The organism is Pseudomonas sp. 382, assembly GCF_002759075.1.
In the GTDB taxonomy this organism is placed as follows: Bacteria; Pseudomonadota; Gammaproteobacteria; order Pseudomonadales; family Pseudomonadaceae; genus Aquipseudomonas; species Aquipseudomonas vlassakiae.
Genome location: NZ_PEMX01000005.1, coordinates 1 through 56,897, shown reverse-complemented (window position 1 = coordinate 56,897; position 56,897 = coordinate 1). Strand labels below are relative to the sequence as shown.

Below are 56,897 nucleotides of genomic sequence, written 5' to 3'. Positions count from 1 at the left end.
TGAAGCGCCGGTCCACTACGCCTTCATTGGGTTTTAGGTAAGCAGGTCCGGCCTCTTCGCGGGCACGCCCGCTCCCACAGGATCACCACAAACCCACGGCCTTGCGCGATACCTGTGGGAGCGGGCGTGCCCGCGAAGGGCCGCAAAGCGGCCCCACTAACGTTCAGGCGCTGCGATTCAAGCCCATTTCCATATCATTGATCGGTGCCTTGGCCATGGCACTGAGAATCCGCGCCGCACTGCCTGCCATCAGGTTCAGAATCTTCCTACAGCGGGTGGCAGGATCGCGTTAGGGCCACGAGGTGCTTGCCACAACATCTTCAGCGCCTATGAGATCGAGCGCCGCCCGCGCGGCGCATCGCGGGCAAGCCCGCTCCCACATCTGTTTCGGGCCAGTCACTCCTGTGAAGCCAACAGGGACCGCCTTGGTGCATGACTGGAGACAGGTGGAGCAGCATCTGTGCCCACCGAGATGCATCGCCGGACCCTGTCGGCTTCCACCGAGATGCATCGCCATACAAACAAGGCGGTCCCTGTTGGCGGCACAGGAGTAACTGGCCCGAAACAGATGTGGGAGCGGGCTTGCCCGCGATGCGCCGCGCGGGCGGCGCTCGATTTCAGCATCACCACAGCACTCTAGGCAGGCACCCTAAAAGCCCACAATTACCTCAAGGCATGCACCCCAAAGCCCACAACTACCCTCAAGGCATGCACCCCAAAGCCCACAATTACCTCAAGCCATGCACCCCAAAGCCCACAATTACCTCAAGCCATGCACCCCAAAGCCCAAAATCACCTCAAGCCATGCACCCCAAAGCCCAAAATCACCTCAAGCCATGCACCCCAAAGCCCAAAATCACCTCAAGCCATGCACCCCAAAGCCCAAAATCACCTCAAGCCATGCCCCCCAAAGCCCACAACAACCTCCAGCCAGGCACCCGCAAGCCCAACACAGAACCCAACCTGTCACCGCTGTCAGCCAGCTGTCACGCTGCCGACCCGGCCACAGCGCTATAAACTCCAATACACACATCCCTTCCCCACCCCTTGGCCAAGGTGCCCGCACCGATGCGACGTCCTTCCCGTTCCATCCTTCTCGCCGCGTTGGCGCTGCTCGCCGTGGTGGCCGTGGGTACCTGGTATGGCCAGCACCAGCAAAGCACCACCACGCATGCGCCAGCGGCGATCCCGGTGCGCGTGGTCAGCGTCGCTCAACAAGACGTGCCGCGCTACGCCAGCGCCATCGGCTCGGTGCTGTCGCTGCACAGCGTTGAAGTGCGGCTACAAGTCGAAGGCGTACTGACACAGGTGCTGGTCAAGGAAGGCCAATGGGTAAAGGAAGGCGACCTGCTCGCCACCCTGGATGACCGCGCAATCCGCGCCACGCTCGACCAGGCCCGTGCCCAGCTCGGCCAGAGCCAGGCGCAGATCCAGGTGGCCGGTGTCGACCTCAAGCGCTACCGCTTGCTCAGCACCGACGATGGCGTGTCCAAGCAGACCCTCGACCAGCAACAAGCACTGGTCAACCAGCTGCAGGCCACGGTCAAGGGCAACCAAGCGGCCATCGCCAATGCCGAGGTGCAGCTGTCATACACGCAGATCCGCTCTCCGGTGACCGGGCGTGTCGGCATCCGCAACGTCGACCCCGGCAACCTGGTGCGCACCACGGATACCCAAGGCCTGTTCAGCGTCACCCAGATCGACCCGATCGCCGTCGAGTTCGCCCTGCCGCAACAGATGCTGCCGACCCTGCAGGCCCTGCTCAAGGCGCCAACCCCGGCGCTGGTCGAGGCATACATGGATGCCGATGGCGAACGCAATCTGCTCGGCGAAGGCCACCTGGCGCTGATCGACAACCAGATCTCGGCCAACACCGGCACGGTGCGGGTCAAGGCCGAATTCGACAACAAGGACGGCCACCTGTGGCCGGGGCAACTGGTTACCATCCGCCTGCGCACCGCGGTAGATGAAAACGCCCTGGTGGTGCCGCCGCCGGTGGTGCAGCGTGGCGTCGACGGGCACTTCGTCTACCGCCTGGACGGTGACAAGGTCACCGCCGTGCCGGTCAAGGTGGTGTACCAGGACAGCAGCCTGAGCATCATCGCCGGGGTCAAGCCGGGCGAGCGCCTGGTGCTCGACGGCCAGTCCCGGCTCAAGCCCGGTTCGCGGGTCGAGGTGACTCCGGACGCCCCACCACCGGCGGAAATGGCTGAGCGCAGGAGCCAGCCATGAATACCCGCAACGGTATTTCCGCCTGGTGCATCGACCACCCGATCGCCACCCTGCTGCTGACCTTCGCCCTCGTGCTGCTGGGCGCCATCGCCTTCCCGCGGCTGCCGGTGGCACCGCTGCCCGAAGCGGACTTCCCGACCATCCAGGTCACCACCCAGCTGCCCGGGGCCAGCCCGGAAACCATGGCATCGTCGGTGGCCACGCCACTGGAAGTGCAGTTCAGTGCCATCCCCGGCATGACCCAGATGACCAGCAGCAGCGCGCTGGGCTCGACCACGCTGATCCTGCAGTTCACCCTCGACAAGAACATCGACACCGCCGCCCAGGAAGTCCAGGCGGCGATCAACACCGCCACCGCCCGCCTGCCCCAGGACCTGCCCAACCCGCCGACCTGGCGCAAGGTCAACCCAGCCGACAGCCCGGTCCTGGTGCTCACCGTCAGCTCCGCGCAGATGCCCGGCAATGACCTCAGCGACTATGCAGAAACCCTGCTGGCGCGCCAGCTCAGCCAGATCGAAGGGGTAGGCCTGATCAACATAACCGGCCAGCTGCGCCCGGCCATCCGCGTGCAAGCCCAGCCGGAAAAACTCGCCGCCATCGGCCTGACCCTCGCCGATGTGCGCCTGGCCATCCAGCAGACCAGCCTGAACCTGGCCAAGGGCGCGTTGTACGGCGAGCACAGCGTCTCGACCCTCGCCGCCAACGACCAGCTGTTCCACCCCGAGGACTACGCCCAACTCATCGTTTCGTACCACGACGGTGCACCGGTGCACCTCAAGGACGTGGCCAAGGTCATCAATGGCGCCGAAAACGCTTACGTCAAAGCCTGGTCCGGCGACCAGCCGGGGCTCAACCTGGTGGTGTTCCGCCAGCCCGGGGCGAATATCGTCGACACCGTCGACCGGGTGCTGGCGGCGCTGCCCAAGCTGCAGGAAATGCTCCCGGCCTCCATCGAAGTGTCGGTGCTGCAGGACCGCACCCAGACCATCCGCGCCTCGTTGCACGAGGTGGAACTGACCCTGATGATCGCCGTAGCCCTGGTGATCGGGGTGATGGCGCTGTTCCTGCGCCAGTGGTCGGCGACCCTGGTGGTGTCCAGCGTACTCGGCGTGTCGCTGATCGCCAGTTGCGCACTGATGTATGTGCTGGGCTTCAGCCTCAACAACCTCACCTTGGTGGCCATCGTCATCTCGGTGGGCTTCGTGGTGGACGATGCCATCGTCGTGGTGGAGAACATCCACCGACACCTGGAGGCCGGTGACGACAGCCGCACGGCTGCGCTCAAGGGTGCGGGGGAAATCGGCTTCACCGTGGTGTCGATCAGCTTCTCACTGATCGCGGCGTTCATCCCGCTGCTGTTCATGGGCGGCGTGGTCGGCCGGCTGTTCAAGGAGTTCGCCCTGACGGCCACCTCGACCATCCTGATCTCGGTGATGGTGTCGCTGACCCTGGCGCCCACCTTATGCGCGCTGTTCATGCGCCGCCCGCCCGGCGAGCACCACGGTGGCTTCGGCGAGCGCCTGGTGAAGTGGTACGAAAAAGGCCTGGACCGTGCCCTCGCCCACCAGCGCCTGACCCTTGCCGTGTTCGGCGTGACCCTGGCCCTGGCGGTGGTCGGTTATGTCGGCATCCCCAAGGGTTTCTTCCCGCTGCAAGATACCGGTTTCATCCTTGGCACCACCGAGGCGGCGGCGGACGTGTCGTACCCGTCGATGGTCGAGAAGCACCTGGCGCTGGCGAAGATCATCGGTGACGACCCGGCAGTGCAGGCATACTCGCATTCGGTGGGGGTCACCGGCAGCAACCAGACCATCGCCAATGGCCGTTTCTGGATCGCCCTCAAGCCACGCGGTGAGCGTGACGTGTCGGCCAGCGAGCTGATCGACCGCCTGCGGCCGAAACTGGCGCAGGTACCGGGCATCGTCCTGTACATGCGCGCCGGCCAGGACATCAACCTCAGTTCCGGCCCGTCGCGCACCCAGTACCAGTACGTGCTCAAGAGCAACGACGGCGTGGCCCTGAACCTTTGGACCCAGCGCCTGACCGACCGCCTGCGGGAAAACCCGGTGTTCCGCGACCTGTCCAATGACTTGCAACTGGGCGCCAGCGTCACCCGCATCGACATCGACCGCCAGGCCGCGGCGCGCTTCGGCCTGACCACCACGGATGTCGACCAGGCGCTGTACGATGCCTTCGGTCAGCGGCAGATCAGCGAATTCCAGACCGAGACCAACCAGTACAAAGTGATCCTCGAACTGGACGCCAAGCAGCGCGGCAAGGCCGAGAGCCTGAACTTCTTCTACCTGCGCTCGCCGCTGACCAACCAGATGGTGCCGCTTTCGGCCCTGGCGCATGTCGCGCCACCCAGTACCGGCCCGCTGTCGATCAGCCACGACGGCCTGTTCCCGGCCGCCAACCTGTCGTTCAACCTGGCCCCCGGCGTGGCCTTGGGCGATGCGGTGACGATCCTCGAACGCACCCAGCGCGAACTGGGCATGCCCGACTCGATCAGTGGCAATTTCCAGGGCGCGGCCCAGGCCTTCCAGAGTTCGCTGGCAAGCCAACCCTGGCTGATTCTCGCCGCGCTGGTGGCGGTGTACATCATCCTCGGCGTGCTCTACGAGAGCTTCGTCCATCCCCTGACCATCATCTCCACCCTGCCCTCGGCCGGGCTCGGGGCGTTGATACTGCTCTGGGCCATGGGCCAGGATTTCAGCATCATGGGCCTGATCGGCGTGGTGCTGCTGATCGGTATCGTCAAGAAGAACGGCATCCTGCTCATCGACTTCGCCCTCGAAGCCCAGCGCCACCAGGGCATGACACCCGAGCAGGCGATACACCAGGCGTGCCTGACGCGCTTCCGGCCGATCATCATGACCACCCTCGCCGCCTTGCTCGGCGCGGTGCCGCTGATGCTCGGCTTTGGCGCCGGCGCCGAGCTGCGCCAACCACTGGGCATCGCCGTGGTCGGCGGTTTGCTGGTGAGCCAGGCGCTGACACTGTTTACCACCCCGGTCATATACTTGGCCCTGGAGCGCCTGTTCCATCGCCGCCAGGACGCCCGTGCGGCGGCGCCAAGTGCCAGCTAGGACAAGACCATGCGTGTGCTGATCATCGAAGACGAAGAAAAAACCGCCGACTACTTGCACCGCGGCCTGACCGAGCAGGGCTTTACCGTCGACCTTGCGCGCGATGGCATCGACGGCTTGCACCTGGCCCTTGAAGGCGACTACGCAGTGATCGTGCTCGACGTGATGCTGCCGGGCCTGGACGGCTACGGCGTACTGCGCGCACTAAGGGCGCGCAAGCAGACGCCGGTGATCATGCTCACCGCCCGCGAGCGCGTCGAAGATCGCATCCATGGCCTGCGCGAAGGCGCAGACGATTACCTGGGCAAGCCGTTCTCGTTCCTTGAACTGGTCGCCCGGCTGCAGGCCTTGACGCGCCGCAGCAGCACCCACGAACCATTGCAGATCCAGGTCGGCGACCTGTGGATCGACCTGATGGCGCGCAAGGCCAGCCGCGCCGGCCAGCGCCTGGAACTCACCGCCAAGGAATTCTCGCTGCTCAGTGTGCTGGCCCGACGCCAGGGCGAAATCCTCTCCAAGACCGCCATCGCCGAGCTGGTCTGGGACATCAACTTCGACAGCGACGCCAATGTCGTCGAGGTGGCGATCAAGCGCCTGCGCGCCAAGCTCGACGGGCCGTTCGACAACAAACTGCTGCACACCATCCGAGGCATGGGCTATGTCCTGGAAAACCGCGCCGCTTAACTCCATCGCCCTGCGCCTGTCGGCACTGTTCATCCTGGTGGCGCTCGGGGTGTTCGTGCTGATCGGCTCGGCGCTGTACCGCCAGGTCGACCGCAGCCTGGACCTGCTGCCGGCCGCCGAACTGGATGCGCGTTTCAGCGTGCTCGAATCCACCCTCAACCGCTTCGGCACACCTGAGCACTGGGCCAAGATCAACAACAAGCTCAACCTGCTCAGCGAGGAGGACAAGCGCATCCGCTTCTGGGTGGTCAGCAGCAACCCGGCCTACGAATATGGCCGCCCCAGCGAACTGGTCCGTGCCTTTGCCGAAGGCCCGCCGGGGATGCGCGAGCTGCACCTGCCCGAACGCCCTTACCCGTACAAGGTGCTGGTCAGCGAACTCCCGGCCCTGGGCGAGCGCCCGGCGCTGCGATTTCTGATCGGCATCGACACCGAGACGTTCTGGCAGGCCCAGCACAGCCTGCTGGTGGCCATCGTCGGCCTGGCAGTGCTCGGTGTGCTGCTGGCTTCGGTGCTGGGTTACTGGGTGGCGCGCATCGGCCTGCGACCGCTGCTGGCGTTGTCGGTCGAGGCCCAGGCACTGGCACCGCCGCGCCTGGATGGCCGCTTGCAGACGCACAACCTGGCACCGGAACTGGCGCAGTTCGCCGGTGCCTTCAATGCTGCGCTGGACCGGGTCAGCCAGGCCTATTCGCGGCTGGAAGCGTTCAACGCCGACGTTGCCCATGAACTGCGCTCGCCGCTGACCAACCTGATCGGCCAGACCCAGGTCGCCCTCACCCGCGGGCGCAGCGCCGAGCATTACTTCGAAGTGCTGCAATCGAACCTGGAAGAGCTGGAGCGCCTGCGCAGCATCATCAACGACATGCTGTTCCTCGCCAGCGCCGACCAGGGCAGCAAGGCCACCGCCCTGACCCAAGCCTCGCTGGCCGAGGAAGTGGCCACCACCCTCGATTACCTCGACTACATCCTCGAAGACGCCCAGGTCAGCGTCACCGTCAGCGGCGACGCCTATGCGCCCATCGAAAAGGCCCAGCTGCGCCGGGCGTTGATCAACCTGTTGAACAACGCAGTGCAGCACACGGCGCCGCACCAGGTCATTCGCGTGCATATCGAGGCTGGGGCGGAACAGGTCTGCATTGCCGTGAGCAACCCAGGGCCGGCCATCGACGATGCGCACCTGCCTTTGCTGTTCGAGCGGTTTTACCGGGTGGATGCGGCGCGCAGCAACAGTGGCGGTGGCAACCATGGATTGGGGTTGGCGATCGTCAAGGCGATTGCGTTGATGCATGGCGGGGAGGTGTTCGTGCGCAGCGGTGACGGCGCCAACACCTTTGGCATGCTCCTGCCGATCCTGAAGCCTGCGCGACCAGTGTAGGAGCGGCCTTGTGTCGCGAAAGGGCTGCGAAGCGGCCCCAGATTTTCTGCTATGGCGTAGATTGCTGGGGCTGCTTCGCAGCCCTTTCGCGACACAAGGCCGCTCCTACAAAAAACGCGCAAGCTGTCTAGTACGGTGGTTTGCGGCCAAAGTCCTATTGCCTTTTTCGCCATCATTACCTTTTGCGCAACAGTGCTTATCGCCAATGACGCTGTTTCCGCAGCACTTTAAGGACTAACTTTACCCCCGTCCTCATAGCACTTGCCCCGCAAGAAGGTAGTTTCAAACATGTCCAACAGTATGGGTATTGCCAGCGTTTTCGTTCTGTCTTCCCTGTTGTTGTCGCCCCTGGCCATGGCCGAAGAATCCCCGGCTTTCGTTGCTCGCACTGCAGAACTTGCCGCTGTTCACCAAGACTCCCGCGAAGCCCTGGCACACAAGGCCGACGCCGGAAAAGACGCAGAACAGACAGCTGCTAAAGTTTCCAGCGACGCCAATGCCGATAGCTGATCGCGCGTCGCACCCGCTCCCGTTTTCCCTTGGCTACGCCATGGGCACCGTTGGTGCCGATATGTTAGCCTTTTAAAGCCGCTGCCGATCAGCGGCTTTTTTTATGTGCGCTAACTCTCAGCCCCGCTGTAACGTACCCCTATAAAAAGATGCACATTCAAAAATAAAAACTGCCCCACCGCCAGACCAAAGGAGCTAGTACCGGTGCCTTCCGCGTTTCGCTTTACCCCGCTGTTCATTGCGTTGACTGCAACGATCCCTTTCGCCGCCCAGGCAGATGAAGACAAGGCTGATGGCTTCATCCAAGGTTCGTCCTTCAACCTGCATTTTCGTAATGCCTACTTCAACCGCGACAACCACAACGCCGACGTGCGCGACACCCGCGAGTGGGGCCAGGGCGCGGTAGCGCGTTTCGAATCCGGTTACACCCCGGGCGTGGTCGGCTTCGGCCTCGACGCCCATGCCATGCTGGGCCTGAAGCTCGACGGCGGTGGCGGCCATGCCGGCACCAGCATCCTGCCCGAGCACATCAAGGACAACGGTGAACTGGGCGCTGCCCCGCACTCGTTCTCCACCGCCGGTGCAGCGGTCAAGCTCAAGGCATTCGACACCGAGCTGAAAGCCGGTGACCTGTTCATCACCAACCCGGTGATCGCGGGCGGTGAAACCCGCATGCTGCCGCAGACCTTCCGCGGCGTGAGCCTGACCAACCACAGCATCGATGGCCTGCTGCTCGAAGGCGGCCAGGTCAGCTTCACCCACCCGTACAACCAGAGCGGCCACCGTCGTATCGACACCTATTACGGCGCCCTGGACGAACACGACAAGAGCAAACACCTGAACTGGGCGGGCGCGTCGTGGAGCGGTACCGAGAACATCACCACCAACCTGTACGCGGCCGAGCTGAAGGATATCTGGAACCAGTACTACGCCGACTTCGACTACACCTACGTGGTCAACGACCTGGTCAGCCTCAACCCAGGCGTGCACTTCTATCACACCCAGGACACCGGCCAGGCGCTGCTGGGCAAGATCGACAACAACACCTACAGCGTGCACTTCACGGTCAACGCCGGTTACCACAGCGTCACTGCCGCCTACCAGCGGGTCAACGGCAACACGCCGTTCGACTACATCAACCTGGGCGACAGCGTGTACCTGGACAACTCGCGCATGTATTCGGACTTCAACGCCCCTAACGAGCGGTCGTGGAAGCTGCAGTACGACTACAATTTCGCCGGTATCGGCATCCCGGGCCTGAGCACTTCGCTGTCGTACTCGCGCGGTGAGGCAGACCTGACCAAGGCCACCCAGGACACCAGCCACTACGACTACTACCGCGCCGATGGCAAGAACGCCATGCACTGGGAGCGGGACCTGGATGTGAAGTATGTGTTCCAGGAAGGCGACCTGAAGGATCTGGCGGTGCAGCTGCGCTACGCCACCCACCGGGGTAGCCAGGGCTATGCATCGATCGACAGCAACAGCGACAACGATGAACTGCGGGTGATCGTCGATTACCCACTGAACATTTTCTGATCTGAGGCCGCTGGCGAGGGCTTTGCCCTCGTTTCGCGACACAAGGCCGCTCCTACAGGGGCCTGGTGTCGCGATTAGGCTCAAAGCTGCCCCACAAGCATTTCCGTCGGACAAATCTTGTCCGACAATCCACGCTTCCCTAGAATGTCGCCCGCCGCAAATGGCCCTGCCTCAGCAGTAGCGCGCATGCCCACTCGATCACCGCGTTTCGCTTTCTACAGGTCGCACCCCGAGCTGATCCTCAACCTGGGCAGTTGCCTTGCCGTGCTCGCCATCGTGGCCATCGTCGGCTACTTGCTGGCTCGCGAGCGCGATAACGTCGAGCAATCGGCGATACGCTCCTCCAGCAACATCGTGCAGTTGATCGAAAGCGATATCCTGCGCAACGTCGAACTCTACGATCAGTCCCTGCGCGGACTGATCTGGGCCGTGCGACACCCGGAGCTATTGAAGGTTGCCCCCGAACTGCGCCAGCAGATCCTGTTCAATCAGACCTTCGCCGCCCCGGTGCGAGGTGACATCCTCTGGCTGAATGCCAAAGGCGATGTGGTAGGTGACTCGATCAGCATCAAACCACGCCAGGCCAACTTCGCCGACACACCGGCGTTCCAGGCTCATCGCGACAACCCGCGCCTCGGCCTGTTCATCAGCCCGCCCTTCAAGGCAAGGCTGGGCGACCTCGACTGGTGCATCAGTTTCAGCCGGCGCATCTCTGCGGATGACGGTTCCTTTGCAGGGTTGGCCGCAGGCGCGTTGCGCCTGTCCTATTTCAATCAGCTGTTCCAACGCCTGGACATCGGTGATGAGAGCAGCATCAACCTGCTCAATACCGACGGCCAGTTGCTCGCCCGCCAGCCAACCCGGGACAAGGACCCGCTGATTGGCACCAACTTCGGCGACCGGCCCAACTTCAAACGCATCCTGGGCGAACGCAGCGGCAGCTTCACCGCCAGGTCCAGCATATATGGCACCCAGCGCATCTATACCTTCGCCCGGGTTGCCGACCTTCCCCTGATCGTGCTGGTGGTGCATTCGGCCGAGGAAGTGTTCCAGTCGTGGCGACGTACCGCCATCGTCGTCGGCGTCGCAACCGGGGTTTTGTGTATCGGGATTCTCTGGCTGACCCTGCTGCTGGGGCGCGAATTGCGCCGTCGGCACGAGGCCGAACTAGGCCTGGCGACCCTTGCCGCCACGGACAGCCTGACCGGGCTGGCCAACCGTCGCCGGCTGGATCAAGTGCTGCGGCAGGAATGGTCACGTGCCGTGCGCAACCGCAAACCGTTGGCACTGCTGATGGTGGATATCGATCATTTCAAGGCATTCAACCAGCGGCACGGCCACGCCGGAGGCGACCACGCGTTGCGCGAGGTGGCCCATACGCTGCAACAGTGCATCCGCCGACCTGCTGACCTGGCAGCACGTTACGGCGGAGAGGAATTCCAGGTGGTCTTGCCTGAAACCGCACTGAGCGGCGCATTGCTGCTGGCTGAAAGCATCCGCGCGCGCGTGCAAGGGTTAGCGCCATTCGGCGACGACGAGCGCTCGGTTACCGTCAGCATTGGGGTCAGTGTCTTCACCCCAGGCACCCAGCAGGACCTGGCGCAGGTGCTGGGTGCTGCGGATGAAGCCCTCTACCGGGCCAAGGCCAATGGCCGTAACCGCGTAGAGGGGCCACTCGATTAGGAGCGTGCGCGGGCCGCGTTACGCAGCGCCTTCACCTGGTCATGGTTGCGCTGTACGCCCTGCAGTTGCTTTTCCACCAGCGCGTAGCTCTGATCGCTGGCCTGGCGGCCCAGCTTGACCAGTTTCTCACGGGCTTCCTTGTAGGCCTTGAGGGCATGGTCTTCGCCGCGCTCGACTTCATTGAGCACCGCTTCCTCATCCTTGCCGGTGACCATCGACTTGAGATTGACCCAGCCACGGTGCAGATCACCGCTGATGCTGGTGGAGGTTTCCGGGTCACCGCCCAGGCGGCGCACTTCGCTCTGCAGCTCGGCTGCTGCATTGGCGCACTCACCGGCACGCTGGACGAAGAACGCCTTGAGTTCGGGGTTCTTCACATCATCGGCCGAGGCCTTGAAGCCCTTTTCGCCATCCTTGCTGTACTCGATCAGGTCGTTGAGCACGTCGATCACGTCTTTGTTGGGGTTGCTCATGGCACAAACTCCTTGGCAGGTGATAGTCACCATTACCAGAGCAGCCTTCATGCCAAGCTAAGCAATGCAATTAAATCGTTTTAAATCAGTAACTTAAAAAATAGATAACCGAACAGCGAAACGGCGTTATGCATGATTGCCGCTTGGGTAGTCGTGCAGATTGCAGTATGGTCGCCGCACATTCACAGCCAGGCTTCGTCGATGAAACCGGAAATGCTCGAACTGCTGGTTACCCGCAGCATGCCTTTTGGCAAATACCAGGGACGGATTATTGCCGACCTGCCAGGGGATTACTTGGCCTGGTTCGCACGCAAAGGGTTTCCTGCAGGGGAACTGGGTGGGTTACTGGCCTTGATGCACGAGGTCGACCACAACGGCCTGGCCGATCTGCTGGTGCCGTTGCGGCAGAAGCATTGCCGGTAGCCTGTGCTGGCCCCTTCGCGGGCATGCCCGCTCCCACAGGAATTCTACTGATCCGTGGATCATGCGATCCCTGTGGGAGCGGGCGTGCCCGCGAAGAGGCCGGCACTGCCAACAGAATGCTCTAGCCTTTCACCGGCGCCACAGCCAACTCCGCCCGCTCGCTCTTCTTGATCACTGCATACACCACTGCCGTCACCAGGCTCCCCGCCACAATCGCCAGCAGATACAAAAGCGCATGGTTGATCGCATTGGGGATCAGCAACACGAACAGCCCGCCGTGGGGCGCCATCAGCTTGCAGCCGAAGTACATCGACAGCGCGCCGGTCAATGCACCACCGGCAATGCTCGCCGGGATCACCCGCAGCGGGTCCTTGGCGGCGAACGGGATCGCACCTTCGGAGATGAAGCACAGCCCGAGCGCCAGCGCCGCTTTGCCCGCCTCGCGCTCGCTCTGGGCGAACTTGCGGCGGGCGAGGAAGGTGGCGATGCCCAGGCCGATCGGCGGGACCATGCCGGCGGCCATGGTCGCCGCCATCGGCGCATAGCTCGAAGAGGCCAGCAGCCCCACCGAGAAGGCATAGGCGGCCTTGTTGATCGGCCCACCGAGGTCCACGCACATCATGCCACCCAGCAGCAACCCGAGCAGGATGGCGTTGGTGGTGCCCATGCTGTCGAGGAAGTGCGTCAACCCTTCGAGCATCGCCGCCACTGGCTGGCCGACCACATAGATCATCACCAGGCCAGTGAACAGGCTGGCCAGCAGCGGGATGATCAGGATCGGCTTGAGTGCCTCCAGGCTGCTCGGCAGGCGCGCCCAGCGGGCGATGGCCTTGGCGCTGTAGCCGGCGAGAAAGCCGGCAACGATGCCGCCAATGAAACCGGCACCCAAGGTGCTGGCCAGCAGCCCGCCGATCATGCCCGGCGCCAGGCCCGGGCGGTCGGCGATGGACCAGGCGATGTATCCCGCAAGCAGCGGCACCATCAACTTGAATGCCGCCTCGCCTCCGATCTGCATCAGCGCGGCCGGCAGGGTGCCCGGCTGCTTGTAGGCCTCGATGCCGAACACGAATGACAGGGCAATCAGCAAGCCACCCGCCACCACCATCGGCAGCATGAACGAGACACCGGTGAGCAAATGCTTGTAGACGCCGTTTTTCTCAGCCTGGGCCGGGGCCGCTGCTGCTGCATCCCCAACACTTTCAACCTTGGCTTCTACCAAGGCCTTTTCCAGGGTCGCATGCGCCTGCTTGAGAGCGATACCGGTGCCGCAACGGTAGATACGCTTGCCTGCGAAGCGTGCCGTCGGCACCTCGATGTCCGCCGCCAGCAGCACCACATCGGCCTGCGCGATGGCCTGGGCCGACAGCGGGTTGCGCGCACCGACCGAGCCTTGGGTCTCGACAGCAAGCTGGTAACCACGTTGTTGCGCGGCCTGTTGCAAGGCTTCGGCAGCCATGAAGGTATGGGCGACGCCGGTCGGGCAGGCGGTCACCGCAACAATCCGTACAGCCGCTGAAGGGGCGACGCTAACCGGTTGCGCGGCCAGCACCGCGGCCTTGCCTGCCGCCTCCTCGAGAAAGCCCTCGCGGTCGGCCAGGGCCTGGGCCGGGGTACTCTGGTATACGCGCTTGCCGGTGAAACGCGCGAGGTCGACCGGGCCGGTGCTGACCACCAGCACCCAATCGGCCTCGGCGATCTGCGCAGGCGTCAGTTGGCGTTCAGGATGTTCGGCATCCTGCACTTCGACACTGGTGCTCCAGCCGCGGCGTTGGGCGGCAGCCGCCAGCAGGCGAGCACTGAGCACGCTGGACACCTGCCCATTGGGGCAGGCGGTGACGATGGCGATGTTCATCGGCAACCCTCTTGTTGTTCTGTCAGTTGCACGGCGGCTTCAAGGCGCACCAGCTGCTCGTGGTCGCAGATGCCGAAGCCGACCTGGGTCACCGCCTGTGCGGCGATGGCGGTGGCGCGGCGCAAGGTCTGCTGCGGGCTTTCCGCCGCCAGCAGGCCATGGACCATGCCCGCGACCAGCGAATCTCCCGCGCCCACGGTACTGGCTACCCGCACCTGCGGCGGCCGCGCCTGCAGCGCTTGGCCAGCGGTGAACCAGCTCACTCCCTGCTCGCCCGCCGACACCACCACATGCTCGACACCGCTGGCCAGCAGTTGCTGGGCCGCGGCACGTTGCTCGGCGGCGGTTTGCACGGCCAGACCGAGCACTTCGCCCAACTCTTCGGTATTGGGTTTGACCAGCCAGGGGGCACTCTGCAGGCCAGCACGCAATGCCTCGCCACTGCTGTCGAGCGCCACCTTCAGCCCTTGCTGCCGCAGTTGTTCAAGCAGCTGGCGGAACCACTCGGGGCTGATCCCGCGCGGCAGGCTGCCGGCGACCACCACCGCGTCGTGCCCGGGCGCTACCTGCTGCAAGCGGCGCAACAACTCGGCGCGGTCGGCATCGTCGACATCCGGCCCCTGGCCATTGATGTCGGTGACCCGGCCATCGGCTTCGACCAGCTTGAGGTTGCTGCGGGTTTCACCGCCCACCCGCACGAAGCAGTCGGCAAACCCGCGCCGGGCGATCAGCGCTTCGAACGGTTGCAGGTTGTCGCGGCCCAGAAAGCCCCCGACGGTAACGCTGTGGCCCAGATCAGCCAGCACCTGGGCCACGTTCAGGCCTTTGCCTGCAGCGTGGCTTTGCTGGGCCTGGGCACGGTTGACATGGCCTGGGCGCAAGGCGTCGAGGCTGACGGTAATGTCCAGCGCCGGGTTCAGGGTCAGGGTGAGAATCTTGGCCATCAGTAACGCTCCACCAGCGCGCGAACCGCCGCAGCGCTGTCCTGTTGCAAGGCCTCGCGCGCCAGGGCGCGGGCCGTTTGGTGATCCACCTGGCGCACCAGGGCTTTGACTTCGGCGATGCTGCGGGCAGCCACGCTCAGCTCGTCGACATCCAGGCCCAGCAGCACGGCAACCGCTTGCGGGTCGGCAGCCAGTTCGCCGCAGACGCCCACCCACTTGCCTTCGGCGTGGGCGGCACGCACGGTCATGTCGATCAGGCTCAGCACCGCCGGGTGCAGGCCGTCGGCCTGGGCAGAAAGGCTCGGATGGCCACGGTCGATAGCCAGGGTGTACTGGGTCAGGTCGTTGGTACCGATACTGAAAAAGTCCACTTCACGGGCCAGCTGCGGCGCCAGCAAGGCGGCGGACGGTACCTCGACCATGATCCCGACCTGCAGGTCGGCGACCGGGATTTCCAGGCGCAGGCGCTCGACCATCGCACGCGCTTCGCGCCATTCGTGGATCTGCCCGACCATGGGGAACATGATGCGCAAGGGACGCTGATCGGCGGCGCGCAGCAAGGCGCGCAGCTGGTCTTCCATGATCTGCGGGCGTTGCAAAGTCAGGCGCACGCCGCGCACGCCGAGGAACGGGTTTTCCTCGGCATCGATCGGCCAGTACGGCAATGGCTTGTCGCCCCCCACATCGAGCGTGCGCACGACCAGTGGCCGGCCGCCGAGGCCATCGAGCACGCGGCGGTATTCCGCTTCCTGGGTAGCCACGTCGGGGGCCTGCGAATGGGCCATGAAGATCAGCTCGGTACGCAGCAGGCCAACGCCTTCGGCGCCTTGGTCCACCACCTTGTCGATGCCACTGCTCTCGCCGATATTGGCGAACACTTCGACGGCATGGCCATCGCGGGTTACCGCCGGCTGATGGCGTTGGGCCCAGGCGGCTTGCAAGCGTTGTTCGCGCAGGTCACGCTCGGCCAGGGCGCGCTGCAGCTGGTCGGCGGGCGAGGCGATGCTGACCCTGCCACGCTGGCCGTCGAGCAACAACGGCGTGCCGGACGCGAGCAGCAGGATCGCCGGGCCCGCGCCGACCACCGCCGGGATACCCAGGGCACGGGCCACGATCGCGCTGTGCGCGGTGGCGCCGCCGTAGGCGGTAACGATGCCAGCGACACGGGCCGGGTCCAGGCGGGCGACATCGGATGGGCCAACCTCGCCCATCACCAGCACATAGGGTTGCTCAGGCTCGGCCTGGGCCTGCACGCCGCACAGCTGGGCCAGCACCCGGCGGCCAATGTCGCGCAGGTCGGCAGCACGCTCGGCCAGCAGGGCATCGTGCAGCGCTTCCTGCTGACGCGCTGCCGCTTCGATCACCGCCATCCAGGCGGCGGCCGCACTCTCGCCCTGTGCCAGGCGAGCGTCGACATCGTCGCTCAGGGCCGGGTCGGCGAGCATTTCCTGATGGGTGACGAATATCTCGCCAATCGACGGGTCGCTGCGCTGCACCAGCGCCTGCAACTCGCCGTTCACGGCCTCCAGTGCATCGCGGAGTTTCAAGCGCTCCTGGGCGGGCGACTCGCCACGCAGTGGGTAGTCGATATCCCGTTCGACGCAGACATGCGCCGGCCCGCTGGCAATCCCGGGGGATGCACTGACCCCCTGGACGCAGCTGCCGGCAGCAGGCGCCTGAAGCGGTGCGGCCGCATTGGCGACGACTGGGCTGGGGGTTGGCAGCAGCGGCTCAACCGCTTCGCCCAGGCCCTGTTCGATCGCGGCCAGCAGCACTGGCAAGGCATCCGCGGCGATCGACGGTTCAGCGGTCAACTCCAGTTCCTGACCGCGGCGGGCGCCGAGGCTGAGCAGTTTGCTCAGGCTCTTGATCGACACCGCCGGCTGCGCGCTGTCGAGCACACGCACACGGATATCGCCTTCGAAGCCCTTGGCCAGTTGCGCCAACACCTTCGCCGGGCGAGCGTGCAGCCCATGCGGGTTGGCCAGCACGATCCGCACACTGGGCCAGTCAGCCGGAGCCTCGCCGCCCAGCACCTCCAGTACGGCGCGGCTGCTGGTGGCCTGGTAGAGGGTTTGCCCACGGCCTTCGATCAGCACTTCGCATAGGCGCTCAAGCAGCGCCTGATGGGCCGCGCCGAGGCTGGCCAGGCAGAACAGGCCATTGAGCGGCTGGTCGCGATAACGCAGGGGCTGCTGCGGGGTGATGAAGGCAAGGCCCGGTTGACGCACCTGGCGCTCGCTGTGCAGCCACCACAAGCCCTCACCCAGTGGCAGGGGGTCGGCCTGTTGCAGCACGGCAGCGAAGCCGCTGTCGACACAACCGGCGCGCTGCAGCAGACGCGCACCGCGCCAGGCCAGCTCGTCGAAATCTTCGGCCGGCAGGTTCAGGCCGACCAGCTGCGCATCCAGCGCCAGTTCCTGCGGCGCACCTTGCAACAGTTTGAGCAACGCCTCGGCAGAGCTGGCCCGGCGCAGCGCCTCGGCCAGGTCGGTTTCACCGAGGGCACGGGTCAACAGCTGCAGCAGGCGCAGATGCTCGTCGGAACGGGCGGCAATGCCGATGGCCAGGTAGACGATCTGGCCATCCCCCCAGTCCACACCTTCAGGGAACTGCAGCAGGCGCACGCCGGTGGCGAACACCAGCTCGCGCGTTTGCGGGGTGCCGTGCGGGATGGCGATGCCCTGGCCAAGAAACGTCGAGCCTTGCGCTTCGCGCGCCTGCAGGCCGTCGAGATAACCGTCGGCAACCAGGCCGTCGGCAACCAGCTGCTCCGCCAGCAGGCGCAGCGCCGCTGACTTGTCGGCGGCCTTCTGGCCCATGGCTATCTGCTCTTTGGCGAGCTCGAGCATGACCTTCTCCTTTTGCAGCCCCGGCTTGGTTTTGATGCCGGGTACTGAGGTATTGTTGTGATATTCACGGAATCAGCCAGTTCGACGGCCTTGCAAGGCCGACAGTCGAGGCAGAAAAATCAATAGCTGAAACGTTTAATCTGACCAAGCGGCCACGTTACTCGATAATCTTCCGAGGAAAAAGCCCCATCCTGTCGGACAATTGCGACAATGGTCGTCTGCGCGTGGCGGCCAACCCGGGTCAAACTACCCGGTCCTGGTTCCGTAGCCAGTCCCGGTAATAACAAGGAAAATTCGGTGAAACTCAGCGATATCGCCCGTCTGGCCGGTGTGTCAGTGACCACTGCCAGTTATGTCATCAATGGCAAGGCCGAACAGCAGCGCATCAGCAACAGCACTGTCGAGCGGGTGCGTGCGGTGGTCGAGGCCCATGGCTTCACGCCCAACCCGCAAGCAGCCGGCCTGCGCAGCCGCCACACCCGTACCCTGGGCTTCATTCTCCCGGATCTGGAGAACCCCAGCTATGCCCGCATCGCCAAACAGTTGGAACAAGGCGCCCGCGCCCGGGGCTACCAGCTGCTGATCGCCAGCAGCGACGACCAGCCCGACAGCGAGCGCCAGCTGCAGCAGCTGTTCCGCGCCCGCCGTTGCGATGCCCTGTTCGTCGCCAGCTGCCTGCCGCCAGAGGACGACAGCTACCGTGAGCTGCAGGACAAAGGCCTGCCAGTGATCGCCATCGACCGGCGCCTGGACCCGGCGCACTTCTGCTCGGTGATCAGCGACGACCGCGATGCCAGCCGCCAACTGGCCGACAGCCTGCTGGCCACCGCGCCGAAAAGCATTGCACTGATCGGTGCCCGCCCTGAGCTGTCGGTCAGCCAGGCCCGCGCCGGTGGTTTCGACGAAGCGATGCAAGGGTTTGCCGGGGTGATCCGCCGCTATCAGGGCGAGGGGTTCAGCCGTGAATGCGGCCAACGCCTGATGCAGCAGCTGATCGACGAGCATGGCGGCCTTCCGGACGCCCTGGTAACGACCTCGTATGTGCTGCTGCAAGGGGTGTTCGACACCTTGCAGACGCGCCCGGCCGATTCGCGCCAGCTGCACCTGGGCACTTTCGGCGACAACCAGTTGCTCGACTTCCTGCCGCTGCCGGTCAACGCCATGGCCCAGCAGCACGGCCTGATCGCCGCCACCGCACTGGAGCTGGCCCTGGCCGCCATCGAGGAAAAGCGCTACGAGCCAGGCGTGCACGCCATTGGCCGAACCTTCAAGCAACGCATCAGCGCGGCCTGACCATGCGCCTGATCGACACCCACACCCACCTGGACTTCCCCGACTTCGACGCCGACCGCCCGCGCCTGCTGGCCAATGCGGCGGCGCGCGGGGTGGAGCGCATGGTGGTGTTGGGGGTGTACCAGGCGAATTTCCAGCGGGTGTGGGACCTGGCCTGTGCCGAAGACGGCGTGCATGCGGCCCTGGGGTTGCACCCGGTCTACCTGGAGCAGCACCGGCCGGAGCACCTGACGCAACTGCGCGAGTGGCTGCAGCGCCTGCATGGCGACCCACGGCTGTGCGCGGTTGGCGAGTTCGGCCTGGACTACTACCTCGAAGCGTTGGACAAGCAACGCCAACAGGCGCTGTTCGAAGCCCAGCTGCAGATGGCCTGCGACTTCGCACTGCCTGCCCTGCTGCATGTGCGCCGCAGCCATGCCCAGGTGATCGCCACGCTCAAGCGCTACAAGCCGGCGCGTGCAGGGGTGATCCATGCCTTTGCCGGCAGTTACGAAGAGGCGCGCGAGTACATCAAGCTGGGCTTCCGGCTTGGCCTGGGCGGCGCAGCGACCTGGCCGCAGGCGTTGCGTCTGCACAGGACCCTGCCGCGCCTGCCGCTGGACAGCATCGTGCTGGAGACCGATTCGCCCGACATGGCCCCGGCGATGTTTGCCGGCCAGCGCAACAGCCCGGAGCATCTGCCCGAGATTGCCGAAGCGCTGGCCGAGCTTATGGGCATCGAGGCTGAGACACTGGCTGAGGTCAGCAGCAGGAATGCCTGTGAGCTTTTTGGCTGGTAGCACTGGCCTCTTCGCGGGTAAACCCGCTCCCACAGGTATTTCACTGAGCCTGGGTGTTGCGGGTCCCTGTGGGAGCGGGTTTACCCCCGAAGGGGCCAGAGCAGGCAACACATGAGTCGGCCCTAGACCCTGAAGGCCCCGATCAAACGCTTCAATTCCACTACCTGCGACGAAAGCACCCGGCTGGCATCCTCGGCCTGGCAAGCGCCTTGGGTCGTATCCTGCGACGCCCGGTTGATCGCGACGATGTTGCGGTCGATGTCATGGGCGACCGCCGTCTGCTGCTCCACCGCCGCGGCGATCTGTTGGTTCTGCTCGACAATGCCTCCCACTGCCCCAAGGATGTTGCCCAACGCCTGCTGGACCTGGCGTGCTTCATCCACAGTACCCGCAGCCATCTCATGGCTGCTGTGCATCGCCCGCACCGCCTGCTCCACGCCATCGCGCAGACGCTGAATCATCTGCGCGATCTGCGCGGTGGAGTCCTGGGTACGCCGGGCCAAGGTACGTACTTCATCGGCCACCACGGCAAATCCCCGGCCCTGCTCACCGGCCCGCGCCGCTTCGATGGCGGCGTTCAACGCCAGCAGGTTGGTCTGCTCGGCAATGCTGCGAATCACCTCCAGCACCTGGCCAATGGCCTGGCTGTCATCGGCCAGCCGATTGATTGCCAGCACGGTCTGGTCGATTTCCTCGGCGAGGCGACCGATGCTCTGTTGCTGGCTGGCCACCAAGGTACGGCCGCTGACGCTTTCCAGATTGACCTGCTGGGCGCCGTTGGCCGCCAGCGCGGCACTGCGCGCCACCTCTTGCGCGGTGGCGCTCATCTGGTTCATCGCCGTGGCCACCTGTTCGATCTGTTCACGCTGGCCACTGACCGCCTGATTGCTCCGCGCCGACACCGCCAGCACCTGCCCGGCCTGCTCTTCGACGGCCACCACGGTGCGCCCGACCTGGTCGATCAGGCTGCGGATACGCCGCACGGTTTCGCTGAAACCCTGGCCCAGTTCACCCAGTTCATCACGGCTGTGCGCCTGGAAGCTGACCGTCATGTCGCCCGCCGCCACTTTGTCCATGGCCCCCCCCAGGCGGCGCAGGGTTGCCCGGGTCGAGACATAAAAACCGCCGTACAAATACAGGATCAACACGAAAACACCGGCCAGGACCGCGCCCAGGGCAAGCATGCGCAAGCGTTGCTCGGCCAAGCGTTGCTGAAGCTGCGCCTGCAGATGCCCGAGTACGGCATCATTCAGGCGATACGTCTGTGTCATCAGCTCGCTGACCTGCTGATAGAACCCCGGCCATGAGGCATCGAGGGTCTGCGCCACGACCACTTGCTCTTCGAACAACGCCGCGGCCTGTCTGAGTGTCGCCTGGCTGGCTTGCGCTGCGACCTTTAAAGCCGCTGTAGCGCCGGGGTCCGTGGCCAGGGCGTCGTTCAGGCGCAGGGCATAATCTGCCGCAAGACGCTCCAGGCGTTGCAGCACATCTTCGAAACGGGCGCTGCCCGAGGAATCGATGAACCCCCTTCCCAGCGCAATGGCGCCCAGGGCCCTGCCCTCTCCGAGCGTCTGGGTAACCTGCGCCGTGGCGCCCCCGAGCAGTTCGCTCAACTGGCGTACCGAAGCCTGGCGGTCCTGGCTCAAGCCAGCCTGGCTGGCCACCTGCTTGCCCAGCAGCTGGCCCTGGGCCTGCAGCTTGTCGAACAGGGCCGCCTTGCTCTGCAACGAAGACTCTGACCGGGCGGCGACAAATGCCGCAGTCAACTCTTCGAGCTTGTCTGGCGGCACCGCCTCATCGCCTTGCAGCCTGTGCAGCTGTGCCTGGAGCTGGTCCTGCAGCGCTGCGATTTGCGTTTCTACATCCCCGGCCTGGCCCGACTGGCCGAGCACGGCATTGATCTGCAACAGGTTGCCCAGCGCTTCCAGGTCGGCGCGCAGGGACAGGCTGTCCGCCAGCGGGGCAATGCCCTGCAACTCGACGCGGGTGGCATGGAACTGATGGTAGGCATCGCGCACCAGATAAAAGCTGGTGGCCAGCATGGGCGGGAAGAACAGGACGCTGATGAGGCTGAACTTCTGGCCGAAGCTCAGCCGATTCATCAATGCGATGGCCGGGTAGAGCAGACGCTTCACGGGCACCTCCATGGATTCTTGTTGTTCTGCAGAGATAGCACTCGGCCACCTGTATAACGCAGATCGAATCGGAGGTTTGTAACTTAAGGTTAATCAACAGCTAGCAGCGCCCTCTTTGTAGGAGCGGCCTTGTGTCGCGAAAGGGCCGCAACGCGGCCCCTGCAATTTGTGCGTTGACGCTGAAAACCTGGGGCTGCTTTGCAGCCCTTTCGCGACACAAGGCCGCTCCTACACCAGCACTGTCCACAGGGCAAACCCTGCATACCACAACACCGCGCAGCGCAGCAGCAAGTCCCACAGGCTGTCCAGCCGCCCCAGGCCGCGTTGTGGGTCTTGTTCCCTGGGGTTGTCATCGGCAACGTCATCGGCGATGCGCCCGACCCTGGCCACCAGGTGCCCGGCGCTGATGTGCCAGTTGAGCAACTCGTGCAGCATCACCCGCATCACCGCAACGAAGTTGCCGACCAGCGCGAAGCTCAGGGTCAGCACGCGTACCGGCAGCCAGTCCATGATGTGCCGCAACTGTTCGGCGCGGGTCTTCAGCGCAGGCTGGCGGCTATGCTCGCCCGTCAACGCCAGCAGGCGGTAGGCCAGGGCCGCGCCTGGGCCAAGCACGAAGTACCAGAAGATCACCGCGAAAAAGCTCTGGTAGGCCTGCCACAACAGGTAACCCTGCACACGGACCAGCAAGCTGTGCGGCTCGTCGGCCGCCAGGCCCAGGTCACGTTCGGCCACATGCAGCGCGGCCTGGTCGTCGCCACGCCGCCAGGCATCGCGAAACGGCCCCAGGGAACCCTTGGCATCGCCACGCCCCAGGCTATAGATCAGCACCAGCAGGTGCACCGGCAGGGCCAGCAAGCCATAGGCCACAGGGTCCAGCACGTGCAGCAACAGCACCAGCAGCGCCACCGGTGCCAGCACCAGGATCGCCAGCGTCCACCCGGGATGCACCTTGCCGCTGCGCTCCAGGCGCACCAGCTCGCCCAGGAAGAACCCGTCCCGTTGCACCTGATGGCGCAGGGCAGAAAACTTCTCTATCCACAGCGCCAGTAACAGCACCAGAAAGCTCATGCGTCGTCCTCGTTGTCCTTCACCGCCTTGCGGTAACGCGCCCAGTCGAACGCCGGGCCGGGGTCGGTCTTGCGCACCGGAGCGATATCGCAGTGGCCCTGGATACGGTCAAGGTCGATCACCGGCCAGGCGGCCTGGATCTGCCGGGTCAGTTGCTTCAGCACCGCATATTGGGCATCTGTATAGGGCAGGTCGTCGGTACCTTCCAGCTCGATACCGATGGAAAAGTCGTTGCAGCCCTCACGCCCGTCGAAACTGGACACACCGGCATGCCAGGCGCGGTCGAGCAGCGACACGAACTGAGTCACCGCACCGTCGCGTTCGACGAACAGATGCGCCGACACTGTCAGGTGGCTGATGCTGGCAAAGTAAGGGTGTTCATCAGGATCCAGGCGGTTCTGGAAGAATTGCTGCACCTTGCCGCTACCGAAGCAGGCTGGCGGCAGGCTGATGTTGTGGATCACCAGCAGGGAAATCGCTTCACCCTCCGGGCGGGCATTGAAGTTCGGTGAAGGGCAGTGAGTGATTCCGATTCCGTGGAACCAGCCAGTGGCACGGTCCAATTGCATGGGGCAGATCCTGAAAAGCGCCGGTACAGAGCCGCAGTATGCCCTGCGCATGGGCCGCAGTGCATGTGAATGATTGTAATGCCGTCGGCTCAATTCACCTGTTGCTGACGCAGGCCTTCGAGTACGGTTTCCAGAGCCCGCTCGAACAGCAGGCCATCATCCAGCAACCGCGCCTCGCCTCGGCGCAGGGCTTGCGCCAGGCCGACCGTGTTCCATTCGCGCACCTTCATCCCGGTGCGGTTGGCGAAGACCAGCCGGTCGCTGCTGTCGATGCGCGCCACCAGCTTGCAGCGCAGCGGCTCGTCGTCATCGAGCATTTCCACCCAGGTACCGATCCGCAGGCGCTGCACCAGGCGCAGCTCTGGCGCTTGCTCATCGCGTTGAAGCAGCGGTGCGCAGACGGACTCCTCGGCGATGGCCAGCACGATGTCCTCGGCCACCAGCACTTCAGCCAGTTCACCACTGCCGGCTGGCTGGTCGGCCCCCGCGCAGGCACGCAAGTGCAGTTGCTCCAGTTGCAGGAAGAACTCGCGGGTGGCAGCCGAGTCCAGCGCCACGCTGGCCAAGCCGTCACGCAGGGCCTTGAGCAGGCCAGGCACTTGCTGCAACAACACCTGCGGCTGCTGATGCGGGGCGATGCTGGCAAGCAAGGTATCCATTGTCTCCAGCCCCTGCTGCCAGGCTGGGGACGCTTGGCCCTGCTTGAGCCAGGCCATCAACAGTACCTGGCTCCAGGCGTGCACCAGCATGTGCACCACCCCCTGCGGCAGGGTGCGCCCGCGCAGACGCTGGTTGAGCGCTTGCTGCACTTGCTGACGTGCCTGCAAGGCACGGGCGCGTCCTTCTTCAGCATCGCGTGTGCGCTGCTCGAGCAGCTCGTTGCGCCGGCGCTCGTCCTGGCTGAAGGCGAGGAAATCATCGAGCAGCTCGGCGAACAGCATGGTGTCTTCGGTGAAATCGTTGAGTAAGCGCTGGACGATGCGCTCCACGCGCAGATGCAAGCTGTCGCGCATGCCTTCGCTGCCCGTTTCCCAGCCGATCGCAGCAGCGGCGATTTCGTTGAGCAGGCGCCGCGCCGGGTGGCTGGCACGGCTGAACAGGCTTTTGTCCAGCAGCGCTACCTTGAGCAGCGGAATATGCAAGCGAACGATCAGTGCGCGCAGGCTCTGCGGCAGGTTGTCGTCGGCAGCGATGCAGGCGAACAGCAGGCCGACCAGGTTGATCGTGTCCTCGTCGGCGCAGGCGATGCGCCGGCGGGTGCCACTGCGCACGCTGACCCGCAGCAGCAGCTGTTCAAGCTGCTGGTCCAGGTCGAAGTCGTCATCGTCGGTCGTTGCCGGCACGTAGTGCTGCAGGTGCGAAAGCAGGCGCAGCAGGTCGGCAGTACTGATCGGCTGGGCTGCGGTGGCGGCTTGCAAGCGAGGAGCAACACGGCCTCTGCGGGGGGCCAGCAGCCCTTCCAGCGACCGCATGAAAGCCTGCCCGGCACTGTCAGCGCCCATCGCATCGGCCTCGAGGTTGGCCGACACGCGTCGTGTACCCAGGCGGCGGTCCTCGGCCCGCCGCCGCGGTGCCGCCTGCAGCTCGGGCATCACGCCCGCAGCGGCCAGCAACTGGTTGGCTTCTGCATAAAGCACGTCGACGTCACGCAGCACATAACGCTCGAACAGCTTCAGGAGAATCAGCTTGACCCGCAGGCCGACGCCCAAGTTGCGCCCGGCATCGAGGAAGTAACCACACAGTGCAGCAGGCCCGAACGGGTTCTGCTGTTCGTCGAAGCTGCGCAAGAGCAGGCATTGCAAACGCTGGCCCAATTGCTCGAGGGCGACGCCATCGCGCGACAGCACGCGGGCAACCATGCCATCGACAGCAGCGGTACGCTCCTTTTGCGCTTTGGTTTTCGCCGCCATCTGGCCCAGCGGGTCGAACTGGCCGATCCGGGCGAAGGTGTCGTAGAAGATGTCGAGAAAGCCGCGTTCGATGTGCTTGCGCTTCAGGCGCAGGTCGCGCATGGCCTCGAAGTAGAGGTTCTGGTCGAACCGGTCCACCGCCCGATCGGCCATTTCGAACAGCGTATCGTCGGCATTGTCGAACAGCGCCTGCAAGCCCTGACGCATTTGCAGCGCGGCCTTGTCACGCACCTGCAGGAGCAACACCGGGAGGCAAGGCAAAGGCGTGCGAGCGCCCCGATCGATGGCGGCCGAGAGGGGCACCACCTTGCCTTCTTTTTGCATCCCGGACTCCTTGCTGGGTGACGTAATCGATACGGCGAGAAATCGTCAAAGCTATGACGCCAAATGTTGGGCGCCATTATCGATAAAAATGCCGAAAGCTGCCAGCACTCTTCACTGGCCGATTAATGACCGCGGTTTCAGGCAAATGCTCACGCGGCCTGACCAAAGGTCGCCTGCACGGCAGTTGTACACGGCGCCGCCCCCCTGCCCTATAATCGCCGGCACCTAGCTTGTGGAGCCGACCATGCCGAACCTACGCCTTGCCGACCTGACCGCCGAGATCGAAGCCAATGTGCGCCGCGCACTGCTGGAAGACATCGGCAGTGGCGACATTACCGCGCAGCTGATCCCGGCCGAGCGCCTGGCCAAGGCCACCATCATCACCCGCGAAGACTGCGTGATCGCCGGCACCGCCTGGGTCGATGCCGTGTTCCGTCAGCTCGACCCGCGCGTGGCGGTGCACTGGCAGGTTGCCGATGGCGAGCGCGCCACCGCCAATCAGCCGCTGTTCCACCTCGAGGGCCCGGCACGTTCGCTGCTCAGCGGCGAGCGCAGCGCGCTGAACTTCCTGCAGCTGCTGTCGGGTGTGGCCACTCGCGCGCGCTTGCTCGCCGACCTGGTCGAAGGCACCCAGGTGCAGCTGCTCGACACCCGCAAGACCGTGCCGGGCCTGCGCCTGGCGCAGAAGTACGCGGTCACCTGCGGCGGTTGCCACAACCATCGCATCGGCCTGTACGATGCCTTCCTGATCAAGGAAAACCACATTGCCGCCAGCGGTGGCGTGGCCGAAGCCGTGGCCGCAGCGCACCGCATCGCCCCCGGCAAGCCGGTGGAAATCGAAGTGGAAAGCCTGGAGGAGCTGCGCCAGGCGCTGAATGCGGGCGCGGACATCATCATGCTCGACGAGCTGACTCTGGACGAGATGCGCGAAGCTGTGCGTATCACCGCGGGCAAGGCCAAGCTGGAAGCCAGTGGCGGGGTCAACGAAACCACCCTGCGGGTGATTGCCGAGACCGGCGTCGACTACATCTCGATTGGCGCCATGACCAAGGATGTGAAGGCCGTGGACTTGTCGATGCGACTGAGCCTGTGAGCGAATCGCAGCATGAAAAAACCGGCCAACTGGCCGGTTTTTTTGTGGGGGCGCTTTGCGCCCCTGGCGATATCAGCTTAGAACGAGGCGTTGGCCAGGCCGTCCAGGTAACGCTCGACGTCCAGTGCCGCCATGCAGCCTGCGCCGGCCGAGGTGATGGCCTGACGGTAAACGTGGTCGGCCACGTCGCCCGCAGCGAATACACCTTCGACGTTGGTGGCGGTGGCGTTGCCTTCACGGCCGCCGTTGACCACCAGGTAGCCGTCCTTGAGGGTCAGCTGGCCTTCGAACAGCGAGGTGTTCGGGGTGTGGCCAATGGCGATGAACACGCCGTCGACCTTGATTTCGTCGCTGCTGCCGTCGTTGTTCTTCAGGCGCGCACCGGTCACGCCCATGTTGTCACCCAGCACTTCATCCAGGGTGGCGTTGAGCTTGAGCTCGATCTTGCCTTCGGCGACACGGGCGTTGAGCTTGTCGACCAGGATCTTCTCGGCGCGGAAGGTTTCACGGCGGTGCACCAAGGTCACCTTGCTGGCGATGTTGGCCAGGTACAGGGCTTCTTCCACGGCAGTGTTGCCGCCGCCGACCACGGCGACCGGCTTGTTGCGGTAGAAGAAACCGTCGCAGGTGGCGCAGGCCGAAACGCCCTTGCCCATGAACGCTTCTTCCGACGGCAGGCCCAGGTAACGGGCGCTGGCGCCAGTGGCGATGATCAGCGCATCGCAGGTGTACTGGCCGCTGTCACCCACCAGGGTGAACGGCTTTTTGGCCAGGTCGACGGCATTGATGTGGTCGAAGACGATCTCGGTCTCGAAACGCTCGGCATGTTCCTGCATGCGCTGCATCAGGGCCGGGCCGGTCAGGCCATGGGGGTCACCCGGCCAGTTGTCGACTTCGGTGGTGGTGGTCAGCTGGCCACCCGCCTGCATGCCGGTGATCAGCAGTGGCTTGAGGTTGGCGCGGGCGGCGTAGACCGCAGCGCTGTAACCGGCAGGGCCGGAACCGAGGATGATGACGCGCGAATGACGTACTTCAGACATGTCGAACTCCTGTCGAGCGGACCACAAGGGCCGCCAGCTGGAAATTAAAAAGGACCCACGCAGCACTTGGGGAAGGCTACAACGCGCAGGCCCGGAAAGCGGAAAGTTGAGCGCACTGTAGCGAGGTGGCAGAGAGTAAGGAAATATCCTTCGACAATCCACCTCATAGGCATCCTCTATCTGGCAAATTCAGCTCGGCCAACGGCACTGCCCCATTTGTTACAGCCGGTTTCTTCATGTGCGCCTGCCTTTCGTCGGCGCAGCAAACTCGGTAAGGTCAGCGCGTTTTCCCTTCTCTGCGGAGTGTTCCGATGCAAGCCCATGTCCTCTCCGGCCCCCAGTACCTGCGCGAAGGCCTGAAACTGGTGCTGAGCCCCAACCTGCGGATGTTCGTGCTGCTGCCGCTGGCGATCAACCTGCTGCTGTTTGGCGGCCTGATCTACTTCGCCGGCCACGAGTTCAGCCTGTGGCTCGACGCCCTGATGCCGACCCTGCCAAGCTGGCTGAGCTTCCTTTCCTACATTCTATGGCCACTGTTCGTCGCCTTGCTGGTGTTGATGGTGTTCTTCACCTTCACCCTGGTGGCCAACGTGATCGCTGCGCCGTTCAATGGCTTTCTCGCGGAAAAGGTCGAAGTGGTGGTGCGCGGCCAGGACCCGTTTCCGGCGTTCAGCTGGGGTGAGCTGGTGGCCATGGTGCCACGCACCTTCGGCCGCGAGATGCGCAAGCTCGGCTACTTCCTGCCACGGGCCATTGGTCTGTTCATCCTGTCGCTGATCCCGGTGGTCAACGTGATCGCCGCACCGCTGTGGCTGGTGTTCGGCGTGTGGATGATGGCCATCCAGTACATCGACTACCCGGCGGACAACAACAAGACGAGCTGGCAGGACATGCTCGCCTGGCTGCGGCAGAAACGCTGGCAGTCGATGGGGTTTGGCGGGATTACCTACCTGGCGTTGCTCATTCCGGGGGTGAACGTGCTGATGATGCCGGCGGCAGTGGCGGGGGCTACGTTGTTCTGGGTGCGCGAGCGCAACTAATCGAGCGAGGGGCTGCCGACAGCCCCTTACACAGCGTTCTATTCAAATCAGAAGTTCGAAAACTGGGCATCACGACTTCCACATGCCCAGGGCCCATGAAATGCAGCCGTGTAAACAGGCCAGGCGGTATATAAATATGAAGATACATTCAAGCGCATGCTGAAAATGGATCCGAACGTCTGATCTAAAAACTTTCGACATAAGGCTCTGCTTGTTACTTCAATCAGCAGCCACTTTATTTAGGCGTTGATCCTGTCGGCGGTAGTGCGTAGTAGATATGTAACGCCTGCATCAGCTCTGTTCGAACTCCAATGTGCCCAAGGCCGCACCGTCGTGGCCTTCAAACCACTGGAGATCAAAGATGGAATTCACAGACGTCAAATCGAAAGACTTCATTGAACTTGCAGCAATCCCAGAACAAGATCAGGTCAAAAAAATCGCCGAGCAGCGAGTAAAGTGGCGGCTGCGTGAGGCTCTGCAAGCCAATGGCATTCATGAGCCAATCGAGAACTTGCACTGCGTCACCGTGCAAACCTACTGCGACACGCCCCACTACGACCTATCACTGGTGGACCGTCTGGTCGATGCAGTAGTGGATAATAAAGCCCCCATTATCGGCCCTGGCGAATGTATCTACACCAATCGTCTTGGGGCTTGGAAGGATGTTCGTGAGGACTTCGATCGGGCAGCTGTCCAAAACGCAGTCTCGACCGTCTACCAGCACATCAAGCAAACCGAACAGGCCGATTGACCTTCACCCTGAGCAAAGGGCCAGCCTGGGCCCTTTGCCCTCTTGAGCCGTTATCAGTGGCTCAGCTGGCTGGAAAACTGCCCCACCGCATCCACCACCTTCTTCGCCCCCTCCTGGATCTCGACGATCACCCCACCGGTATCCGCCGCCAACGCCAGCCCCTGTTCGGCCTGGCGCTTGCTGGTGTCGATGATGTCTACCGCCGCCTGGGCGAGCTGTTCGTTCTGCTGCACCACCTTGGCGATCTCTTCGGTCGCGCTGCTGGTGCGCGACGCCAGCTGACGCACTTCGTCGGCGACCACAGCGAAGCCACGGCCCTGCTCGCCGGCACGGGCGGCTTCGATGGCGGCGTTGAGCGCCAGCAGGTTGGTCTGCCCGGCGATGTCGCTGATGGTCTTGATGATGGCGCCAATCACCTTGGACTGCCGGTCCAGAGCCTGGATGCCGTCGGCTGCATCCTGCATGGAGCCTTCCAGCCCACGCATCACGTCGACGGTCTGAGTCACCACATCGGTGGCTTTGCGGGCGCTGTTGTCGGTTTCCAGGGAGGTGTTGTAGGCAATGTCGGCAGCCTGGGCTACGGCCAGCTCCTGATTGACCTGCTCGGTGATCACGGTGGCGAACTTGACCACCTTGTACAGCACGTCATGGGCATCGAAGATCGGGTTGTAGGAAGCCTCCAGCCAGATGGTGCGCCCATGGGCGTCGATCCGCTTGAAGCGATCGGCCACGTACTCGCCCCGGCGTAGCCTGTCCCAGAACGCCTGGTAAGCTGTCGAATTGACTTCAGCCGGCTCACAGAACATGCGGTGATGCTTGCCACGCACCTGCTCGAGGCTGTAGCCCACCGTCTGCAGGAAGCGGTCGTTGGCGGTCAACACCTCGCCGTCGAGGTTGAACTCGATCACCGCGGTGGAGCGCATCAGCGCCTTGATCAGGCTCTCGTGCTCACGCGAGGTCTCGATGGTGCGGGTCAGGTCGCTGGAGTGCATGGAAAAATGCCTGATCCGCCCGTCGACAGTCTTTACCGGCTGCAGGATGGAGCGCAGCCAGGCTTCTTCACCATTGCCGCGCAGCAGGCGGAACGCGCCATTGAGGTGCTCGCCACGGGTAATGGCGTTTTTCATGCGCTGGTAGAAGTCGAGCTTCTTCACGTGGGTCGGCACGATCTCTTCAATGTTGCGCCCAATCAATTGCTCGGCACGGTAGAGCATCTCGCTCTCGAAATTGCCGTTGACCTGCTCGATGCGCCCCTGGGGGTCGAGCTGCAGCACCAGCATCTCGCTGTCGAGGCTGCTTTTGACCTGCTCGACGGCCATCAGCTCTTCGCGCAGTTGCTGGATTTCTTTCTTGAGCTTGCTGTTGAACATCACCGCACTCCCGGAGCGCATCAGACCGATTCGGATGCATCTTCATCGGCTGCGCCGCGAGCGGCTTGAGCGCGCTGCAAAGAAATATTCACACACGACAAACAGCCGAAAATCGGCCGTCATCTGCGCGTCACAAGGCTGTCATGTGAGCGCAACGCAGCAGGCGGACACTTTTTCTCATGAATACACCTGCCCTACGCATTTGCCTTGTCAGCGAAACCTTCCCACCCGAAATCAACGGCGTGGCCAATACCCTTGGCCGCCTCAGCGAAGGTTTGCGACAGCGTGGCCACCAGGTAGAGATCGTGCGCCCACGGCAAGCCAACGAGGTACAGGCGGATGATGACCAGGGGCTATTGCTCTGCCGAGGCTGGGCATTGCCCGGATACCCCGGCCTGCAGTGGGGCGAAGTGTCGATGCACAAGCTGCTGCGCCGCTGGCGCCGGCAACGTCCGGACGTGCTGTACATCGCTACCGAAGGGCCATTGGGCCTCAGCGCCCTACGCGCCGCGCGGCGCCTGGGCGTTGCCGTGGTCAGCGGCTTTCACACCAATTTCCCGCAGTATTCCGGGCAATACGGCCTAGGCCTGCTGGCGCGCCTGCTGACCCACTACCTGCGCTGGTTCCATCGGCGCACCGCCGCCACCCTGGTGCCCAGCGTGAGCCAGCGCCTGGAGCTGGAACGCCGTGGGTTCGAGCGCCTGGCCCTGATGGCCCGGGGCGTGGATGCCGGCCTGTTCAACCCGGCCAAGCGCAGCCAGGCGCTACGGGACAACTGGGGGCTCGACGCGGACGACATCGCTGTGCTGCACGTCGGGCGACTGGCAGCGGAAAAGAACCTGACACTGTTGCAGCCCTGCCTGCAAGCCTTGCAGAACACTCACCCACAGCGGCGCCTGCGCCTGGTGGTGGTGGGTGATGGCCCGCAGCGGGCGGCCCTCGAGCAGCAGATGCCCGATGCGGTGTTCTGCGGCGCCCAGCGCGGCGAAGCGTTGGCCGAACATTACGCCAGCGGCGACCTGTTCCTGTTCCCGAGCCTGACCGAAACCTTTGGCAATGTGGTGCTCGAAGCCATGGCCTCGGGCCTGGCCGTGGTCGCCTACGATGAGGCCGCCGCAGCCCAGCACATCCGCCATGGCCACAGCGGCGCGCTGGCCATGCCTGGCGACCAGTGCGCATTCATCGACGCCGCCTGCTGGCTGCTGGAAGAAAACGAAACCCTGCGCCGAGTGCGCCTGAACGCACGTCAGCACGCCAGCCGCCAAGGCTGGCCGGCGATCGTCGAGCAGTTCGAGTCGCACCTGTTCAATGCCTGTCACACGGCACCTGCCGGCAGCCAGCCGGCAGGCGTCGCGCTGGCGATCAAGCCAAGGTCGTCAACGCCTCGCGGCTGAACGGCAGCACATCCGCTTCACGCCCTTCGCGTACCTTCTGCGCCCATTCGGCATCCACCAGCAGGGCACGGCCAACCGCCACAAGGTCGAACTCTTCATCGCCCAGACGGCGCAGCAAGCCTTCCAGGCTGGCCGGTTTGGCCACCTTGTCGGTAGCGACCATGAACTGCAGGAACTCACCATCGAGCCCTACGCTGCCGACGGTGATGGTCGGTTTGCCCGTGAGCGTGCGGGTCCAGCCGGCCAGGTTCAGCTCGGAGCCTTCGAACTCTGGCTCCCAGAAGCGTCGGGTCGAGCAGTGGAAAATATCCACACCGGCCGCCGACAGCGGTTCAAGGAACGCCGCCAGTGCTTGCGGGGTTTCCACCAAGCGTGCGCTATAGTCCTGCTGCTTCCACTGCGAGAAACGGAAGATGATCGGGAAGTCCGGCCCCACGGCAGCGCGCACGGCCTGGATCAGCTCGATGGCGAAGCGCGAACGGGCGGCCAGGTCACCGCCATATTCGTCGCTGCGACGGTTGCTGGAGTCCCAGAAGAACTGGTCGATGAGGTAGCCGTGGGCGCCATGGATCTCCACGCCATCCATGCCGATGGCCTTGGCATCGCGGGCCGCCTGGGCGAACGCGGCGATTACCTCGCGAATATCGTCACGGGTCATGCCATGCACCAGCACCTGGCCGTCCTTGACCTTCTCGCTCGGCCCGTACCCTGGCACGTTGGCGTCCGGCTCGGTGCCCAGGCGGCGTACCATGCCCACATGCCACAGCTGCGGCACGATACGGCCCCCTTCGGCATGAACGGCGTCGACCACCTGCTTCCAGCCTGCCAGGGCATCCTCACCGTGGAAGCGCGGCACATTGGGGTAACCGTTGGCTGCCCTGTGCCCGACCGTGGTGCCCTCGGTGATGATCAGCCCCACGCCTGCTGCGGCACGACGCCGGTAGTACTCGACCACGCCAGCGTGCGGCACGCCGCCGGGGCAGAAGGTACGGGTCATGGGCGCCATGACGACACGGCTCGGCAACTCGAGCGCGCCGAGGGTGAAGGGTTGGAACAAGGGGTTGCTGGACATGGGGCGCTTCCGTCTGCGGGAGGAGATGCGCCTGAGGTTAGGGGCAGCGCGGAGCTTGGCCCAGCATTATTGATCTGGGTGATTCTGGGCTATCGCCGGGGGTGCTTTACCCCCGGCAGACAGGTCACTTCAGTGCATTCTCGATGGCCTGCACCACCGTTGGATCATCCGGTGCGGTACGCGGCGCAAAACGCGCCAGCACCCGCCCATCCTTGCCCACCAGGAACTTCTCGAAGTTCCAGGTGATGTCACCCGGGAATTCCGCCCCCTCGCCCGCCAGCAAACGGTACAGCTGATGGCGGTCATGGCCGTTGACCTCAAGCTTGGCACCCAGCGGGAAACTCACGCCGTAGTTCAGCCTGCAGAACTCCTGGATTTCCTTTTCGCTGCCCGGCTCCTGGCCGGCGAACTGGTTGCAAGGAAGGCCCAGGACATTGAAGCCCCTGCCCTTGAACTGCTGCTGCAGCTTTTCCAGCGAGGCGTATTGCGGCGTCAGGCCACACTTGGAAGCGACATTGACCACCAGCACTACCTGGCCCTTGAACGGCGCCAGGGGCAGGTCCTCGCCGTTCAGCGCCTTCAACGTCAGGTCGTGAAATGCACTCATGATGATCCCCTTCAGGTTGCCGGTTGCCGCAGGAGGCGAACAGCGCCCACTAAAAAGGCGCTCTTGCAAGCCGCGCACCTCCCGTTGGGGAGGCATGCCGGCTTGTCCGAGCGCCTGGCGACTTTCTGAGCTTAGCGCAGAAAATCAGTGGTGATGGCCACCTTCACCGTGGATGTGACGGTGAGCGATTTCTTCTTCGCTGGCGTCACGCACGTCGACAACCTTGACCTTGAAGTTCAGGCGCTGGCCAGCCAGTGGGTGGTTGCCGTCGACAGTGATGTCGTCGCCGTCGATGTCGCGGATGGTGACGATCTGCATCTGGCCGTCCGGCGCCGAAGCGTGGAACTGCATGCCGACCTCCAGTTGGTCGACACCTTCGAACAGGCTGCGGTTCAGGGTGCTCACCAGCTCGGCCAGGTATTCGCCGTAGGCGTCTTCCGGCTCGATGGCAACGTCCAGCTCGTCACCGGCTTGCTTGCCTTCCAGGGCTTTTTCCAGGCCTGGAATGATGTTGGCGGCACCGTGCAGGTAAACCAGCGGCGCACCGCCGGCGGAGCTGTCGATGGTCTCCCCGGCGTCGTTGGTCAGGGTATAGTCGATGGAGACAGCCTTGTTGGCGGCGATCAGCATGGGGCAAGACCTTTTGCAAAAGTATGTAGAGCGGACAAGTGTAACCAAGGCATCGCCCGATTGCGACCGCAGCGCAGACGAGGGGCGACCCATCAGTCGGATCACCGGCTTCCACCAGGACGAGGAAGGCCACTGGGTGGTCGAGCTGTCTTGCGGCCATACCCAGCACCTGCGCCACCAGCCACCGTGGCAGGCACGCCCGTGGGTGCTCGACGCCGCGCAGCGTGCCGAGCGCATCGGCCAGCCATTCGTTTGCGGCTGGTGCGCACAGGGGGTCGATAGCGCTACCCTTGGCCGTTGATTCCTTGCACCGCTTATTTCGAGAAGCACGCATGCAGACATTTTTCATTGCGCCGACCGACTTTGGTGTCGGCCTGACCTCCATCAGCCTGGGCCTGGTCCGCACCCTGGAGCGCGCCGGCCTCAAGGTCGGCTTCTTCAAGCCGATCGCCCAGCCTCACCCCGGCGACACGGGCCCCGAGCGCTCCACCGAACTGGTCGCCCGTACCCACGGCATCAAGCCTCCGGTACCACTGAGCCTGGCCCATGTCGAGCGCATGCTCGGCGAGGGCCAGCTGGACGAGTTGCTCGAAGAAATCATCCGCCTGTACCAGCAGGCCTGCATTGGCAACGACGTGGTGGTGGTCGAGGGCATGGTGCCGACGCGCCATGCCAGCTATGCGGCGCGGGTCAACCTGCACCTGGCCAAGAGCCTCGATGCCGAAGTGATCCTGGTCTCGGCACCGGAAAACGAAGTGCTCAGCGAATTGTCCGGGCGGGTCGAACTGCAGGCCCAACTGTTCGGTGGCCCACGCGACCCGAAAGTACTGGGGGTGATCCTCAACAAGGTACGCACCGACGAGAGCATGGCCGACTTCGCCACCCGCCTGCGCGAACACTCGCCGCTGCTGCGTGGCAACGACTTCCGCCTGCTCGGCTGCATTCCCTACCAGCCTGAGCTGAACGCCCCGCGCACCCGCGACGTGGCCGAGCTGCTTGGTGCCCAGGTACTCAATGCCGGCGACTATGAGCAGCGGCGGATGAACAAGATCATCATCTGCGCCCGCACCGTGGCCAATACCGTACCGCTGCTGACACCGGGCACCCTGGTGGTGACCCCGGGCGATCGCGACGACATCATCCTGGCGGTGAGCCTGGCCGCGATCAACGGCGTACCCCTGGCCGGCCTGCTGCTGACCAGTGACAGCAAGCCCGATGCGCGCATCCTCGGCCTGTGCCGTGGCGCCCTGCAGGCCGGCTTGCCGATTCTGTCGGTCAGCACCGGCTCCTACGACACTGCCAACCTGCTCAACTCGCTGAACCGCGAAATCCCGGTGGACGACCGTGACCGCGCCGAATTCATCACCGACTTCGTTGCCAGCCACCTGGATGCCGCCTGGCTGCACCAGCGCTGCGGTACGCCACGGGAAATGCGCCTGTCGCCCGCGGTGTTCCGCTACCAGCTGATCCAGCGGGCGCAACAGGCCAACAAGCGCATCGTCCTGCCGGAGGGTGCCGAGCCGCTGCTGGTGCAGGCTGCGGCGATCTGCCAGGCGCGCGGCATCGCCCGTTGCGTACTGCTGGCCAAGCCAGAGGCAGTCGAAGCCGTGGCCCGTGCCCAGGGCATCACCCTGCCGGCGGACCTGGAGATACTCGACCCCGAGCTGATTCGCGGGCGCTATGTCGAGCCAATGGTCAACCTGCGCAAGAGCAAGAACCTCAATGCGCCCATGGCTGAACAGCAGCTGGAAGACCCGGTGGTGGTCGGCACCATGATGCTGGCCCTGGACGAGGTCGATGGCCTGGTCTCGGGGCTGGTGCATTCCACCGCCAACACCATTCGCCCTGCCCTGCAGCTGATCAAGACCGCACCCGGCGCCAGCCTGGTGTCGTCGGTGTTCTTCATGCTGTTCCCCGAGCAGGTGCTGGTGTACGGCGACTGCGTGATGAACCCGCACCCCAGCGCCAGCGAACTGGCCGAGATCGCCCGGCAGAGCGCCGAATCGGCACAGGCCTTCGGTATCGCACCGCGGGTAGCGATGATCAGCTACTCCAGTGATTCGGCCAGTGACGAGGAAGTGGAGAAAGTGCGCGAAGCCACGCGCCTGGCACAGGCGGCGGAGCAGGGGCTGCTGATCGACGGGCCGCTGCAGTACGACGCCGCCGCCAATCCGCAAGTCGCTCTGCAGCTGGCCCCTCACAGCCAGGTGGCTGGGCGGGCGACGGTGTTCGTGTTCCCTGACCTGAACACCGGCAATACCACCCACAAGGCGGTGCAGCGCAGCACTGACGGGGTCAGCCTGGGGCCGATGCTGCAGGGGCTGCGCAAGCCGGTGAACGACTTGCCACGCGGGGCGCAGGTGGACGATATCGTGCATACCATCGCCCTGACGGCGATTCAGGCCAGCAGCATCCGCTGAAACGCAAAAGGGCAGACCGTCACCGGCCTGCCCTTGTTGTATTGCGCCGTACCGAACGGCTTACGGGTACTGCTGAACCTGGCCCTGCTGCTGGTCATACTGCTGACCCGGAATAGGCTTCAGGTTGACCTCCACACGGCGGTTCTGTGCACGGCCATTGGCGTCGGCGTTGCTGGCAATCGGCTGGTCCGGCCCCATGCCACGCACCGTTACGCGCGACGCATCCACGCCTTGCGAGGTCAGGTAGGTGCTGACTGCCTGGGCGCGGCGCTGCGACAGGTCCATGTTGTGCTGGCGGCTGCCGGTGCTGTCGGTGAAGCCCACCACTTCGATGGTGTTCTGATTGAACGACTTGAACGAGTTGGCCAGGTTGTTCAGCGGGTTGTAGAAGCTCGGCGAAATGTTGGCCGAATCGGTAGCGAAGGTGATGTTGCCCGGCATGATCAGCTTGATCTGGTCACCCTGGCGTTGAACCTCGACGCCCGTGTTGGCCATCTTCGCGCGCAGCTCGGCTTCCTGCTTGTCCGCGTAGTAGCCGTAACCGGCAGCGGCGGCACCGACTGCGGCGGCGCCGATCAGCGCACCCTTGCCACGGTTGTTGTGGTCGATGGCGGCACCGGCAATGGCGCCGGCCAGCGCGCCCAGGCCGCCATACTTGGCGGTCTTGCTCATCCCCGTGGACTCGCCCTGAGCCTGGCCTTGGCTGTCATAAGGATTCTGCCCGGCGCAACCGGTCATCAGGGCTGCGGCGGTTGCGACGATAATCAGACGACGCATGGTGAACATGGACAAGCTCCTACAAAAATTCGTGTGTGCGGCGGATCGCAGAGGGATCTGTGCCAGGCTTCGATCGCCAGGATACGGAAAAATTCCATGAAAGGCTTTTCATCCGGGCTCAAGCCCGTACGAACGGGTTCTCACGCATCTCGTCGCCCAGGCGGGTATCCGGCCCGTGGCCTGTGACCACAACGGCATCTTCGTCCAGGCGATACAGCCGATCCTGGATCGAACGCACGATGGCCCGCTGGTCGCCGCCCCACAGGTCGGTTCTGCCGATGCCACGGCGGAACAGAGTGTCACCGGCGATCAGCAGCTTGGCGTCGGCGAACCAGAAACTCATCGAACCTGGGGTGTGGCCAGGCGTGTGCAGGGCTACACCGCAACCGCAGGCGAGTTCTTCGTCATCGCCGAGCCAACGGTCTGGCGACGGCACCGGGGTGTAGGGCACGCCAAACATCTGGCATTGCATTTCCAGGTTGTCCCACAGCGGCTGGTCCTGCTTGTGCAGGTGCAGCGTGGCGCCGGTGAGCTCCTTGAGCTTGCCAGAAGCGAGGAAATGGTCGAAGTGCGCGTGGGTGTGGATGATGCTCACCAAGGTCAGACCATGGGCCTGCAGGCGGGCGAGGATCTTGTCTGCGTCACCACCCGGGTCGACGACGATAGCCTTCTTGCTGACAGGGTCGCCGATCAGGGTGCAGTTGCACTGCAGGGGGCCTACAGGAAAGGTTTCGCGGATCAGCGTGGCGGGGGCAATGTTCATGAGGGGCTCCTGACTACTGTCCGGGATGGTAGCGTGGTCTGAAGTGCCTGTCTTGGAAGCTGAAGGTTGTGCCAGACACATGGCGGCCCTGACGCTACGGCAAATACAACCTGAACAACCCTCCCCCAAGCACCCCACCATTGGCAATATCGATCCGCCCGCGCACGCCGTTACGCTCATGCAACGCCGCAATCCGCGCCGCGAAGTACAGCCCAAGCCCGGTGCTGCCGCTCTGCGAGTCGATACCCTGCACATAATCCTGCTGACGCTCGAGCATTCGCGCCGGGTAGCCCGGGCCGTCGTCGTTGACGCTGATGACCAGTTGCTCGCTTTCCTCGCCAATGCTGATCAACAGTGTATGGCCGGCATAGCGGGTGGCGTTGGTAATCACGTTGGCGATCACCGAAGCCACCAGCTCGCGGTCGAAGAAGCCCAGCGGGTTGTCGGTTTCGACACGCCAGGTGGCGAGGATGTCGTTGTGCTGGAGCACTTCCTGGTGGGCGGCCAGCTGGGCCTCGATGAAATCATCCAGCTCATGGTAATCCGGGCATACCGGCAGCTGGTTCACCCCCAGTTTGTAAAGCCCCAGCAACTGCACGAGCATGCCGTTGAGGTGACGGAACTCATGCTCGATCACGCCCTGCTCGGTACCGCTGCGCCATTCTTCAGGCAACCGCGCCATCCACTGGTCATGGGACTGGATCAGCGCCGACAGTGAGTTTTTCAGGTCATGCACGGTGGAGGCGATCACCGTGGAGAAATCCAGCCCCTGGTTATCCTGGCTCATGCACCGAAGACCTTGATGTGCAGTTTGCGGTAGCGGTCGTAGCGACTGTCACTGGTCGGGATGCCGGCCACCCGGGTCAGGCAATCGCGGCATTCCTGCTGGATCGCCGGCGGTGTCACCTCGCCACCGATGCGCAGCAGGGCCTGCGCTGTGTTGAGCGCAATACTGATGTTCTTCGGCTGCAGCGAAAGCGCTTTGCGGAACATCTGCAAGGCTTCGTTGAGTTGCCCGGCCTGGTAGCTGCGCACGCCCTGGCGGTTGAGATCGACCGCTTCGGTGACCGCACCCAGCACGGCCGGGTCGTCGGTCAGCTTGGCCACGCTTTGCATGACCTTGGGATCGTCGCCGTAGGTTTCCACGCAGCCTTTGAGGATGCTGCCGCCGGCTGCTTCCTGGCCGAGTGCCTGCAGTTGCCGGGCCACGGTCAAGGCCGCCTCGACCGAGAAGAACTGGTCCATCTTCTCCAGCCGCTGCATGGCTTGTTCGGTGAGCTTGGCCGCTGTCTCAGGGTCGCCCGCCTGCTGCAGGCTGGCGGCCTTCATCAGCCGGGCACGCACTTGCAAGCCCTGGTCTTCGAGGTTGTCCTTGGCCACTTCACTGAGCACCGTGTTGATCTCGACCCGGGCACGCGCATCCAGGCCAAAGCCGGCGTTCTTGCTCATCAACGCCTGGACCAGCCCAAGGTTGCTTTCGGCATCCTTGTAGCGCGAACTCTGGCCCTGATTCACCGCATGACGGAACGCTTTGGAGGCGCTTTCGAAATCTTCGTTATCCAACGCCAACTTGCCCAGCGCAGCCTGCCGTCGCACCGCCAGGGGCGATAGGCGGACCGCTTCTTCGAGCATGCTCTGGGCGCGCTTGGTTTCGCCTTGGGCAACCAGCACTTCGGCCATGCCATCGTACAGCCCGGGCATGATCGGGAATGCCTTGAGCGCCTGTTCGTAGACGCCCTGGGCCTGGGCATTCTGCCCGCGCTTGTGCATCAGGCTGCCGAGTGCCGCATACACCCATGGTTGCGGGCGGCTGGCGAGGATGCTCTTGAGAAACTTCTCCAGCTCATCGAAGCGGTTGAGGTCACGCAGCGCGTCGGCACGATAGCGCAGGCACAACGGGGCAAAACGCGGGTCCTTCTTGCACAGCTCGGCACACGCCGCCAGCACTTCGGCCGGGCGACCACGGTCGAGGGCTTGCAGGATCGGCTTGAGCAGCGTCTTGCGCTGGGTCAGCTTGTCCAGGCGCTGGGCCAGGCCCACGCGGTTGAACGGCTTGGTCAGGTAGGCATCAGGCTCGTGCTCCAGGGCACTGAGCACGATGGCCTGGCTGCTTTCGGCCGTGACCATGATGAACACGCATTCATGGCTGATCAGCTTGTCGAGGATCAGGTCCTCGAGGACCTGCTGGCCGTTCTTCTTGCCGTCACCGAGGTGGAAGTCCTGAAGGATATAGTCGTAGCGCTTCTGCCCGCACATGCGCAGGGCCTGCTCGCCGCTGTCAGCGGTATCCACATCGCGCACGCCCAGTTCGCGCAGCATGGAACGGGTCGACGTGCGAAAGTCAGTGAAGTCGTCGACGATCAGAAAGCTCTTTTGCCCGTACTGCAGCATCAACACGACCTGTATTGGGAAGATGGGTGGATGGCGCGAAGCGATGCATACCGCCGAAACCTGTATCGGCAGCCAGCCAGGAAAGATGAGGGTGGAGAACGCAGCGTACGCACGCCATCACGGGATAATGGCCTAGCGCCATTATTTTACCTTTACGACCAGCTTCAGGCCAGCAAGCCCAACGCCTTGGCCCGGGCCACGGCTTGGGTACGACGTTCCACACCCAGCTTGCTGTTGATATGACTGGCGTGGGTCTTGACGGTATGCAGGGAAATGAACAGCCGCTCACTGATCTGCTGGTTGGAACAACCTTGGGCGATCAGTTCGAGCACCGCCAGCTCGCGACCACTCAAGGCCTCTGCGGCGTTGCTTGTGGGCACCGCAGGTTCGGGCAGGCGCCCCAGCAATTCAGCCTGGGCCTGGCAGGCTGGCTGTGCAAGAAGTTGTTCGCGCAGCCAGCCAGGATGCAATTCGAGCAGCCGCTGGAAGGGCTGTACCACCCCACCCCGAGCGGCGCTCAACGCCCTGGGCAGCAGCCGCGCTGCCTGTGCTTCACGCCCCTCGCTCAACAACAGGTCGATCCATTGGCAAAGGGCATGCAGGGTGAGCATCATCCCGCCACTGGCCTGACCGCGTTCGGCCAGGGCGCACAGCCGCGCCACGGCATCGTCGCTGCGCTGCTGCACCCGCTCGAGCAAAGCCTGCTGCAGTTCGATATGCAGCGGCAGCAAGGGGTGGAACTCGGGCGCTGCCGCAGGGTGCTCGCCGCCATAGGTCTGCCCCAGGCGCAGCAACCACGACTCGGCCAAATCGATACGCCCTTGCGCGAGCCACAGTTCGCACTTCACCAGGGTGATCATCGCCAGGTAGAAAATCGGCGGTACATCCCAGATGTGCATCAAGCGCTCCGCCTCGGCCAGTTCGGCGAAGGCCTCGGCATACTGGCCCTCACGGCCATCCAGCGAGGCGATCACGCAATGGCCGATCAGCACGCTGATGTCACGGCAGGCGCGCGCCTCGCCAAGCCCTGCACGCAAGCGCGCGCGCCCTTGCGTGGGATGCAGGCGCGCTACCAGCAGGTAGCCCTCGTACAAGGTCAGCCTCGCCCGCACTGCGTACAACCGCTGGGCCGACAGCCCCTGCAGGCGCTGCAAACCCTGGCGCACCTCATCGAGCGCGCGCAACACCTCGCCGCGGGCATGCAGCACCCGGGCTCGATCGTAATGCGCCAGCGCCTCGAACAACGGGTTGCCCACGCGCTGCGCCAGCTCCAGCGCTTCGCGGTTCCAGCCGCGTGCACGCCAGAAGTCGCCGTCGGCAATGGCCAGGTTGGACAGCGTCGACAGGCATACCAGGCGTTGCCCGTAGCGCTTGCACGGCAGGCTCTGCAGCGCCTCGCCGCAATAGGCCAAGGTCCGATCGCGGTCACCCCGACCGCGGGCGATGACGCCGCTCAGGGCCAACCACTGCGCCAGCATGGACTTCTGTGCAGTGGCCGAAGGCGCGGGCAGGAAGCGGCTGAGGTAACTTGCCAGTTCTTGCGCTGCATCGAGCTGGCAGGCCAGGCCAAGCGCCCAGCTGTACAGCACGATCAACCGCGGCGTGCTGATCAGCAGGCTGTCGGGGAGGTCCATCTTCCAGCGCAACAGCATGCCCACATTCTGCTCGGCCAGCAGTTGCTCTTCGGACAGGCTCTGCACCAGGTCAGCCGCAACGTCGAGGTGGCCGGCGCGTAACGCCTGTTCCACCGCCTCATCGAGCAACCCCTGGGCCTGGAACCAGCGGCAGGCACGCAGGTGCAGGCGCGCCTGCGGTTCGCTGGACTGGCGACTGCGCAGCAAGTCAGAGAACAGGTGATGGTACCGATACCAATGGCCATGCTCGTCCAGCGGCACCAGGAATACCTGGTGCGCCTGCAGATAACGCATTATCGCGTCGCTGTCGTGGCGCTCACGCAGCGCATCGCACAGCGCCGCGCAGAAGCGCTCCTGGCAGGCCGTGTCGAACAGGAACGCCTGCACGTCCGCCGGCAGCATCTCGATGACTTCTTCCAGCAGGTAGTCACGAATCAACCCTTCACCACCATGCAGGGCCTGGGGCAAGGCATGCTCGTCACCAGCCTCGCTGGCTGCCAACTGCCAGAAGCGCAGCCCCGCCACCCAGCCATCGCTGCGCTGAATCAGGTTATCCAGCGCCTGACCGCGCAGCCCGGTGGGTTGGCGGCCAATCACTGCCAGTGATTCATCCGGCGTCAGGCGCAGATCCTGCTCGCCAAGTTCGACCAGTTGCCGTGACAGGCGCAGCCGCGCCAGGTGCCAGTCCGGCCGCTGGCGGCTGGTAACCAGCAGTACCAGGCCGGCAGGCAAGTGATTGAGGAAGAACTGCAGGCAGCGATCGAGAACCGGCCCCTGGGCCAGGTGGTAGTCGTCCAGCACCAGCAGCAAAGGGGTATCGGCCTGGAGGTAGAGCGCCAACTCGTCCAGCAAGCTGTCGAGCCACTCTTCGAACGCAAAGGGTTGGTGGCGCTGACGCATCTTCAGCAGGCCCATGGCCTGCCCGCCCAGTGCCGGACAGTACTGCTGCAAGCCTTCGAGCAAGCGCTCGAGGAAACGGCCGGGGTCGGCGTCCCTCTGGCTCAGGCCGAGCCAGAGACTGCGCCAATGGGCGGGCAGTGACTCGCAGAATTCGATGGCCAGGGAGCTTTTGCCAAAGCCGGCGGGGGCATTGACCAGCAACAAGCGCCCGCCAAGGCCGCCCTGCAAGCGCTGGCACAGGCGTGCACGCGGCACGTGGCCGTCGGGCTGCGGCGGCCGGAAGAAGCGCCCGTCCAGCAGGCCCAGGGCCTGGCTGGCGAATCCATGCGTACGGGACAGGTCTGTCATGGCCGGCTCGTTCTGTTGGGAAGACTACGGCGGTACGGATGCTTGCGAGACTAGCGGGTAATGCAACGCATTTGAAGACGATGGGAGCCATTGCCCCGGAAAAGACTGCGACAAAAAGCAACATGGCTGATGGACAGCGGCTGGCGTGGGGCTTTGGCGAGGTATTCATCGGCCTTATCGGCAGGCCAGACAGAAACGCCCCGGCAAGCCGGGGCGTTCTGGGAGGGTCACACGGAGTTGCAGGTTTTCAGCTTAGCGGATACCCGACTGACGCAGGGCGGCTGGCTGGAAATCGGCCTTGCTGGCACTGAAGCCGAAGTCGTAGGCACGCTTCTCTTCGTTCTTCATGCCCAGGGCCAGGTAGCGCCCCGACTGCAGGTCGTAGATGGCTTCAAGGGTGTACCACGGCACCTGCACGTTGTAGTACGGCTGAGCATGGGCCTCGGACACGCGCCACAGTTGGCCACGGCCGTCGTACTGGTCGATCACAGCCGCTTGCCAGGTGTCTTCGTCGATGTAGAAGTCACGCTTGGCGTAGATGTGCCGCTGGCCGGGCTTTAGGGTCGCAACCACATGCCAGACCCGGCGCAGCTCGTAGCGGGTCAGGTCCTGATTGATGTGCCCGGCTTTGAGGATGTCGGCGTACTTGAGCTTGGGGTCGTCCAGCTTGAAGGCGTTGGAAGCGATGTACATCTCCTTCTTGCCTTCGAGCTTCCAGTCGTAGCGGTCCGGTGCGCCGTTGTACATGTCCAGGTTGTCCGAGGTGCGCAGGCCATCGGCCGCGGTACCCGGGCCGTCGTACGACACCTGCGGTGCCTGGCGCACCCGGCGCTGGCCGGCGTTGTAGATCCAGGCCTTGCGCGGTTCCTTGACCTGGTCGAGGGTCTCGTGCACCAGCAGCACGGTGCCGGCCAGGCGCGCCGGAGCCGTCACCTCCTGCTTGAAGTAGAACAGGATGTTGCCTGGGTTGTTCGGGTCGTAGTCCTTCATCTTGTCGCGGAAAACGAACTGGTCGGCGAAATACACCAGGCTGTAGGAGCCGTTCTGCTGCGGGGTTGCCTGGGTCACCAGGCGGCTGACGCTGCCGCCGCGGTAGCGGGTGATATGGTTCCAGATCACTTCCAGGCCGCTTTTCGGGATCGGGAAAGGCACGGCAGTCTGGAAGTTGTTCAGGCCGTTACCACCTTCGACCAGAGTGGTCGCGGTGGCGTTCTTCTTGATCGCGGCGAACACATCGTCAGGCACCGTGGCGCCACGGTGGGTCTTGTAGACAGGGATCTTGAAGGTGTCCGGGTAACGCTTGAGCATTGCCAGCTGGCCCGGCGAGAGCTTGTCCTTGTACTGGTCGGCGTTCTGCGCGGTGATGGTCAACAGCGGCTTGTCACTGCCATAGGGGTCGGCAAGGAAGCCCTTGGCATCGACGCTGCCTGCGGTCTTCGACAGTGGCTCCCACGGGCCGATCGAACCGTCGGCGTTACCTGCCTTTTCCGCGCCCATCGGGGTCAGTGTGCTGCCAAGCTTTGCCGCTTCATCGGCGGATACCGCAGCCATTACGCTGGTCGCCAGCAGGGACAGGCCCAGTACACCGGCTTGCAACAGACTTCTGGTCTTGTTCATCTCGTGTCGTCCTGGATCAGTATTCTTAGAAGTTCACGCCGAGGCTGAGGGCGACGAAGTCGCGATCATCCACGGTGCTGTACTTGCCGTCGAAGAAGGAGGTGTACGACAGGCTGGCGGTATAGGTCTGCTGATACTCCGCGTCCAGGCCCAGGCTGATCGCCTTGCGCCCTTCCTCGAAGTTGCCGCCAGGGCCTGGCGAATAACCATCGACGTCATGCGACCAGGCCACGCTCGGGCGCAGGTTCACCCCGGCAAACACGTTGTTGTAGTCCCAGATCGCACGGACGCGGTAGCCCCAGGAATCGGCAGTGGTGTAGCCGTCGTTTTCGCAATAGCGCGATACGTTGTTGGCATTGGAGGTGCCCAGAGTGCTTGTGTTGAGCGCCTCGCACTGGCCACTGGGCAGCGGGCCCGGGCCAAAGACCGGGTCACGCCCGTAACGCGCCTTGGAGGTGCTTTCCAGGCCACCGACGTGGGTCCAGCCGACTTCGCCAACCATGGTCAGCCGCTCCGCCCCCATTACCTGGTCGAAGAAGTGGGTGAACGTGGTCTGCAACTGGGTGATTTCCTTGCGGCGGTAGCCCGGCTGATCGGCACCTGGAGTGCCTTGCAGTACGGATACGTTGGGGTTGAGCGGAGTCAGGCCCGAGTAGAGGATATCGGTGGTATTGAGCTGCACCGGGGCATTTGGCCGATAGCTGATTTCCCCGCTCCAGGCGGTGCCGGTGGGCAACGTGGTCGAGAAGCTCAGGCCATACAGGCGGATGTCTTCCGGATATTCCACGTAGTAGCTGGAATTGCCTGCGACCTGCAGCGGCATCAGGCTCGGCAGCAGGTTGGCCAAGGCACCGGCCGGCACCCCCGCCCTGACCAACGCGCCGGCCAGACCGCTGGTGCTGTAGAACTGAGCGTCTGCGCCGCGGCCACTGAAGATTGGCGCACGGCTGTGATAGTTCATGAAGTAGCCACCAAACTCGGTGTTGAGCGGCTCGAACATGTAGCGCATGGCCAAACCGAACTGCCCGCTGTCGCGCGCATCGCGATCCGCGCCGCGACGCACGATCACCCCTTCGTCAGGGTTGCCGTAGGTCACGCCCCGGGCGGCCAGGGTGTTGTTCACCGGGGTCGCCAGCGGCCCAAGGCGGCTGGCCAGCGAGTTCTTCGTGGCGAGCACCGCCAGGTTGTTGTTGCAACCATCGGCGATCACGTCCGGCTGGGAGAAGAATGTGCCGCAGTTGTCGACAACCGTCTGGTCCCACTCGATCTGGTAGAAGCCTTCGGCGGACAGGTTGTCGGTGAGGCTTTGCGACACGTAGAACATGTTGACCGGAATCAGGCCCTCTTTGATCTCGGCCCCCGGGCGACGAAACGCCGAAACGTCGATCGGGTTGATCGCATTGATGCCGCCGCCGATGAAGGTACTCTCGCCCCAGCTAACCACCTGCTTGCCCAGGCGTACCGAGCCCGGCTGATCGCCGATCGCGTAGTTGTGGTAGACGAAGGCATCGAGCAGCTCCGAACCTGCCGACTTGGCGCCTTCCTTGCGGTTTGAGTCACTGATGTCCTTGAATTCGCGGTTTTCGTCTTTCAGCTCGAAGTCGTACCAGTATTTGCCGCGCACAAACACGCCGGTGTCGCCGTACTTGAGTTCGAGGTCATGGATGCCTTTGAAGATCTTCGAGAAGGTTTCGCCCTTCTTGAAGTTCAGGTGGCCGTCGTCGGAGGTCTGCGACAGGCCCTTGCCACCGTTGTTCACCCCGATCAGGTTCTTGTTGGGGTTGGCGGTGGACCAGCTGGCGCCGACGGAGAGCGACGAGTCGAACTGGCCTTCGATTTCACCAATGTTGAAACTGACAGCGAAAGCAGGACTTGCGAGCGTGGAAGCAAGGCTGACGGCCAAGGGCAACCTGGCCCGGCGCCAGAACGGATTTGCAGATTTCATCGACGCTACTCCATGTACTTTATTGTTATGGCAGTGAGTCCTTTCAGAAACGGCCCGAGCGACCGGTGAGCAGGTTTCCCCTGCAGCGGCACGTCTTGCGCGTGCCGCCCTCCCCCATTCCTGAAAATCCCCTGGGCCCGACTATAGCCAGCAGGCTCAGGTGCTTGATCCCTCTAAAGTGTGATTTGCGCACCTGCTGCCAAATCGGCCCGGCGTTTCCCGGGCAGCGTATCGGCCGTGCTGAAGCATGGCCGAAATTTTACGTTTGGCAAGGGCTCAGCCTCTCTAGCATGCGGGTCGCGCAACGTGATGTGCGACCCGGAGCGGGCTTACAAGGTAGACAGGAAGGCGCTGTTACTGGCCTGCCACTGGACGATGTCCTGGCGGATACGCTTCTTGTCTAGCTTGCCGACACTGGTCTTGGGAATTTCAGTAACAACAGCGATCTGGCTGGGAATCGCCCACTTGTTGATGTGGCCTTCCTCGACGAAAGGCTTCAGATGCTCCTTCAGGGTTTTGGCGTCGATCGCCTTGTCCTCACGCACCACCAGCAGGGCAAACGGGCGCTCGCCCCATTGCGGGTCGGCTACGCCTACCACCGCCACTTCACGCACGGCCGGATGACGGCTGATCAAGTCCTCCAGGTCGAGCGAAGAGATCCATTCGCCGCCGGTCTTGATCACATCCTTGATGCGGTCGCGGATATCGATGTAGCCCATGCCGTCGAGAGTGGCGACGTCACCGGTGTGCAGCCAGCCACCCTGCCACAGCTCCTCGCTCTTTTCCGGCTCCTTGAAATAGCCCATGGTCAGCCATGGCGCACGCAGCACCAGCTCACCCTGGGTCTCGCCATCGGCCGGCAGGAAATTGCCCTCGCCATCTACGATTGCCGCTTCCACCAACGGCACCGGTACACCGGCCTTGATGCGGTAGGTAACGCGTTCATCCTCGCTGCCGGCCTGCAACTCGTCATTCAGGTGCGCGGCAGATATCAGCGGGCAGGTTTCGGACATGCCATAAGCGGCAGTCAGCTGGATGCCACGGGCCAGCGCGGCCTTGTACAGCGAACTGTTCAGGGCGCTGCCGCCGATGATGATCTTCCAGCCGCCGAAATCCTGGCCCTGGGCGTTCGGGCAGTTGAGCAGCATCTGCAGGATGGTCGGCACACAGTGCGAGAAGGTGACCTTCTCTTCGCGCCACAGCTTGACCAGCATGTCCGGCTCATAACGGCCCGGGTAGACCTGCTTCATGCCGAGCATGGTGGCCGCGTAGGGGATGCCCCAGGCATGCACGTGGAACATCGGCGTGATGGGCATGTACACGTCATTGCTGCCGAGCAGGCGCACGCTGTCGATACTGCCGGTCACCGCCGCTTCGGCCAGGGTATGCAACACCAGCTGGCGGTGCGTGAAGTAGACGCCCTTGGGGTTGCCCGTGGTACCGGTGGTGTAGAAGGTGGTGGCCACCGAATTCTCGTCGAAATCCGGGAAGTCGTAACGCGGGCTGGCGGCCGCGAGCAATTGCTCGTATTCACCGACGAGGTTGGGCAAGTCGGCAGTCTGGTCCGGGCCATCGGTGATCAGTAAGGTCTTGTCGACCGTGGTCAGTTGCCCGGCGATGGCCTGATAAAGGCCGACGAAGTCGCTGTTGACCAGTACGAAACGGTCTTCAGCGTGGTTCATGGTGTAGAGGATCTGCTCGGGCGAAAGGCGCACGTTGATGGTGTGCACCACTGCGCCGATCATCGGGATGGCGAACATGCATTCCAGGTAACGGTGGCTGTCCCAGTCCATCACCGCCACGGTGTCACCGGCCTTGACCCCGGCGTCGGTCAGCACATTGGCGAGGCGGGCGATGCGTTCGTTGAGCTGCGGATAAGTCAGGCGCAGCTGGTCGCGATAGACGATCTCGCGGGTCTTCTCGTAGCGGCTGCCGGACATCAGCAGGCGCTTGATCAACAGAGGGAAGCTATAGGCGCCCTCGGCGGGCTTGATGATGCGGGTCTGCAACATGGTGATCCCTTTTCTGAAAAAGCATGCCGAACAAATCTGGATCTACTGTAGTTGCTCAATGTGACGGTCAAATCAGCCGAAGGAATGATTTGGCGGCGCCAGGTATGAGTGGCATTGTGCGCAGTGATGGACCAACCCCTGCCCTGCTACCGGAGCTCCTGTGATGCCCAGCTTGCGCCGCGCCGTGTTTCTCGATCACCAATCCCTGGACCTTGGCGACCTTGACCTGTCGCCATTGCAGCAACAGTTCGACGAATTCGAACTGTTCGCCGCCACCCGCCCGGAGCAGGTCGTCGAACGCCTGCAGGGCGCTGTCGCGGTGGTCAGCAACAAGGTCATGCTCGATGCCGCCACGCTGGCCGCCAACCCGCAGCTGAAGCTGATCCTGGTAGCCGCGACCGGCACCAACAATGTCGACCTCGCAGCTGCCCGCGCCCAGGGCATCACCGTCTGCAACTGCCAGGGCTATGGCACCCCCTCGGTGGCCCAGCACACCATCGCCCTGCTGCTGGCCCTGGCCACACGCCTGTGCGACTACAACCAGGCGGTGGCCGACGGCGAGTGGGCCAAGGCCAGCCAGTTCTGCCTGCTGGATTTCCCGATCATCGAGCTGGAAGGCAAGACCCTCGGCCTGCTAGGCCATGGCGAACTGGGCGGCGCGGTGGCACGACTCGCCGAAGCCTTCGGCATGCGCGTGCTGAGCGGGCACATCCCTGGCCGCCCGGCCCGTGACGATCGCCTGGCGCTGGATGAACTGCTGCCACAGGTCGACGCGTTGACCCTGCACTGCCCGCTGAACGAGCACACCCGGCACATGATCGGTGCCCACGAACTGGCGCTGCTGAAAAAGGGCGCTCTGGTGGTCAACACCGCCCGCGGTGGCCTGATCGACGAGCAGGCCTTGGCCGACGCATTGCGCAGCGGCCACCTCGGCGGCGCGGCCACCGATGTGCTGAGCGTCGAGCCGCCGGTCAATGGCAACCCGCTGCTGGAGAAGGGCATCCCACGCTTGCTGATCACTCCACACAGCGCCTGGGGCGCGGTGGAGTCGCGCCAGCGCATCGTCGGCCAGCTCAGCGAAAACGCCAGGGCCTATTTCGAAGGCCAGCCGCGCCGCGTGGTCAGTTGAGCTCCAGCTCAGTCCCGCGCCCGGCTCTGTTACACTGCGCCACTTTTTCAGGAGGCGTCGTCCATGGACCCGCGCAGTGAAGTATTGCTCCGCCAGGCAGAGCTGTTCCAGGGCCCGCTGCTGCTCGCCGGCGCCCCCGCCGACGGCCTGCTCGGGCAGCTGCCCCAAGCCCTTGGCTGGACCTGGCATGCAGGCGACCAGGCCATGCTCGACAGCCGCTTCGCGGGGCGCAGCCACTACGGCGTCGATGTGCCGTCGGTAGCCTTCGAGACGGCGGTGCTGTTCCTGCCCAAGTCCCGCGAGCTGGCGGCCTACCTGCTCAACGCCCTGGCTGCGCGCCTGGCAGGCGGTGAGCTGTACCTGGTGGGTGAAAAACGCGGTGGCATCGAAGGCGCGGCCAAACAACTGCAGGCGTTCGGCAAGCCGCGCAAGCTGGACAGCGCGCGGCATTGCCAACTGTGGCAGGTGACCGTGGAAAACGCGCCGCAAGCCAAACCGCTGGAGAGCCTGGCCGAACGCTTCACCCTCGATCTCGAAGACGGCCCACTGCAGGTGGTGAGCCTGCCGGGGGTATTCAGCCACGGCCGCCTTGACCGCGGCACTGCCCTGCTACTCAAGTATCTGGACAATCTGCCCATCGGCCATGTGCTCGATTTTGGCTGCGGCGCTGGCGTGCTGGGGGCCACGGTCAAACGGCGTTATCCACAAAGCCGGGTCACGCTGCTGGATGTAGATGCCTTCGCCGTGGCAGCCAGCCGCCTGACCCTGGCGGCCAACTGCCTTGAGGGCGAAGTCATCAGCGGCGATGGCATCGATGCCGCACCTGCCGACCTGAGCCTGATCCTGAGCAACCCACCGTTCCATACCGGGGTCCACACCAACTACCAGGCATCGGAAAACTTGCTGAAAAAATCCGGCGAACATCTGAGAAAAGGTGGCGAAATGCGCCTCGTGGCAAACAGCTTCCTGCGCTATCAGCCGCTCATCGAAGGTGCCTTGGGCAATTGCCAGACCTGCGCCGAGGCCGATGGCTTCCGCATCTATCGGGCAACACGCGGTTAAAAACAGGGCTTGCCGAAACGGTTTCGGCTAGGCAGAATCCGCACCGTCCTAGGGGAGTAGTCTCCCGCGAGCACCCTGCTCGCCCGGTACGCGTCAACATACTTGGCCCACAGGCCATGGCGCGTGCGACCCAGCGGCCTGCACAGACAGGTCCTCGGTTTGACAAGACCTATGACACGCACACCTTACCCGGGGCGGGGAGGCTGTACGTGTCATAGCCGTGTCGGCCCGCCCCCGTAGGAAACCTGATGCTGGAATCTCTGTTGGTCCCCACCGCAATCGTTGCCTTGGCCGAAATTGGCGACAAGACGCAACTGCTCGCGCTCATCCTTGCCGCCCGCTTCCGCAAGCCTTGGCCGATCATCGCCGGCATCATCGCGGCTACCTTGGCCAACCATGCCGCGGCCGGCGCCGTGGGGGCCTGGGTCGGCAGCTTCTTCAGCGAGTCGGTACTGCACTGGGTTCTTGCCGCGAGCTTCACCGCCACTGCGCTGTGGACCCTGGTGCCGGACAAGATGGACGATGACGAGAATCCGGCCCGCCGCTTCGGCCCGTTCCTGACCACACTGATCGCGTTCTTCCTGGCCGAAATCGGTGACAAGACCCAAGTGGCCACGGTGATGCTGGCTGCGCAGTATCCGCACCTGATCCTGGTCATCGTCGGGACGACCTTGGGCATGCTGATCGCCAACGTGCCGGTGGTGCTGGCGGGTAATTTCGCCGCGGAGAAACTCCCTCTGACGCTGATTCGTCGCCTGGCGGCTACTGCGTTCTTCGTGCTGGCCATCGTTGCCGTGTACTCGGCGATGAAGACCAGTGGCTGGGTGGGCTGAGCTGAAAAGCAGGGGCCGCTGTGCGGCCCCTTGTGGTTTTACTTCTTCGCGGCCTCGTACAACGGCATCACTTTTGGAATCGCCGCTTGCAACGAGGCGATCCGGCTGCTCGAAGCCGGGTGAGTACTCATGAACTCAGGTGGCGCCCCCTCCGAGGCCTTGCTCATCTTGTTCCACAAGGTGATCGCGGCATTCGGGTCGTAACCGGCACGCGCCGACAACTCCAGGCCGATCAGGTCGGCCTCGTTCTCGTTGGCGCGGCTGTTCGGCAGGGTCATGGAATAGTTCACCACGGCGTCGGCCAACGCCATGCTGTCCTGGCCAAGGCCAAGCAAGGCGCCCGCACCCTGGCGCGCCATCTGCACGCCGTAGGCCTTGGACATCGCTTCGCGGCTATGCTCGCGCAAGGCATGGGCGATTTCGTGGCCGACCACTGCGGCGATTTCCGCATCGGTGAGCTTGAGCTGATCGATCAGCCCGGTGTAGACGATGATCTTGCCGCCCGGCCCGCAGTTGGCATTGAGCTCGTCACTCTTGATGACGTTGACTTCCCAGTTCCACTGAGCCGCATCCGGGCGGAACTTGGGCGCCTGGGCAATCAGCCGGCTGGCGATGGCCTGCACACGCTTGGCATCGTTGCTGGACTTGTCCAGCACGCCCTTGCTCGACGCCTCGCCGAGGGTCTGCTGGTAGGACTGGGCGTACATCTGGTTGACCTCATCGGTCGAAAGCATGCTGAACATGTACTGCTGGCGGTCGACGCCGACAGCACCGCCACTGGTGGTATTCACCGCCTGGCAGCCGGCCAGCAGGATGCCAGCACTCAATAGGCTGACGACAAAAGACTTACGCATGAAAACACTCCCTTTTTACATGCGCCGTATCCTAGGCTGAGTCGCTTGTACCCGCCATAGCCGCAGGGAAGATTTTACCTAAGCCGGTGTCAGGCACTCAGGCGCGTCCAGTTTCGGGTCGTTGACGAAGTTTGCCAGGGCCCGCTCGCGCAGCATCGCCGGCGGGCTGGCGAGCAGCTCGTGCAAGCGTGGCAACGGTGTGTCCGGGTCCAGCCAGGCAGCCTGGCCGGCCTGGTCGAGGATCAGGGGTCGGCGCTGGTTCATTGCGGCCTGGGTCACTACCGCGCAACTCAACCACACCTGGTCATGTACCGGGTAGGCCTCCCAGACGGCAGCAAAATACAGCGATGCGCCCTCCCCCGGCGTCAGCCAGTAAGGCCGTTTGCGCACCGTACCGCGCCACTCATAGAAACCGTTGGCGGGCATCAGGCAACGGCGCAGGCGAAATGCTTCGCGGAACATCGGCTGCTCGGCCAAGGTCTCGGCCCGGGCATGAGCGGGGGTGCGCGAGAGGTCGGTGAGCCATGCAGGGGTCAGCCCCCAACGCGCCTTTGCCAACTGCTGCTGGCCGTCGAGCAGGCGCTGGATCAGCACCGAAGCGCCAGGCGCGATATTCCATTGGGCCGGCTGGCCGGCAGGGAAACCCGGCAGGCTGGCCAGCGCCTGAGGCCAGCGAAACAGGGCGTAACGTCCACACATGGGCGATTTCAGAACCTAGCAGATCAAGGTACCGGGATGACTCTCCGGCTCGTCACCGGCAAGCGGCTCGGCACCATTGTACGCATCGATCAGTTGCCGTGCGTATTCGGCCTGTTCGTCGGGCACCGCAAGCCCGAGCAGCCCCTGCAACGGCAACTCACCCGCGCCGCCCATCAGGTCGCGACCGGCGAGGTGCGCTTCGATGCCCTCGCTGGCCAGCATGCACACCAGCATTTCAGCTTCCATCAGGTTTTCCGGTTCGTAGATCCGCCGCATCAGTCGTTCTCACCGTAGACATCCAGCATCCATTCCTCGCCATGAACCTGCAGCACGAAGCGGATAGGCTTGCAGCACACCTGGCAGTCCTCGATGTACTCCTGGTCGCCCCCGGACAGGTCCACGGTCGTTTCGACTTCTTCACCACAATAAGGACAATCGTAGAACGCTTGTTCGAGCATCGCGGCCTCCGGGGTGACTTGTGCGTATAATTGTCGGTCTGTTTACAGGGCTTGAGTGTGCCCGAGCCGTTTTTTCGGGCCCCACCCCTTACCTTATTACCCTAGCCGTTTCCAACAAGAGAGCATGATGGGCGAATTCGATGCCATCCGACCGTACGACGATGCTGAGGTCCCTGCCGTTCTGGCACGCCTGCTCAGCGACCCGGCATTCCTCGATATCCTCACCCACTTCAAATTCCCGCGCGCAGCCGGCGCCCTCGGCTGGCTGCTCAAGCCGCTGATCGCCCGCCGCCTGCGCAAGGAGTTCGCCGGCGTCACCTGCGTATCGACCCTGCAGGACAAAGTCGAGTATTACGTCGACCAGACCATCGAACGCGCCACCGACGGCGTCACCTACTCCGGCGTCGAACAGCTCAAGTCGGGCACGGCCTATCTGTTCCTGGCCAACCACCGCGACATCGTCATGGACCCGGCCTTCGTCAACTACGCGGTCTACCACGCCGGCCTGCCGACGCCGCGCATCGCCATCGGCGACAACCTGCTGCAAAAGCCGTTCGTCAGCGACATGATGCGCCTGAACAAGAGCTTCATCGTGCACCGCTCGATCAGTGGCCGCAGGGAAAAGCTTGCGGCCTACCAGTTGCTCTCGGCCTATATCAACCATTCGATTCGCAATGACGGCACGTCGATCTGGATCGCCCAGGCCGAAGGCCGCGCCAAGGACGGTGACGACCGGACCGATTCGGCAATCCTCAAGATGTTCCACATGAGTCGCAAGGACGAGCCGTTCGGTGCAGTGATCCAGAGCCTGAACCTGATCCCGGTGTCGATCAGCTACGAGTACGACCCCTGCGACCAGGCCAAGGCCCGCGAGCTGTACATCCGCGCCACCACCGGCACGTACAAGAAGGCCCCCGGCGAAGACGACAACAGCATCGCCAAGGGCATCACCGGCTACAAGGGCCGGGTGCACATCAACTTCGCCCCGCCAGTGACCGAGTACTACGAGGACACCAAGCAGCTGGCACAGGAAACCGACCGGCAGATCCTCGGCGGTTACCGCCTGTTCCCGGTGCACTACCTGGCGTATGCGATGTGGAGCGAGAAGGACGAGGCACTGCAGGTGCCGAGCGCCGAGAAAGTGTTCCCGGCAGAAGAGCTGGCCAAGGCCAGGGAAGAGTGGCAACGGCGGCTGGACGCCTGCCCCGAGGAACAGCGGCCTTACCTGGTGTTGCAGTATGCGACGCCAGTGCGGAACCAGTATCAGGTCAAGCAGCAGGCGCCTGTGGCCTGACCTGAGCGGGGCCGCCTGGCGGCCCCGGTACGTTCAGATCCAGGTGCTGAACCAGGACAGCAGCAGCGCCATGGCCAGGCAGGAAAAACCCAGGATGTAGTAGTAGCGTGGCACGCGCTGGGCGAACACATCCGCCGGCCCCTCCTCCACCGCCAGACGCTCGCGGGTAATCGCCTCACGCCGCCGTGCGCTCTGCAGCAGCAACCCGCCTGGGCAGGTCAGCAAGAGCGCCAGCAGATTGATCAGCTTGGTAGGGTGGGCGGAAAGAAAGCCCCAGAGCACTTGCAACGACATCACGCAACCTCGGTCATAGCCACAGCGAAGCCCGGCATTCTACCGAAGTCCGACCCGGCCGCCCGTGCTTGGCGACAAAGTGTCACTTGATTTCATCCTGTCACATGCTCGTCATCAGGACAGGCCACGCTATCGGCCTTTTCCCGTACCGGAGCTTGTTGATGCTGCACGCCGAAAACCAGGATCGCCTCTATCACGTGACTCAGAGCGATGAGCAGCAGGCGTTGATCGATGGTTTCGCCATCAATGTCCAGGACCGCCAGTGGCTGATCTACTGCGCGCTGGGCGGGCATGTGCACGAGGACCTGCCGGAGGTGGATGCGAGCACCGGCATCAGCTTGCTGGATTTCCATATAGCAGCCGCTTGAACCTGTTCCGGCCTCTTCGCGGGCACGCCCGCTTGTATGGTTAGACTTGAAGGGGTGGTGGGACTAAATGCCCGATTCTGACTGTTAGCAGCAGTACAGACCGTGGGAGACATCGCCCCACCCCTTCCACCAAAGCGCCGATAAAGAATGCATCGTTTGCAAGCGACGATAGAAGCAAGCCAGCGCCTCTTGGTGAAACCCCTTCAAGCCGAAAAACCATAACGTGAGGAGCCGCCCATGGCAATGCAGGCAGGTAAGTTGATCGTGGGTGCGGATGTCGCGAAAGCTGAGCTGGTTATCCACCACGATGATCGCGATGAAATTATCAGACTGAAAAACTCCAAACCCGAAATCAAACGCTG

Annotated in this window: 47 protein-coding genes, 4 pseudogenes and 1 riboswitch (1 of these 52 running past the window's edge); of the genes and pseudogenes, 23 read left to right on the top strand and 28 right to left on the bottom strand. The window is 63.8% G+C overall.

The window, feature by feature from the left end:
- The 8 genes from CQW31_RS08200 to CQW31_RS08155 form a co-directional block, all read left to right on the top strand.
- A protein-coding gene (locus CQW31_RS08200) for a YkgJ family cysteine cluster protein (protein WP_099814270.1) crosses the window boundary here: on the top strand, window positions 1–37 show its end. 698 nt of this gene lie to the left of the window's left edge; 37 of the gene's 735 nt are visible here — the last part of the coding sequence; its start codon lies off the left edge, out of view; its stop codon occupies window positions 35–37.
- A 1,031-nt stretch (window positions 38–1,068) separates the two neighbouring features.
- Window positions 1,069–2,232 (top strand): efflux RND transporter periplasmic adaptor subunit, encoded by a 1,164-nt coding sequence (locus tag CQW31_RS08185; protein WP_099814269.1) that lies wholly within the window; start codon window positions 1,069–1,071, stop codon window positions 2,230–2,232.
- Window positions 2,229–5,321 carry a multidrug efflux RND transporter permease subunit gene (locus CQW31_RS08180; protein ID WP_099814268.1) on the top strand — a complete coding sequence of 1,031 codons (3,093 nt, stop codon included), beginning with the start codon at window positions 2,229–2,231 and terminating at the stop codon, window positions 5,319–5,321. The genes CQW31_RS08185 and CQW31_RS08180 overlap by 4 nt, the downstream gene beginning before the upstream one ends.
- Before the next feature lie 9 nt (window positions 5,322–5,330).
- Complete coding sequence (locus CQW31_RS08175; protein ID WP_099814267.1) at window positions 5,331–6,005, top strand: heavy metal response regulator transcription factor; 675 nt, start codon at window positions 5,331–5,333, stop codon at window positions 6,003–6,005.
- The gene (locus CQW31_RS08170) at window positions 5,980–7,383 is read left to right on the top strand and encodes a heavy metal sensor histidine kinase (protein WP_099814266.1); all 1,404 of its coding nucleotides are present in this window, start codon (window positions 5,980–5,982) and stop codon (window positions 7,381–7,383) included. Before CQW31_RS08175 ends, CQW31_RS08170 begins: the two co-directional genes overlap by 26 nt.
- A gap of 288 nt (window positions 7,384–7,671) precedes the next feature.
- Entirely contained in the window at window positions 7,672–7,893 is a 222-nt protein-coding gene (locus CQW31_RS08165) for a hypothetical protein (RefSeq protein WP_054887521.1), read from the top strand.
- Between the two features lie 204 nt (window positions 7,894–8,097).
- A complete protein-coding gene (locus CQW31_RS08160; protein WP_099814265.1) occupies window positions 8,098–9,432 on the top strand; it encodes an OprD family porin in 1,335 nt (444 codons plus the stop codon).
- Window positions 9,433–9,618: 186 nt separating this feature from the next.
- Complete coding sequence (locus CQW31_RS08155) at window positions 9,619–11,115, top strand: diguanylate cyclase (protein WP_099814264.1); 1,497 nt, start codon at window positions 9,619–9,621, stop codon at window positions 11,113–11,115.
- Here the strand turns inward: CQW31_RS08155 and CQW31_RS08150 are convergent.
- Entirely contained in the window at window positions 11,112–11,588 is a 477-nt protein-coding gene (locus CQW31_RS08150) for a PA2169 family four-helix-bundle protein (RefSeq protein ID WP_099814263.1), read from the bottom strand. The genes CQW31_RS08155 and CQW31_RS08150 overlap by 4 nt on opposite strands.
- Window positions 11,589–11,789: 201 nt before the next feature.
- Between CQW31_RS08150 and CQW31_RS08145 the strand changes: the two genes are divergently transcribed.
- Window positions 11,790–12,011, top strand: a complete 222-nt coding sequence (locus CQW31_RS08145) for a DUF3820 family protein (RefSeq protein WP_099814338.1) — start codon at window positions 11,790–11,792, stop codon at window positions 12,009–12,011.
- A 121-nt stretch (window positions 12,012–12,132) separates the two neighbouring features.
- On the opposite strand, the gene CQW31_RS08140 is transcribed toward CQW31_RS08145, so the two are convergent.
- From CQW31_RS08140 to ptsP, 3 genes are read right to left on the bottom strand one after another with little or no spacing between them, the layout of a single operon-like run.
- Window positions 12,133–13,863, bottom strand: a complete 1,731-nt coding sequence (locus CQW31_RS08140) for a PTS fructose-like transporter subunit IIB (protein ID WP_099814262.1) — start codon at window positions 13,861–13,863, stop codon at window positions 12,133–12,135.
- Window positions 13,860–14,807 carry a 1-phosphofructokinase gene (gene pfkB / locus CQW31_RS08135; RefSeq protein WP_099814261.1) on the bottom strand — a complete coding sequence of 316 codons (948 nt, stop codon included), beginning with the start codon at window positions 14,805–14,807 and terminating at the stop codon, window positions 13,860–13,862. Before pfkB ends, CQW31_RS08140 begins: the two co-directional genes overlap by 4 nt.
- Window positions 14,807–17,659: a phosphoenolpyruvate--protein phosphotransferase gene (gene ptsP / locus CQW31_RS08130; protein WP_099814260.1), complete on the bottom strand. Its 2,853-nt coding sequence runs from the start codon at window positions 17,657–17,659 to the stop codon at window positions 14,807–14,809. Before ptsP ends, pfkB begins: the two co-directional genes overlap by 1 nt.
- A 297-nt stretch (window positions 17,660–17,956) precedes the next feature.
- On the opposite strand from ptsP, the gene cra reads away from it, so the two are divergent.
- Both cra and CQW31_RS08120 read left to right on the top strand, forming a co-directional pair.
- Window positions 17,957–18,952, top strand: a complete 996-nt coding sequence (gene cra / locus CQW31_RS08125) for a catabolite repressor/activator (protein WP_099814259.1) — start codon at window positions 17,957–17,959, stop codon at window positions 18,950–18,952.
- A 2-nt stretch (window positions 18,953–18,954) separates the two neighbouring features.
- Window positions 18,955–19,731: a TatD family hydrolase gene (locus CQW31_RS08120; RefSeq protein ID WP_099814258.1), complete on the top strand. Its 777-nt coding sequence runs from the start codon at window positions 18,955–18,957 to the stop codon at window positions 19,729–19,731.
- 122 nt (window positions 19,732–19,853) lie between these two features.
- On the opposite strand, the gene CQW31_RS32085 is transcribed toward CQW31_RS08120, so the two are convergent.
- The 5 genes and pseudogenes from CQW31_RS32085 to CQW31_RS08100 all read right to left on the bottom strand — a co-directional run bounded on the left by CQW31_RS32085 (window position 19,854) and on the right by CQW31_RS08100 (window position 25,740).
- Window positions 19,854–20,558, bottom strand: a complete 705-nt coding sequence (locus tag CQW31_RS32085; RefSeq protein ID WP_371263271.1) for a methyl-accepting chemotaxis protein — start codon at window positions 20,556–20,558, stop codon at window positions 19,854–19,856.
- Window positions 20,559–20,711: 153 nt separating this feature from the next.
- Window positions 20,712–20,915, bottom strand: a pseudogene (locus CQW31_RS32080) (HAMP domain-containing protein); the annotation flags it as partial.
- A gap of 1,179 nt (window positions 20,916–22,094) precedes the next feature.
- On the bottom strand, window positions 22,095–22,937 hold the full coding sequence (gene ampE, locus CQW31_RS08110) for a regulatory signaling modulator protein AmpE (RefSeq protein ID WP_099814256.1): 843 nt from the start codon (window positions 22,935–22,937) through the stop codon (window positions 22,095–22,097).
- Window positions 22,934–23,506: a 1,6-anhydro-N-acetylmuramyl-L-alanine amidase AmpD gene (ampD, locus tag CQW31_RS08105; protein WP_099814255.1), complete on the bottom strand. Its 573-nt coding sequence runs from the start codon at window positions 23,504–23,506 to the stop codon at window positions 22,934–22,936. Before ampD ends, ampE begins: the two co-directional genes overlap by 4 nt.
- A gap of 89 nt (window positions 23,507–23,595) precedes the next feature.
- Window positions 23,596–25,740, bottom strand: coding sequence for a DUF1631 domain-containing protein (locus tag CQW31_RS08100; RefSeq protein ID WP_099814254.1), 2,145 nt, complete (start codon window positions 25,738–25,740; stop codon window positions 23,596–23,598).
- A gap of 244 nt (window positions 25,741–25,984) precedes the next feature.
- On the opposite strand from CQW31_RS08100, the gene nadC reads away from it, so the two are divergent.
- Window positions 25,985–26,833: a carboxylating nicotinate-nucleotide diphosphorylase gene (gene nadC, locus CQW31_RS08095; protein WP_099814253.1), complete on the top strand. Its 849-nt coding sequence runs from the start codon at window positions 25,985–25,987 to the stop codon at window positions 26,831–26,833.
- A 77-nt stretch (window positions 26,834–26,910) separates the two neighbouring features.
- On the opposite strand, the gene trxB is transcribed toward nadC, so the two are convergent.
- Window positions 26,911–27,873, bottom strand: coding sequence for a thioredoxin-disulfide reductase (gene trxB, locus CQW31_RS08090; protein WP_054887507.1), 963 nt, complete (start codon window positions 27,871–27,873; stop codon window positions 26,911–26,913).
- A gap of 311 nt (window positions 27,874–28,184) precedes the next feature.
- On the opposite strand from trxB, the gene cysZ reads away from it, so the two are divergent.
- Window positions 28,185–28,913 (top strand): sulfate transporter CysZ, encoded by a 729-nt coding sequence (gene cysZ, locus CQW31_RS08085; protein ID WP_099814252.1) that lies wholly within the window; start codon window positions 28,185–28,187, stop codon window positions 28,911–28,913.
- Between the two features lie 361 nt (window positions 28,914–29,274).
- Window positions 29,275–29,664 carry a hypothetical protein gene (locus CQW31_RS08080; RefSeq protein ID WP_099814251.1) on the top strand — a complete coding sequence of 130 codons (390 nt, stop codon included), beginning with the start codon at window positions 29,275–29,277 and terminating at the stop codon, window positions 29,662–29,664.
- 53 nt (window positions 29,665–29,717) lie between these two features.
- On the opposite strand, the pseudogene CQW31_RS32075 reads toward CQW31_RS08080, so the two are convergent.
- Window positions 29,718–30,146, bottom strand: a pseudogene (locus CQW31_RS32075) (methyl-accepting chemotaxis protein); the annotation flags it as partial.
- Window positions 30,147–30,311: 165 nt separating this feature from the next.
- Window positions 30,312–30,944 (bottom strand): annotated as a pseudogene (locus CQW31_RS32070) (PAS domain-containing protein); the annotation flags it as partial.
- A gap of 269 nt (window positions 30,945–31,213) precedes the next feature.
- Between CQW31_RS32070 and CQW31_RS08070 the strand changes: the two are divergent.
- Window positions 31,214–32,428 (top strand): glycosyltransferase family 1 protein, encoded by a 1,215-nt coding sequence (locus CQW31_RS08070; protein ID WP_099814250.1) that lies wholly within the window; start codon window positions 31,214–31,216, stop codon window positions 32,426–32,428.
- Here CQW31_RS08070 and CQW31_RS08065 read toward each other — a convergent pair.
- The 3 genes from CQW31_RS08065 to CQW31_RS08055 form a co-directional block, all read right to left on the bottom strand.
- Complete coding sequence (locus tag CQW31_RS08065) at window positions 32,397–33,500, bottom strand: NADH:flavin oxidoreductase (RefSeq protein WP_099814249.1); 1,104 nt, start codon at window positions 33,498–33,500, stop codon at window positions 32,397–32,399. The genes CQW31_RS08070 and CQW31_RS08065 overlap by 32 nt on opposite strands.
- A gap of 124 nt (window positions 33,501–33,624) precedes the next feature.
- The gene (locus CQW31_RS08060; RefSeq protein ID WP_054887501.1) at window positions 33,625–34,107 is read right to left on the bottom strand and encodes a glutathione peroxidase; all 483 of its coding nucleotides are present in this window, start codon (window positions 34,105–34,107) and stop codon (window positions 33,625–33,627) included.
- A gap of 144 nt (window positions 34,108–34,251) precedes the next feature.
- Window positions 34,252–34,737, bottom strand: coding sequence for a peptidylprolyl isomerase (locus CQW31_RS08055; protein WP_054887500.1), 486 nt, complete (start codon window positions 34,735–34,737; stop codon window positions 34,252–34,254).
- Here CQW31_RS08055 and CQW31_RS08050 point away from each other — a divergent pair.
- Together CQW31_RS08050 and pta are read left to right on the top strand one after the other, a co-directional pair.
- Window positions 34,736–35,038, top strand: coding sequence for a DUF3565 domain-containing protein (locus tag CQW31_RS08050; RefSeq protein WP_099814248.1), 303 nt, complete (start codon window positions 34,736–34,738; stop codon window positions 35,036–35,038). The genes CQW31_RS08055 and CQW31_RS08050 overlap by 2 nt on opposite strands.
- Window positions 35,039–35,069: 31 nt before the next feature.
- Window positions 35,070–37,157, top strand: a complete 2,088-nt coding sequence (gene pta, locus CQW31_RS08045) for a phosphate acetyltransferase (RefSeq protein ID WP_054887498.1) — start codon at window positions 35,070–35,072, stop codon at window positions 37,155–37,157.
- Window positions 37,158–37,217: 60 nt separating this feature from the next.
- Here the strand turns inward: pta and CQW31_RS08040 are convergent, their stop codons facing one another.
- The 8 genes from CQW31_RS08040 to CQW31_RS07995 form a co-directional block, all read right to left on the bottom strand.
- Window positions 37,218–37,943, bottom strand: coding sequence for an OmpA family protein (locus CQW31_RS08040; protein WP_027918343.1), 726 nt, complete (start codon window positions 37,941–37,943; stop codon window positions 37,218–37,220).
- 109 nt (window positions 37,944–38,052) lie between these two features.
- Entirely contained in the window at window positions 38,053–38,697 is a 645-nt protein-coding gene (locus CQW31_RS08035; RefSeq protein ID WP_054887497.1) for an MBL fold metallo-hydrolase, read from the bottom strand.
- Window positions 38,698–38,791: 94 nt separating this feature from the next.
- Entirely contained in the window at window positions 38,792–39,484 is a 693-nt protein-coding gene (locus CQW31_RS08030) for a sensor histidine kinase KdpD (RefSeq protein ID WP_054887496.1), read from the bottom strand.
- A complete protein-coding gene (locus CQW31_RS08025) occupies window positions 39,481–41,088 on the bottom strand; it encodes a tetratricopeptide repeat-containing response regulator (protein WP_054887495.1) in 1,608 nt (535 codons plus the stop codon). The genes CQW31_RS08030 and CQW31_RS08025 overlap by 4 nt, the downstream gene beginning before the upstream one ends.
- A gap of 164 nt (window positions 41,089–41,252) precedes the next feature.
- Window positions 41,253–43,970 carry a LuxR C-terminal-related transcriptional regulator gene (locus CQW31_RS08020; RefSeq protein ID WP_099814247.1) on the bottom strand — a complete coding sequence of 906 codons (2,718 nt, stop codon included), beginning with the start codon at window positions 43,968–43,970 and terminating at the stop codon, window positions 41,253–41,255.
- A 252-nt stretch (window positions 43,971–44,222) separates the two neighbouring features.
- Entirely contained in the window at window positions 44,223–45,587 is a 1,365-nt protein-coding gene (locus tag CQW31_RS08010; protein WP_054887493.1) for a DUF1329 domain-containing protein, read from the bottom strand.
- Window positions 45,588–45,612: 25 nt separating this feature from the next.
- Window positions 45,613–47,532 carry a DUF1302 domain-containing protein gene (locus tag CQW31_RS08005; protein ID WP_054887492.1) on the bottom strand — a complete coding sequence of 640 codons (1,920 nt, stop codon included), beginning with the start codon at window positions 47,530–47,532 and terminating at the stop codon, window positions 45,613–45,615.
- 329 nt (window positions 47,533–47,861) lie between these two features.
- Window positions 47,862–49,544 (bottom strand): fatty acid--CoA ligase, encoded by a 1,683-nt coding sequence (locus CQW31_RS07995; protein WP_099814245.1) that lies wholly within the window; start codon window positions 49,542–49,544, stop codon window positions 47,862–47,864.
- 163 nt (window positions 49,545–49,707) lie between these two features.
- Here CQW31_RS07995 and CQW31_RS07990 point away from each other — a divergent pair, with 163 nt between their 5' ends.
- From CQW31_RS07990 to CQW31_RS07980, 3 genes are all read left to right on the top strand, one after another.
- Complete coding sequence (locus CQW31_RS07990) at window positions 49,708–50,673, top strand: 2-hydroxyacid dehydrogenase (protein WP_054887490.1); 966 nt, start codon at window positions 49,708–49,710, stop codon at window positions 50,671–50,673.
- Between the two features lie 63 nt (window positions 50,674–50,736).
- Window positions 50,737–51,735 (top strand): class I SAM-dependent methyltransferase, encoded by a 999-nt coding sequence (locus tag CQW31_RS07985; RefSeq protein WP_099814244.1) that lies wholly within the window; start codon window positions 50,737–50,739, stop codon window positions 51,733–51,735.
- A 39-nt stretch (window positions 51,736–51,774) separates the two neighbouring features.
- Window positions 51,775–51,969, top strand: a riboswitch (yybP-ykoY riboswitch).
- Window positions 51,970–51,986: 17 nt separating this feature from the next.
- Window positions 51,987–52,568, top strand: a complete 582-nt coding sequence (locus CQW31_RS07980; protein WP_176506946.1) for a TMEM165/GDT1 family protein — start codon at window positions 51,987–51,989, stop codon at window positions 52,566–52,568.
- A gap of 38 nt (window positions 52,569–52,606) precedes the next feature.
- On the opposite strand, the gene CQW31_RS07975 is transcribed toward CQW31_RS07980, so the two are convergent.
- From CQW31_RS07975 to CQW31_RS07960, 4 genes are all read right to left on the bottom strand, one after another.
- Window positions 52,607–53,422, bottom strand: a complete 816-nt coding sequence (locus tag CQW31_RS07975; RefSeq protein WP_054887487.1) for a M48 family metallopeptidase — start codon at window positions 53,420–53,422, stop codon at window positions 52,607–52,609.
- 78 nt (window positions 53,423–53,500) lie between these two features.
- Entirely contained in the window at window positions 53,501–54,121 is a 621-nt protein-coding gene (locus CQW31_RS07970) for an SOS response-associated peptidase (protein ID WP_099814242.1), read from the bottom strand.
- A 15-nt stretch (window positions 54,122–54,136) separates the two neighbouring features.
- Window positions 54,137–54,397: a putative signal transducing protein gene (locus tag CQW31_RS07965; protein ID WP_054887485.1), complete on the bottom strand. Its 261-nt coding sequence runs from the start codon at window positions 54,395–54,397 to the stop codon at window positions 54,137–54,139.
- Window positions 54,397–54,579 (bottom strand): CPXCG motif-containing cysteine-rich protein, encoded by a 183-nt coding sequence (locus CQW31_RS07960; RefSeq protein ID WP_008096588.1) that lies wholly within the window; start codon window positions 54,577–54,579, stop codon window positions 54,397–54,399. The genes CQW31_RS07965 and CQW31_RS07960 overlap by 1 nt, the downstream gene beginning before the upstream one ends.
- Before the next feature lie 124 nt (window positions 54,580–54,703).
- Between CQW31_RS07960 and CQW31_RS07955 the strand changes: the two genes are divergently transcribed.
- On the top strand, window positions 54,704–55,873 hold the full coding sequence (locus tag CQW31_RS07955; protein ID WP_082433693.1) for a 1-acyl-sn-glycerol-3-phosphate acyltransferase: 1,170 nt from the start codon (window positions 54,704–54,706) through the stop codon (window positions 55,871–55,873).
- Between the two features lie 33 nt (window positions 55,874–55,906).
- Here the strand turns inward: CQW31_RS07955 and CQW31_RS07950 are convergent, their stop codons facing one another.
- On the bottom strand, window positions 55,907–56,167 hold the full coding sequence (locus CQW31_RS07950; RefSeq protein ID WP_099814241.1) for a hypothetical protein: 261 nt from the start codon (window positions 56,165–56,167) through the stop codon (window positions 55,907–55,909).
- A 161-nt stretch (window positions 56,168–56,328) separates the two neighbouring features.
- Here CQW31_RS07950 and CQW31_RS07945 point away from each other — a divergent pair, with 161 nt between their 5' ends.
- Both CQW31_RS07945 and CQW31_RS32065 read left to right on the top strand, forming a co-directional pair.
- Window positions 56,329–56,535, top strand: coding sequence for a hypothetical protein (locus CQW31_RS07945; protein WP_054887482.1), 207 nt, complete (start codon window positions 56,329–56,331; stop codon window positions 56,533–56,535).
- Between the two features lie 237 nt (window positions 56,536–56,772).
- Window positions 56,773–56,897: pseudogene (locus CQW31_RS32065) on the top strand (IS110 family transposase); the annotation flags it as partial.

Bases quoted from the DNA above. Each gene is read 5' to 3' on its own strand.
- nadC (WP_099814253.1), top strand. From the start codon at position 25,985: ATGCCGAACCTACGCCTTGCCGACCTGACCGCCGAGATCGAAGCCAAT.
- trxB (WP_054887507.1), bottom strand. From the start codon at position 27,873: ATGTCTGAAGTACGTCATTCGCGCGTCATCATCCTCGGTTCCGGCCCT.
- CQW31_RS07970 (WP_099814242.1), bottom strand. From the start codon at position 54,121: ATGTGTGGACGTTACGCCCTGTTTCGCTGGCCTCAGGCGCTGGCCAGC.
- CQW31_RS08030 (WP_054887496.1), bottom strand. From the start codon at position 39,484: ATGAGCCAGGATAACCAGGGGCTGGATTTCTCCACGGTGATCGCCTCC.
- CQW31_RS08145 (WP_099814338.1), top strand. From the start codon at position 11,790: ATGAAACCGGAAATGCTCGAACTGCTGGTTACCCGCAGCATGCCTTTT.
- CQW31_RS08165 (WP_054887521.1), top strand. From the start codon at position 7,672: ATGTCCAACAGTATGGGTATTGCCAGCGTTTTCGTTCTGTCTTCCCTG.
- CQW31_RS07960 (WP_008096588.1), bottom strand. From the start codon at position 54,579: ATGCTCGAACAAGCGTTCTACGATTGTCCTTATTGTGGTGAAGAAGTC.
- CQW31_RS08010 (WP_054887493.1), bottom strand. From the start codon at position 45,587: ATGAACAAGACCAGAAGTCTGTTGCAAGCCGGTGTACTGGGCCTGTCC.
- CQW31_RS08140 (WP_099814262.1), bottom strand. From the start codon at position 13,863: ATGAACATCGCCATCGTCACCGCCTGCCCCAATGGGCAGGTGTCCAGC.
- CQW31_RS07990 (WP_054887490.1), top strand. From the start codon at position 49,708: ATGCCCAGCTTGCGCCGCGCCGTGTTTCTCGATCACCAATCCCTGGAC.
- ptsP (WP_099814260.1), bottom strand. From the start codon at position 17,659: ATGCTCGAGCTCGCCAAAGAGCAGATAGCCATGGGCCAGAAGGCCGCC.
- CQW31_RS07995 (WP_099814245.1), bottom strand. From the start codon at position 49,544: ATGTTGCAGACCCGCATCATCAAGCCCGCCGAGGGCGCCTATAGCTTC.
- CQW31_RS08065 (WP_099814249.1), bottom strand. From the start codon at position 33,500: ATGTCCAGCAACCCCTTGTTCCAACCCTTCACCCTCGGCGCGCTCGAG.
- CQW31_RS08185 (WP_099814269.1), top strand. From the start codon at position 1,069: ATGCGACGTCCTTCCCGTTCCATCCTTCTCGCCGCGTTGGCGCTGCTC.
- CQW31_RS08170 (WP_099814266.1), top strand. From the start codon at position 5,980: ATGTCCTGGAAAACCGCGCCGCTTAACTCCATCGCCCTGCGCCTGTCG.
- CQW31_RS08035 (WP_054887497.1), bottom strand. From the start codon at position 38,697: ATGAACATTGCCCCCGCCACGCTGATCCGCGAAACCTTTCCTGTAGGC.
- CQW31_RS08055 (WP_054887500.1), bottom strand. From the start codon at position 34,737: ATGCTGATCGCCGCCAACAAGGCTGTCTCCATCGACTATACCCTGACC.
- CQW31_RS08180 (WP_099814268.1), top strand. From the start codon at position 2,229: ATGAATACCCGCAACGGTATTTCCGCCTGGTGCATCGACCACCCGATC.
- CQW31_RS08025 (WP_054887495.1), bottom strand. From the start codon at position 41,088: ATGCTGCAGTACGGGCAAAAGAGCTTTCTGATCGTCGACGACTTCACT.
- CQW31_RS07950 (WP_099814241.1), bottom strand. From the start codon at position 56,167: ATGTCGTTGCAAGTGCTCTGGGGCTTTCTTTCCGCCCACCCTACCAAG.
- ampD (WP_099814255.1), bottom strand. From the start codon at position 23,506: ATGCAATTGGACCGTGCCACTGGCTGGTTCCACGGAATCGGAATCACT.
- CQW31_RS08050 (WP_099814248.1), top strand. From the start codon at position 34,736: ATGGGGCAAGACCTTTTGCAAAAGTATGTAGAGCGGACAAGTGTAACC.
- cysZ (WP_099814252.1), top strand. From the start codon at position 28,185: ATGCAAGCCCATGTCCTCTCCGGCCCCCAGTACCTGCGCGAAGGCCTG.
- CQW31_RS08080 (WP_099814251.1), top strand. From the start codon at position 29,275: ATGGAATTCACAGACGTCAAATCGAAAGACTTCATTGAACTTGCAGCA.
- CQW31_RS08150 (WP_099814263.1), bottom strand. From the start codon at position 11,588: ATGAGCAACCCCAACAAAGACGTGATCGACGTGCTCAACGACCTGATC.
- ampE (WP_099814256.1), bottom strand. From the start codon at position 22,937: ATGAGCTTTCTGGTGCTGTTACTGGCGCTGTGGATAGAGAAGTTTTCT.
- CQW31_RS08175 (WP_099814267.1), top strand. From the start codon at position 5,331: ATGCGTGTGCTGATCATCGAAGACGAAGAAAAAACCGCCGACTACTTG.
- CQW31_RS08155 (WP_099814264.1), top strand. From the start codon at position 9,619: ATGCCCACTCGATCACCGCGTTTCGCTTTCTACAGGTCGCACCCCGAG.
- CQW31_RS08020 (WP_099814247.1), bottom strand. From the start codon at position 43,970: ATGACAGACCTGTCCCGTACGCATGGATTCGCCAGCCAGGCCCTGGGC.
- pta (WP_054887498.1), top strand. From the start codon at position 35,070: ATGCAGACATTTTTCATTGCGCCGACCGACTTTGGTGTCGGCCTGACC.
- CQW31_RS08040 (WP_027918343.1), bottom strand. From the start codon at position 37,943: ATGTTCACCATGCGTCGTCTGATTATCGTCGCAACCGCCGCAGCCCTG.
- CQW31_RS07985 (WP_099814244.1), top strand. From the start codon at position 50,737: ATGGACCCGCGCAGTGAAGTATTGCTCCGCCAGGCAGAGCTGTTCCAG.
- CQW31_RS32085 (WP_371263271.1), bottom strand. From the start codon at position 20,558: ATGAGCGCCACCGCGCAAGAGGTGGCGCGCAGTGCCGCGCTGGCGGCC.
- CQW31_RS07945 (WP_054887482.1), top strand. From the start codon at position 56,329: ATGCTGCACGCCGAAAACCAGGATCGCCTCTATCACGTGACTCAGAGC.
- CQW31_RS07955 (WP_082433693.1), top strand. From the start codon at position 54,704: ATGATGGGCGAATTCGATGCCATCCGACCGTACGACGATGCTGAGGTC.
- CQW31_RS08070 (WP_099814250.1), top strand. From the start codon at position 31,214: ATGAATACACCTGCCCTACGCATTTGCCTTGTCAGCGAAACCTTCCCA.
- CQW31_RS08100 (WP_099814254.1), bottom strand. From the start codon at position 25,740: ATGCAAAAAGAAGGCAAGGTGGTGCCCCTCTCGGCCGCCATCGATCGG.
- CQW31_RS08060 (WP_054887501.1), bottom strand. From the start codon at position 34,107: ATGAGTGCATTTCACGACCTGACGTTGAAGGCGCTGAACGGCGAGGAC.
- CQW31_RS08005 (WP_054887492.1), bottom strand. From the start codon at position 47,532: ATGAAATCTGCAAATCCGTTCTGGCGCCGGGCCAGGTTGCCCTTGGCC.
- CQW31_RS08120 (WP_099814258.1), top strand. From the start codon at position 18,955: ATGCGCCTGATCGACACCCACACCCACCTGGACTTCCCCGACTTCGAC.
- CQW31_RS07965 (WP_054887485.1), bottom strand. From the start codon at position 54,397: ATGCGGCGGATCTACGAACCGGAAAACCTGATGGAAGCTGAAATGCTG.
- pfkB (WP_099814261.1), bottom strand. From the start codon at position 14,807: ATGGCCAAGATTCTCACCCTGACCCTGAACCCGGCGCTGGACATTACC.
- CQW31_RS07975 (WP_054887487.1), bottom strand. From the start codon at position 53,422: ATGCGTAAGTCTTTTGTCGTCAGCCTATTGAGTGCTGGCATCCTGCTG.